The sequence below is a fragment of the Akkermansia muciniphila genome, assembly GCF_002884975.1.
GTDB classification, from domain to species: Bacteria; Verrucomicrobiota; Verrucomicrobiia; order Verrucomicrobiales; family Akkermansiaceae; genus Akkermansia; species Akkermansia muciniphila_C.
The window spans coordinates 228,737-286,407 of the sequence record NZ_PJKB01000002.1; the positions used below are offsets into that span (position 1 = coordinate 228,737).

Annotated in this window: 38 protein-coding genes (2 of these 38 running past the window's edge); 24 read left to right on the forward strand and 14 right to left on the reverse strand. The window is 59.3% G+C overall.

The window, feature by feature from the left end:
• From CXU21_RS07065 to CXU21_RS07110, 10 genes are all read left to right on the forward strand, one after another.
• Window positions 1–1,626, forward strand: the end of a protein-coding gene (locus tag CXU21_RS07065) for a hypothetical protein (RefSeq protein ID WP_146017004.1). The gene continues 3,546 nt to the left of window position 1, outside the view; the window shows 1,626 of its 5,172 coding nt (coding positions 3,547–5,172); the start codon falls outside the window, past its left edge; it ends in the stop codon at window positions 1,624–1,626.
• Window positions 1,613–3,244, forward strand: a complete 1,632-nt coding sequence (locus CXU21_RS07070) for a hypothetical protein (protein ID WP_102725569.1) — start codon at window positions 1,613–1,615, stop codon at window positions 3,242–3,244. Before CXU21_RS07065 ends, CXU21_RS07070 begins: the two co-directional genes overlap by 14 nt.
• A gap of 111 nt (window positions 3,245–3,355) precedes the next feature.
• Complete coding sequence (locus CXU21_RS07075) at window positions 3,356–4,219, forward strand: L,D-transpeptidase family protein (protein WP_180972703.1); 864 nt, start codon at window positions 3,356–3,358, stop codon at window positions 4,217–4,219.
• Window positions 4,197–4,838, forward strand: coding sequence for a sugar O-acetyltransferase (locus CXU21_RS07080; protein WP_102725571.1), 642 nt, complete (start codon window positions 4,197–4,199; stop codon window positions 4,836–4,838). Before CXU21_RS07075 ends, CXU21_RS07080 begins: the two co-directional genes overlap by 23 nt.
• 101 nt (window positions 4,839–4,939) lie before the next feature.
• On the forward strand, window positions 4,940–5,194 hold the full coding sequence (gene rpsO, locus CXU21_RS07085; protein ID WP_022396563.1) for a 30S ribosomal protein S15: 255 nt from the start codon (window positions 4,940–4,942) through the stop codon (window positions 5,192–5,194).
• Window positions 5,195–5,343: 149 nt separating this feature from the next.
• Window positions 5,344–5,961 carry a TetR/AcrR family transcriptional regulator gene (locus CXU21_RS07090; RefSeq protein ID WP_102725572.1) on the forward strand — a complete coding sequence of 206 codons (618 nt, stop codon included), beginning with the start codon at window positions 5,344–5,346 and terminating at the stop codon, window positions 5,959–5,961.
• Window positions 5,958–6,968, forward strand: a complete 1,011-nt coding sequence (locus tag CXU21_RS07095; protein WP_180972704.1) for an HlyD family secretion protein — start codon at window positions 5,958–5,960, stop codon at window positions 6,966–6,968. The genes CXU21_RS07090 and CXU21_RS07095 overlap by 4 nt, the downstream gene beginning before the upstream one ends.
• A gap of 9 nt (window positions 6,969–6,977) precedes the next feature.
• Window positions 6,978–8,537: an MFS transporter gene (locus CXU21_RS07100; RefSeq protein WP_102725574.1), complete on the forward strand. Its 1,560-nt coding sequence runs from the start codon at window positions 6,978–6,980 to the stop codon at window positions 8,535–8,537.
• Window positions 8,534–9,934, forward strand: coding sequence for an efflux transporter outer membrane subunit (locus CXU21_RS07105; RefSeq protein WP_102725575.1), 1,401 nt, complete (start codon window positions 8,534–8,536; stop codon window positions 9,932–9,934). Before CXU21_RS07100 ends, CXU21_RS07105 begins: the two co-directional genes overlap by 4 nt.
• Window positions 9,935–10,341: 407 nt before the next feature.
• Window positions 10,342–12,486, forward strand: a complete 2,145-nt coding sequence (locus tag CXU21_RS07110; RefSeq protein WP_102711841.1) for a polyribonucleotide nucleotidyltransferase — start codon at window positions 10,342–10,344, stop codon at window positions 12,484–12,486.
• Window positions 12,487–12,569: 83 nt separating this feature from the next.
• Here CXU21_RS07110 and CXU21_RS07115 read toward each other — a convergent pair whose 3' ends face one another.
• On the reverse strand, window positions 12,570–13,781 hold the full coding sequence (locus tag CXU21_RS07115; protein WP_146017006.1) for a M42 family metallopeptidase: 1,212 nt from the start codon (window positions 13,779–13,781) through the stop codon (window positions 12,570–12,572).
• A gap of 166 nt (window positions 13,782–13,947) precedes the next feature.
• On the opposite strand from CXU21_RS07115, the gene CXU21_RS07120 reads away from it, so the two are divergent.
• The 5 genes from CXU21_RS07120 (at window position 13,948) to CXU21_RS07140 (ending at window position 20,447) form a co-directional block, all read left to right on the forward strand.
• On the forward strand, window positions 13,948–15,282 hold the full coding sequence (locus tag CXU21_RS07120) for a hemolysin family protein (protein ID WP_102725577.1): 1,335 nt from the start codon (window positions 13,948–13,950) through the stop codon (window positions 15,280–15,282).
• Window positions 15,279–16,604, forward strand: coding sequence for a hemolysin family protein (locus tag CXU21_RS07125; protein ID WP_102711835.1), 1,326 nt, complete (start codon window positions 15,279–15,281; stop codon window positions 16,602–16,604). The genes CXU21_RS07120 and CXU21_RS07125 overlap by 4 nt, the downstream gene beginning before the upstream one ends.
• 94 nt (window positions 16,605–16,698) lie before the next feature.
• Window positions 16,699–18,978, forward strand: a complete 2,280-nt coding sequence (locus tag CXU21_RS07130) for a tetratricopeptide repeat protein (RefSeq protein WP_102725578.1) — start codon at window positions 16,699–16,701, stop codon at window positions 18,976–18,978.
• 25 nt (window positions 18,979–19,003) lie between these two features.
• Window positions 19,004–19,738: a thioredoxin-like domain-containing protein gene (locus CXU21_RS07135; protein WP_180972705.1), complete on the forward strand. Its 735-nt coding sequence runs from the start codon at window positions 19,004–19,006 to the stop codon at window positions 19,736–19,738.
• Window positions 19,739–19,766: 28 nt separating this feature from the next.
• A complete protein-coding gene (locus CXU21_RS07140; protein ID WP_102725580.1) occupies window positions 19,767–20,447 on the forward strand; it encodes a TetR/AcrR family transcriptional regulator in 681 nt (226 codons plus the stop codon).
• Window positions 20,448–20,484: 37 nt separating this feature from the next.
• On the opposite strand, the gene thiE is transcribed toward CXU21_RS07140, so the two are convergent.
• A complete protein-coding gene (gene thiE / locus CXU21_RS07145) occupies window positions 20,485–21,129 on the reverse strand; it encodes a thiamine phosphate synthase (RefSeq protein WP_102725581.1) in 645 nt (214 codons plus the stop codon).
• 87 nt (window positions 21,130–21,216) lie between these two features.
• Between thiE and CXU21_RS07150 the strand changes: the two genes are divergently transcribed.
• The 3 genes from CXU21_RS07150 to CXU21_RS07160 are packed head-to-tail and all read left to right on the forward strand — an operon-like array spanning window position 21,217 to window position 26,376.
• On the forward strand, window positions 21,217–22,263 hold the full coding sequence (locus tag CXU21_RS07150; protein WP_102725582.1) for a quinone-dependent dihydroorotate dehydrogenase: 1,047 nt from the start codon (window positions 21,217–21,219) through the stop codon (window positions 22,261–22,263).
• 32 nt (window positions 22,264–22,295) lie between these two features.
• On the forward strand, window positions 22,296–25,820 hold the full coding sequence (dnaE, locus tag CXU21_RS07155) for a DNA polymerase III subunit alpha (protein WP_102725583.1): 3,525 nt from the start codon (window positions 22,296–22,298) through the stop codon (window positions 25,818–25,820).
• Window positions 25,821–25,824: 4 nt separating this feature from the next.
• Complete coding sequence (locus CXU21_RS07160) at window positions 25,825–26,376, forward strand: GNAT family N-acetyltransferase (protein WP_102725584.1); 552 nt, start codon at window positions 25,825–25,827, stop codon at window positions 26,374–26,376.
• A gap of 147 nt (window positions 26,377–26,523) precedes the next feature.
• On the opposite strand, the gene CXU21_RS07165 is transcribed toward CXU21_RS07160, so the two are convergent.
• The gene (locus tag CXU21_RS07165; protein ID WP_102725585.1) at window positions 26,524–30,177 is read right to left on the reverse strand and encodes an autotransporter domain-containing protein; all 3,654 of its coding nucleotides are present in this window, start codon (window positions 30,175–30,177) and stop codon (window positions 26,524–26,526) included.
• A gap of 473 nt (window positions 30,178–30,650) precedes the next feature.
• Between CXU21_RS07165 and CXU21_RS07170 the strand changes: the two genes are divergently transcribed.
• On the forward strand, window positions 30,651–32,051 hold the full coding sequence (locus tag CXU21_RS07170; protein WP_102712235.1) for a glutamate decarboxylase: 1,401 nt from the start codon (window positions 30,651–30,653) through the stop codon (window positions 32,049–32,051).
• A gap of 453 nt (window positions 32,052–32,504) precedes the next feature.
• Here CXU21_RS07170 and CXU21_RS07175 read toward each other — a convergent pair whose 3' ends face one another.
• From CXU21_RS07175 to CXU21_RS07215, 9 genes are all read right to left on the reverse strand, one after another.
• Window positions 32,505–33,236: a peptidoglycan recognition protein family protein gene (locus CXU21_RS07175; RefSeq protein ID WP_102711824.1), complete on the reverse strand. Its 732-nt coding sequence runs from the start codon at window positions 33,234–33,236 to the stop codon at window positions 32,505–32,507.
• Window positions 33,237–33,382: 146 nt separating this feature from the next.
• A complete protein-coding gene (locus tag CXU21_RS07180; RefSeq protein WP_180972706.1) occupies window positions 33,383–34,303 on the reverse strand; it encodes a type I phosphomannose isomerase catalytic subunit in 921 nt (306 codons plus the stop codon).
• A gap of 98 nt (window positions 34,304–34,401) precedes the next feature.
• The gene (locus CXU21_RS07185; RefSeq protein ID WP_102725587.1) at window positions 34,402–35,649 is read right to left on the reverse strand and encodes a hypothetical protein; all 1,248 of its coding nucleotides are present in this window, start codon (window positions 35,647–35,649) and stop codon (window positions 34,402–34,404) included.
• Between the two features lie 118 nt (window positions 35,650–35,767).
• Window positions 35,768–37,093: a Na+/H+ antiporter NhaC family protein gene (locus tag CXU21_RS07190; protein ID WP_102725588.1), complete on the reverse strand. Its 1,326-nt coding sequence runs from the start codon at window positions 37,091–37,093 to the stop codon at window positions 35,768–35,770.
• Between the two features lie 31 nt (window positions 37,094–37,124).
• Window positions 37,125–38,213: a GDP-L-fucose synthase family protein gene (locus CXU21_RS07195; RefSeq protein ID WP_102725589.1), complete on the reverse strand. Its 1,089-nt coding sequence runs from the start codon at window positions 38,211–38,213 to the stop codon at window positions 37,125–37,127.
• A gap of 1 nt (window position 38,214) precedes the next feature.
• Complete coding sequence (gene gmd, locus CXU21_RS07200) at window positions 38,215–39,282, reverse strand: GDP-mannose 4,6-dehydratase (protein ID WP_102711814.1); 1,068 nt, start codon at window positions 39,280–39,282, stop codon at window positions 38,215–38,217.
• 134 nt (window positions 39,283–39,416) lie between these two features.
• Window positions 39,417–40,523 carry a glutamine-hydrolyzing carbamoyl-phosphate synthase small subunit gene (gene carA, locus CXU21_RS07205; protein ID WP_102725590.1) on the reverse strand — a complete coding sequence of 369 codons (1,107 nt, stop codon included), beginning with the start codon at window positions 40,521–40,523 and terminating at the stop codon, window positions 39,417–39,419.
• A 27-nt stretch (window positions 40,524–40,550) separates the two neighbouring features.
• The gene (carB, locus tag CXU21_RS07210) at window positions 40,551–43,754 is read right to left on the reverse strand and encodes a carbamoyl-phosphate synthase large subunit (RefSeq protein ID WP_102725591.1); all 3,204 of its coding nucleotides are present in this window, start codon (window positions 43,752–43,754) and stop codon (window positions 40,551–40,553) included.
• Window positions 43,755–44,008: 254 nt separating this feature from the next.
• Window positions 44,009–46,141, reverse strand: coding sequence for a glutamine synthetase III (locus CXU21_RS07215; RefSeq protein WP_102725902.1), 2,133 nt, complete (start codon window positions 46,139–46,141; stop codon window positions 44,009–44,011).
• Between the two features lie 404 nt (window positions 46,142–46,545).
• Here CXU21_RS07215 and gltB point away from each other — a divergent pair, with 404 nt between their 5' ends.
• The 3 genes from gltB to CXU21_RS07235 all read left to right on the forward strand — a co-directional run bounded on the left by gltB (window position 46,546) and on the right by CXU21_RS07235 (window position 54,315).
• Entirely contained in the window at window positions 46,546–50,985 is a 4,440-nt protein-coding gene (gene gltB / locus CXU21_RS07225) for a glutamate synthase large subunit (RefSeq protein WP_102725593.1), read from the forward strand.
• Between the two features lie 265 nt (window positions 50,986–51,250).
• Entirely contained in the window at window positions 51,251–53,791 is a 2,541-nt protein-coding gene (locus CXU21_RS07230; RefSeq protein WP_102725594.1) for a ligand-binding sensor domain-containing protein, read from the forward strand.
• Window positions 53,792–53,811: 20 nt separating this feature from the next.
• The gene (locus CXU21_RS07235) at window positions 53,812–54,315 is read left to right on the forward strand and encodes a hypothetical protein (protein ID WP_146016545.1); all 504 of its coding nucleotides are present in this window, start codon (window positions 53,812–53,814) and stop codon (window positions 54,313–54,315) included.
• A gap of 175 nt (window positions 54,316–54,490) precedes the next feature.
• Here the strand turns inward: CXU21_RS07235 and CXU21_RS12185 are convergent, their stop codons facing one another.
• Entirely contained in the window at window positions 54,491–54,721 is a 231-nt protein-coding gene (locus CXU21_RS12185) for a hypothetical protein (RefSeq protein WP_146017008.1), read from the reverse strand.
• 27 nt (window positions 54,722–54,748) lie between these two features.
• Between CXU21_RS12185 and CXU21_RS07245 the strand changes: the two genes are divergently transcribed.
• A complete protein-coding gene (locus CXU21_RS07245; RefSeq protein ID WP_146016544.1) occupies window positions 54,749–55,537 on the forward strand; it encodes a hypothetical protein in 789 nt (262 codons plus the stop codon).
• A 27-nt stretch (window positions 55,538–55,564) separates the two neighbouring features.
• On the opposite strand, the gene CXU21_RS12190 is transcribed toward CXU21_RS07245, so the two are convergent.
• Window positions 55,565–56,164, reverse strand: a complete 600-nt coding sequence (locus CXU21_RS12190) for a M15 family metallopeptidase (RefSeq protein WP_219723165.1) — start codon at window positions 56,162–56,164, stop codon at window positions 55,565–55,567.
• Window positions 56,165–56,350: 186 nt separating this feature from the next.
• Between CXU21_RS12190 and CXU21_RS07250 the strand changes: the two genes are divergently transcribed.
• Window positions 56,351–57,671, forward strand: the 5' portion of a protein-coding gene (locus tag CXU21_RS07250) for a chloride channel protein (RefSeq protein ID WP_180972267.1). Its footprint extends 470 nt past the window's final position; only the first 1,321 of its 1,791 coding nucleotides appear in the window; its start codon is at window positions 56,351–56,353; its stop codon lies off the right edge, out of view.

Consider the following 57,671-nt stretch of genomic DNA (forward strand, 5'->3'; position numbering starts at 1 on the left):
CAGCTTTCTCCGGAGGGCGCATGGGAGATGCTGAAGCATCTGGGCCGCGTGCCGCGCCGCCGGAAGCTGCCGGGAGAGACGGAACTGATTGAGGAACTGTCCCAGCTTTCCAAGGAATACTTTTTTGCCCATCTGGATCATGACGCCGTTCCGGAAACGGTGGCTTCATGGGCGCGTTACGGAGCCGTAAGTCCGGACAAGGCGCCTGAACCCCTTGAGGAGCTGGTGCTTCGTGCCGCGGAGCTGAAGGAAACGCTGAAGGAGGGGCCGGAGACCGCAGAGTTCCTGGGCATGCTTCGTGAAACTGTGGGGATGAACGACCGGATACGGGCGGAACGCGCCTGGAATGCAGGCGGCGCGGAGGTGCGCCTCCCCATGATGGAGAGGTATGCCCACAGTCTGATGACCGGGAGGCTTTTATCCACGGCCCCGGACCACGTAAGGGCTGACCTGGTGCGCTCCCTGGCTGCGCTGGATGGATATGGCGGCGGCTCAACGCGCCGGATGGAACGGCTGGCGGAACACCGCATGATGGAACTGGCCCGGGCCCTGCGGGAGTTTCCACAGTTGAATTCATGGCGTGCGGATCCGGAGCATCCCGGCCTGTACCTGCGTCTGGTGAAGCGTCCATTCAGGGCAGGGCACGGGACCCTGCGGGCGAAGGACGTTTCCCTGTCCGCCATGGGCGACCCCCTTCCGGAGCCCGTTCTGGATACTCCCGCCTATGTGGAGGATGAGTTTTCCGTCAGGCGCGGCGTAGCCGCTCCTGCCGCCTGGCGCAGCCGCCCGGACGTGGTCCGTGCGGTGGAGACGCTGGACGAGGTGAGGCGGAATTTGGCGGACCGTCCGGAAGCGGCGGAGTCCGGCATCATCTGGCGGGGAAGAACCTACCGCGTTGATTCCGGAGCGGTTCCCGAGGGCGTGCCTGCGTGGTGGGGCCGGGAAGTTCCCCTGGATGAAGCCGCCACCCTGATTGATGTTCTGGACCACCGGCAGGATGAAGTGAGGGGCGGCATGCTCCCCTTCCTGCCTGATCCGGAAGAGGCGCGCGCGATGTATGCCAATTGCGTGATTTACCGTGACCCGGGCGACCCGGGGCATACCGTGCGCCTGATGCCGGGCATTCCGGAAAGCCCCGTGCGGCAGGCGCGCGCGCCATACGTGGTGCATGCGTGGAACGGCGTATATCTGGACAGGCACGGGCTGCCTGCGGGAGACGGGCGGGATTCCTATATTCCTCTGGAGTGCTTCACGGGAGCCGGGGAGGAGCCTTCCCCGGAGACCGCGAAGGAAAACCGGGCGCGGTCCCTGGGCAGGATTCTGGAAACGCTGGGAGATGCGGATGCGCAGGAACGCTTCTGGTGGAACAGGGAACAGGCCATGGGGTGTTTTATGGAGGACGTCATCCGGCTGTATGAGGAACTGGGCGTGCGGGAAGGTTATCTGCGCGGCAGGATGGACCTGCTTGACCCTGTCATGGTGCAGGCTCTGCGCTTTGTCTCCCACGTGCTGAACGATCCTCTGGCGTACCGCCTGCCCCTGGACAAGGGGACGGAGGCCCTGAGGGGAATGACGAGCGAGGGAGCCCTGCTGAAGGAACTGGTGGACGAACATGGAAACTTCTGATCATCTGACGGAGTCCTGGAGCCTGCCGTGGCGGTCCGTGCTGTCCAGCCAGCTTTGGCGGCTGGAACACCTGTACTGGATTGAGAACAAGGCGGGGCAGCTCCAGCGTTTTTCCCTGAACAGGGCCCAGCGGCGGCTTCATGAGCGGCTGTGGTACAGGAATGATATCCTGAAGGCCCGCCAGCTGGGCATTTCCACGTATGTGGCCATGCTGATGCTGGACATGAGCCTGTTCCGGTCCAATTTCCATTGCGGCATTATTGACAAGAGCCTGCCGGACGCCCAGCAGAAGCTTGCCAAGCTGCACTTCGCCTGGGACCATCTGGATTACGTTCCGCCCAATCCTTCCGCGATGGATGTGGCCCTGGCCCGGCTGGGAGAGAGAATAAAAAGCCTGTCCGGCGTGGAGAAAAAGGGGGTATGGCGTCCCTGTACGGCGGCGCGCACCCGCCTGGCTTTTGCCAACGGAAGCGATGTGCGCGTGGGAACGAACCTGCGCGGGGGCACCATGCAGTTCCTGCATGTTTCCGAGCTGGCGCACGTTTCCGTGCATGCCCCGTGGCGCGCCAGGGAGATACGTACGGGGGCGATCAACACGGTGCCCCCAGGCGGCTTCATCCTGAAGGAGAGCACCCATGAAGGAGGGCGGTACGGCGTGAATTACGAGCTGACCCGCCAGGCCATGGAGAACATGGGCAAGAGCGAATTGTCTCCGCTGGATTTCCGGTTCTTCTTTTTCAGCTGGTTTGACCAGGAGGAATACACGTTGCCCGGGCGCGGCAGGTGGAGCCGGGAGCTGGACGAGTATTTCCTTTCCCTGGAGCGGGACACCGGAGTGACGCTGGACGCTGGGCAGAAAAGATGGTACGCGCGGATGGCCCGCGTGATGGGAGCCGCCATGAAGCAGGAGTACCCCGGAACGCCGCAGGAGGCGTTCGCCACCGGGGAGGAAGGCAGCATTTACGGCAGCCGCATCATGGCCCTCCGGGAACAGGGGCGCGTGGGAATGGAGTTTCAGGCGGACCCGGAAGCCCCCTCCTTCACGGCGTGGGACCTGGGCCTGAGCGACCATACGGCCATCTGGCTGGTGCAGGTGCTGGGGGACAGCTTCCACTGGCTGGACCATTATGCCGCCAACCAGCAGCCGCTGGCCCATTACGTGGAAAAAATGCGGGAATGGGAGAAGCGGTACGGCGTGACGGTGACGGCCCACCTGCTGCCGCACGATGCCGCGCGGCGGGATGCCCACGGCGTTTCCTACGTGGAGGGCATGGGACGGCTGGGATTGGCGAACGTGCGCGTCGTTCCCAGGACCACGGACGTCTGGCGCGGCATTAATACGCTGCGGGAACTGCTGGAGCGCAGTTTCTTCCATGCACGTACCCAGGAGAGGGTGCGCAATAGCCGCGGGGCGGAGGAACCGGGCGGGGTGGAGCATCTGGAACTGTACCGGTCCAGGCCTCCCGGCGCGGGAGGCGCCGTGGCGGAGAGTCCCGTGCATGACGGACATTCCCATACGGCGGATGCCGCGCGCACCTTTGCGGAAGCGTGGTCCCATGGACTGCTCCACGGGCCCGGGAATGACGGAGGACGCAGCAGGCGCGCCCGGATGTGGTAGGGCTGCGGACGGGAAAAAGGATTTTTTTTGATTGATGGTTGACAGTTTTGTCAAAAAGCGGTTCTTTTTTCCGGCCTTCCGTTGTCTAACGCAGTGATGCGACTCCCCGAAATGAAGTTATCCCTTTTCCATTTGCTGGTTTCCTGCCTGTGCGTTCCGTTCCTGTTTTCCTCCTGCGGCACGACGGGCGGGGATGCCTCCCTGTCTTCCTCGTCCAGCGTTCCGGTGGAGGAACTGACCGGGTATTTTGAGGAAACGGGAACCATTCCGGGGCATCTGCTCAAGTGGGAGGATGAGCCGTCCCTGCCCGGAAAACTGCTGGTTGTGGTGGATAAGAAAAAGCAGATGATGTACGTGTACCGTGGAACGCACCGCATTGGGTACGGCCCCATCAGTTCCGGCAGGAGCCCGGGCATGACGCCTGCGGGCTACTTCCGGATTTCCTCCAAGGATGCGGACCACCATTCCTATTACGGCTCCTTCATCAATGCCGCCGGAGAGCAGCGGGACGGGGATATACGGAAGGACGCCGCGCGTCCCGGAGAACGGTTTGAAGCGGCCCAAATGCCCTATTTCATGAGAGTGAACGGGGCCGTGGGCATCCATGAAGGATACCTGCCCGGGCGCCCGTCCTCCCATGGCTGCATCCGCATTCCACATTTGATTGCAAGAAACCTGTTTGAGGTGGCTCCCGTGGGAACCCGGGTGATTGTCCGGGATGGAAGCTGGAGCATTCATGAGCTTCAGAAGAAGCCGTCCGGTATTTTCAGAACGGTGCACAGGCCGTCCCCTGCGCGGGCTGGCGCAAATTCCTCTTCCTCCGGGAAGAAGGAGCTTGTAAAGTCGGAGGCATCCGTGGAGAAGGATGCCGTGGCCGTGCCGTCTGGTGAAGAACGGGAGAACACGCCGCTGCCTTCTTCCGGCGCGGATGCCGTGAACCCCTCTTCATCCAATGGCCTCGAAGGACTGGAATAACATGCTGGCCGGGCGTTTGTACAATGCCCAGGATTCCGAATTGACCGCCGGGCGCCTTCGGGCGCGCAAGCTCGTCTTCCGTTACAATCAATCCGCCCCGGAGGAGGAAGAACTGCGCCGGGAATTGGCGCGGGAACTCTTCGGCGGCATGGGGGAGAACTGCTATCTGGAACCTCCGCTGCGGTGTGACTATGGAACGAATATCCGGCTGGGGGACCGCGTGTATGCCAACTTCAACCTGGTGGTGCTGGACTGCGCCGCCGTCACGATCGGCAATGACGTGCTGATAGGGCCCAATGTGGGGATTTACACCGCCACGCACCCCGTGGACCCGGGATTGAGGCGTTGCGGCCTGGAATTTGCGCTTCCCGTCACCATTGAGGACGGGGTATGGATAGGCGGCCATACGGTGATTGGCCCGGGCGTGCGCATCGGGCGCAATTCCGTGATAGGCGCGGGGAGCGTGGTGACGAAGGACATTCCCGCCAACGTGGTGGCCGTGGGAAACCCCTGCCGCGTGATGCGGCCCATTACGGAAAAGGACCGCGAGGCCTGGGGTGCGGTGGAAAATGGTGGGGAGACCGCTACTGCAGGAACGGAGGCAAATTCTCCTGCATGATGAAATTTGAATTGCTTTTGGGGACGGATGGTGCATAGTTGACGCCCTCACAGTGTCGATTAGCCGCTGCCACGAGCTAAATACATTCAAAGAAAACACTTATGAGTAACGAAATCAATTTGCAGGAATTCAAGATGCATGAAAAGGATTCCGGTAGCTCCAGCTACCAGATCGCCCACCTGACCCAGCGCATCGCCCACCTGACCGACCACCTGAGCACGAACAAGCATGATGTTTCTTCCCGCCGCGGGTTGTTGAAAATGGTGGCTCTGCGCCGCAAGCTTCTTGATTACGTCAAGCGTGAAGATCTGGCCCAGTATCAGAGCCTGATCCAGCGTCTTGGCCTTCGCCGCTAAACGGCGGAGCATATTCCCGTTTGATTCGGCCGTTGCGGTTTTCCGCAGCGGTCGTTTTTTGTGCCGTGGGGTGATGGCGTCTTCCTGTATTTTTGTTCCGGAAGAGGCCTTGACCTTTAAAAAAATGTCTGTTAGCCTGACAGACATCTATGGAACAAATGACACGGGTCCAGCAGAACACGCTGAGAAAAATCGTGGAGGCGGCCATTGAACTGATGAGTGAAAAAGGGTTCCACCGCGTCAGCGTTCAGGAAGTGGGGAAAAAGGCGGGGATTTGTGAAAAGACCGTCTTCCGCTACTTTGCCACCAAAAAGTCCCTGCTGGATGAAATCATCCGGTACCGGGAATATGCCAGCGAACTGAAAAGGGAATTCGAGCACAGGAAAACGTGGGACCTGGCGCATGACCTGAAACTGGCCGCACGCCTGTACTTCCAGGCGACGAAGGCCAAAAGGGACGCCTTCCGGGCCTACTTGAGCGCGCTGGATTCCGTGGATACGAACGGAGACGATTTTTTGCGCGACCCGCGGGAGCTTCATTCCTTCCTGTGCGATTACATGAGCGCCATGCAGGAAAAAGGAAAGGTCAGGGAGGGGGATGTGCGGCTCATGGTGCGCGCCTTTGTCAATACGCTGCACGGCTACATGCTGATGTACTGCCTGAATGACGACAGCAAGGCGTGGCAGGACAAGGTGGCTTCCATGAAGCTGACCATTGGCCTGTTTATTCAGGGATTTTCCCGGCAATGCACTTCCTGCGGCGCATGAGCAAGCATTTGAAGGCCATTTCACTGGGCAGCATGGCGTTGGCGGCTGTAGGTGCCATCGGCTGGGGCGTCTGGCATTTCCGGGAGAGCCGCACCATGAACACGGATGACTGCCGCGTGGAGGCGAGCATCATTTCCGTGGGGTCAAAGCTGGCGGAGCGCGTCACCAGCGTGGATGTGGAGGAAGGGGAAACCATCCGCCGCGGGCAGACGCTTGCCCACCTGGACGGCCGCACCATGCAGGCGCGCCTGATGGCTGCGCGTTCCCGCGTCAAACTGATGCAGGCCAGGTATGATGAGATGCTGGCCGGCTTCCGCCCGCAGGAAATCGAATCCCAGCGGGCCAGGGCTGCCCAGGCATCCGCCAGCCTGGAACATGCGCGGCGTGATTATGAGCGCATTGAAAAACTGGTGATGGAGCAGGCGGGCATCAGCTCCGCGGACCGGGACGCCGTGCGGGCCACCTACCTGGCGGCGCTGGCGGTGGAAAAGGCGGAGCAGGAGAATCTGGCCCTCAAGCTGGAAGGTTACCGTGAGGAGGAAAAAAGGTCCGCCCAGGCCCAGTTGGAAGCCGCCCGGGCGGAACTGGAGGAATTGGAAGTGCTGTGCGGAGAATGCGTAGTCAAATCCCCCGTGGACGGCGTGTTGGCCCGCAAGCTGGTGAACGGGGGGGAAATGGTCAGTTCCGGGCAGAAGCTGTTTTCCATTGTGGATGGCGGGGACATCTGGCTCAACGTCCGCGTGGAGGAAACCAAGATAGGACGCATCCGGCAGGGGCAGGACGTGCAATTCACGCTGGACGGCTATGACGGCAAAGTCTTCCACGGCACGGTTTATGAAATAGGGGCGGCCACCTATGCGACGTTTTCCCTGATTTCCACGGAGAACGTCAGCGGTTATTTCACCAAGGTCATGCAGCGCTTTCCCGTCAAGGTGAGCCTGCCGAAGGCGGAGGACGGCGTGGTATTCCGCCCGGGAATGCAGGGAAAGGTTTCCATTGATTTTTAAGAAAGAGGTATGAGTGGCCCGGTTGTGCAAACAATGGTTCCGGCGTGGAAGCGGCGCCTGCTGACGGGGATGGCCTGCGCGTGCACGATGCTGACGTTTCTGAATATGGGCTGCATCACGGCGGCCACGCCGGATTTGTCAGGCACGTTTGTGGTGGGCACCCTGGATGTTTCCTGGTCGGGTGCGGCGTGCCCGCTGGGAACTGCCCTCTCCTTCACCGTGGCGGCGTACCTGTGGGCGCGCATCGGGCTGAGAAGATCCCTGCGCACGGCCTTGCTGATCATGCTGGCCGGGACCTTGCTGGGACTGGCGGCGGACCATTTCTTTATCATGATTGCGGCCCGCTTCCTTCAGGGGGCCGGAGGCGGCCTGGCGCTGGTTTACGGAACGGGGTTGGTGAATGCCGCCCTGCCTCCGGAGCGGCGTGGCCTGGCGATGGGCGTGAAGCTTTGTTCCATTGGCCTGGCATCCTGTGCCAGCCCGGTAGTGGGGTGCCTGCTGGTGCAGTACTGGCACTGGCGGGGTCTGTTCGTCATCGTGGGTGCGGCGGCGGCCGTGCTGGCCGTGCTGACGACGCTTTACGTTCCCGACCAGAAGATTCCCAAGGGAGGAAAATTTGACTGGTTTTCCTTTCTGGCGGTGGGGATGGGATGCGTGTGCATGCTGATGGTGCTTATTTACGGGGAGACGGACGGCTGGACGGCGCCCGGCGTGCTGGGATGGATGTACGGTGGATTTTGTTCCTTTGCCCTGGCCTTCATTTCCTGCATGACCCACCGCACCCCTCTGCTGGACGTCCGCGTACTGGGCAACTGGCGGTTCCTGTGCGGTCTGCTGGCCTCCCTGTGCAACATCTTCTGCATTTGCTGGGTGCGGGTGGGAACGGTGCAGTTCATGCGCAATGTCATGAATTATGAACCGGTGGGCATTGCCTATGTGTTCATGGTTCTGGTGGCCGGATTTTGCGGCGGCGCGGCGCTGGTGCTCCCCCTGATGCAGAAGGGCAGGCTGGCCCTGCGGGTGGGCATGATGGCGGGGCTGCTGGCGCTGGGCGCCTCCGCCTTCTTCCTGTCCCGGCTGGATGCGGGCTGCTCCTGGCTGGACGTGGCGTGGCCCCTGGGACTGTTCGGAATCGGTTATGCCTTCTGTTTGAATACGGCCACGCCGCTTGCCCTGAGAGGGGTGGAGGGGCGTTCCGCCGCCGCTTCCTCCCGGACGCTGAACACCGTGCGCTATATCTTCATTTCCTTGTACGTCAGCAGTGTGAGCACGGTATTGGCCCATATGAAAACGGGGTTCCGCTTCAGCATGGCGGAGCAGGTAAGGGACGATTCCCCGGGAACGGCTCATACGCTTGACATGTGGCAGCGGCACTTTGCGGAAACCGGCGGCACGGCGCAGGAAATCCATGCATCCGTGGATGCGGTGCTGCAAAAGGCCGTGGCGCTCCAGAGCCAGGTTTTTTCTGTGGATACTTTTTATCTTTGTACCGTAATCGTAGGTGCGGCAGGTGTGCTGTTTGCCCTGTTCTGCCTGAAATCCGGACAGGAAAGGAAGGCCGCTTCATGAAACGTCTGATGCTTCTTCCCATGGCCGCGCTGCTGGCCTCCTGCGGCAGTCCCGCCGTATTTGAAAGGCCCGTTATGGAAATACCGGAGGGAACAGCCCGGACTTCTCCCGTAGGGGCCGGGTGGTGGCGCATTTTCAATGACCGTGCGCTGGACCGTTTGGAAGAAAAGGCCGTGGCTCATAACCACGATCTTGTCCGCGCGTCCGCCCTGGTGGACCAGGCCTCCGCCCTGGCGGCGCAGACGGGCGCCGCCATGCTGCCCCGGGCGGAACTGGAAGCCGGAGCCAGCAGCGAGGAACTGTCCGAAGGTGAACGTTATATGAACAACCTGCCGGACCGGGCGAGGGATTTGTGGTCCATGTCCGGCGTGCTCTCCTATGAAGTGGACCTGTGGGGAAAGCTGCGGGCGCGCACGGAAGCCGCCCGGGCGGAGCTGCTGGCTTCTTCCGCCGCCCGGGATGCGGTTTATCTGCGGCTGACGGCGGAGGTGGCCTCCGCCTACATTAATGTGCGAACGTGGGAGGAGAAGTGTCTCATCATCCGCCGTGTCCACGCTTCTTATGAACAGACCTGCGCCATGTATGAAAAAAGGTTTGTGCAGGGGCAGTACCCGGAGCTTGCCCTGCGCCGTGTCCAGGCGGAGCGCTCCAAAACGCTGGCCCAGCTCAGGCTGTCGGAAAACGAACTGTCCCGTGCTGAGAGCGTGCTGTCCGTGCTGGTGGGGGACAGCCCCAGACAAGTGATGAAGGGCGGGCGCCCCGGCGGGGGGAATGCCGCCCTGCTCGCCTCCCCTCCGGTCATTCCTGCCCGGATTCCCGGTGACATGATTGAACGCCGTCCGGATATATGGGAGCTGGAATCCCGCCTGAAAGCCGCCTTTTATGGAAGGGAGGCGGCGCGGAAGGACAGGTTGCCGTCCCTGGTGCTGACGGGACAGCTGGGGCAGGTCAGCACCCAGTTGAACGAGTTGCTGAACCAGTCTTCCAGAAGTTATGATTTGGGTGCGGGAATCCTCCAAACCCTGTTTGACGGAGGACGGAAGCGCGCCGCCGTACGCGCCGCGGATGCCGAATGTGCCGCCGTCCAGGCCGCGTATGAGCAGGCTGTGCTGAACGCCTTCCGGGAAATCAGGGATGCCCTGGTGGAACGCCGCAAAAGCGCGGAGGTTTACGAAGCTACGCTTGATGAAGTGAACTGCCTGCGCCGCAGCTGGGACATTGCGTCCAGGCAGTATGAGGCCGGGTATGTGGGGCTGATGGATGCCCTGGATACGCACAGGAGTCTGCTGAGCGGGGAGCTGGACATGGCGGATGCTGCGCAGATGCGGCTGAATGCCGTCGTCAAATTCTGCAAGGCGCTGGGCGGCGGATGGCAGCGCCGCCCCGGTTCCTCATGAGGGGCCGTGTTTCCCGGAAGGGAAGGGGCGAGCCTCCCGGCAGGCGGTGGAGAAAAGCGCGGAACAGCGGGCTATCAAACTATTTACTTGCATTCTCCTTGACAGGGGTTATGCTGGCATCCGACGTTCGGGGATTCTTTCCCGGTGCGTTTCTGTCGGGCATGCCTTGAGAAATTTTCGGATTTTCACAGGCTGTCAAGCCGGTAAGACTGGGCCGGAGCGTTTGATCCATCTGGGATGTGCGCCCTGCCGCGCGGACAGTGTTCCCCTTTATTTTTGGGAAAAGGCTGTTGCGGATAACACTCTTCCTGAGGCACTGCCCGTACCTGACGCCATTCAGGCTTCCCGCCCGGAGCCGGCCTGAATGGGCTGATGAGGCTGCGGGTGACTGAAAGACAAGAAATATAATGAGCATACATTCAGTTGAATGCAACGTTGGTACGAATCCCATCACGATTGAAACCGGAAAAATGGCCCGTCTTGCTGACGGCGCGGTTGTCGTCCGCAGCGGCGACACCGTGGTTCTCGTGACCGTGGTGAGCGCCACCAAAGTCAAGGAAGGCCAGACCTTCTTCCCCCTGTCTGTGGAATATAAGGAAAAGGCTGCTGCCGCGGGCATGTTCCCCGGCGGCTACTTCAAGCGTGAAGGCCGTCCCACGGAAAAGGAAATCCTGACGTGCCGCATGACGGACCGCCCCCTGCGCCCGATGTTCCCCAAGGGTTACTTCTATGACACGCAGGTGATCACCCTTCTGCTTTCCGCCGATGGTGAAAATGAGCCGGACATCCTGAGCATCAACGGCGCTTCCGCCGCCTGCGTTGTTTCCGACCTCCCCTTTGCCGAACCCGTGGGCGCCGTCCGCGTGGGCCGTGTTGACGGCCAGTTCATCATCAACCCGACCAACTCCCAGCGTGAAAACAGCCAGCTTGACCTGGTGTTTGCCGGGACGAAGGACCAGGTGATCATGATTGAAGGTTCCGCCAACGAACTGCCGGAAGAAGACTTCATCGCCGCTCTGCGCCTGGCTCAGGAAAACGTGAAGGTCCTTTGCGAAAAGCAGGAAGAGCTCCGCGCTGTCTGCGGCAAGGAAAAGCGTTCCTACGAACTCTGCCTCGCCAAGCCGGAACTGCTGGAAATCGGCTATGAAATCGCCGGTGACCGCATTGAAGACGCCATCTATGCCGCCTCCAAGGTTGAACGCCAGAAGAAGGTGGGCGCCCTGCGCGACGAAGTGGAAGCCGCCATTAAGGAACGCCATCCGGAAGCTACCGATTTTGACGTGGAGCAGGTCTTTGAATACATTCAGAAGAAGGCCTTCCGTATTTCCATCATGGACAAGGACAAGCGTGCCGACGGCCGCGCCCTCAAGGAACTGCGCCCCCTGACCGCGGAAATCAACGTGCTGCCTTCCGTGGTGCACGGTTCCGCGATGTTTGCCCGCGGTGAAACGATGTCCCTCTGCTTGGCGACGCTCGCTCCGATGGAGGAACGCCAGTACATGGACAATTACACGGGCAGCGTGAATGAAAAGCGCTTCATTCTGCACTACAACTTCCCTCCCTTCTCCGTAGGTGACACCGGCCGTTTCGGCGGTCAGAACCGTCGTGAAATCGGCCATGGCGCCCTGGCGGAACGTTCCATCGCTCCCGTAGTGCCGGACGAACAGGAATTCCCGTACGCCATCCGCATTTCTTCTGAAATCATGGAATCCAACGGTTCCACCTCCATGGCTTCCGTCTGTGCGGGCACGATGTCCCTGCTGGCGGCCGGCGTGCCCCTCAAGCGCCCCGTGGCGGGTATTTCCGTGGGCCTGGTGACGGAACAGAATGACCAGCATGAAATCACTACGTACAAGACCCTTCTGGACATCATCGGTTCCGAAGACTTCTACGGTGACATGGACTTCAAGCTTTGCGGCACGTCTGAAGGCGTGACGGGCTACCAGCTGGACCTCAAGCTGCCCGGCATTCCCCTCTCCATTCTGGAAGAAGCCATCCAGGTGGCCAAGACTGGCCGCACGGACGTGCTGAAGGTCATGAATGACGCCATTGCGGCTCCGGCCCAGATGAGCCCGAATGCTCCCCGCATTGAGACGACCAAGATTCCCGCCGACCGCATTGGCGAGCTGATTGGCCCCGGCGGCAAGAACATCAAGGCCATCCAGGCTGAATCCGGCGCCGACATCAACATTGAGGAAGACGGCACCGTGCACATCTACGCCGCCAAGCAGGAAGGCCTGGACCGTGCGCTGGAGCTCGTTACCCGCATGTTCAAGACCATTGAAATCGGTGAACTGTACACCGGCAAGATCGTTTCCACGACTACCTTCGGCGCGTTCATGGAAGTGCTTCCCGGCAAGGACGGCCTGATTCACATCTCCGAACTGGCCGAAGGCCGCACCGCCAAGACGGAAGACGTCGTGAGCGTGGGAGACGTGGTGACCGCCAAGTGCATCGGCATTGACGACAAGGGCCGCGTGAAGATGTCCGTCCGCGCCGCTCTGCGCGACGCCAAGGCAGCTGAAGCGGAAGCCGCCGGCATCACGGAATAACGGTTTCTCGTTGATCCATTAAACTTCCAGCCCCGTTCCCGGTTGTTCCGGGAACGGGGCTGTTTGAATTTGGACGGGAGCTTTTACCTTGCGGTCACGGGTTCCGGTGGTGACGGCTGTTTCTTCTCCTGCGCGGATGCAGCTTTCACTTCCGGGGAGGGCGGAGTACACAGAAAACGGCCCAGCAGGTCCAGCGTGGCTTTCACATCCTTCAGGTCCGCCAGTTCCCGCGGGGAGTGCATGTAGCGGATGGGCGGTCCCAGAAAGGCTGCCTGGCCGCCGTAAAGCTTGACGGGGACAAAATTGGCCATGCCGGGAGGGAAGGTAGCGTCCTTCTGCAACGGAATACCGTGCTCTTCCGCCAGTTGGAGGAGTTGCGCGGTGATGGGCTGGTAAAAGATCTTGTCATGGGTGAAGAGGACGGGGCCTTTTCCCATGGCCTGGCGGGTCAGCCTTCCGTTTTCTTCACGGGACGGAAGGTCATCGAGCTGGACGGTATCCAGCGTACAGTCAATGACAATGGCCAGCTTTGGGCGGTTCTTTTCACAATACGCCGTGGCGCCGATGAGGCCTATTTCCTCCTGGGAGGAGGAAAGCAGCGTCACGTGGTATTTCAGGTCCTTTTGATGTTGGGACAGGAAAAAGGCCAGTTCCGTCAGCATGAAGGAATTCAGGCGGCAGTCCAGGCCGTGGGCCATCAGGCGCGAACCGTGCAGCAATTCCGGCCTGGTGGCGGGAACGCCGCGCTGGCCTGTGCTCAGGCCCATGTTCCGGGCCTCCTCCGCACTGGACGCTCCCACGTCAAACAGGACGTATTCCGTCCCTGCCGGGAGCGGGGTGCGGTTCAACCACCAGCCGGGCACTGCGCCCGCAAAGGCGGTGACGGGACCATGCGCCCCGTCAAAGCGGTAGGGGCAGGAAAGCATGGACTGGAAATCCGGGAACCCGATGGGCTTCACCTTCAGGAAACCGTTGGGTGTGATGTCTGCAATGACCACGCCCACTTCATCCGCGTGGGCGTCTATCAACAGTTCCGGGGCGTCCGGGTCCGGGCTGCGGAATGTTGCCCAGGCATTTTGATGCGCGTCCGTGCCGGAACTGTCCGCCAGGGGCGCTATGTGCTTCAGCCAGAATTGCTGGAAAGGGACTTCCGCTCCGGAGGAGGACGGAATGCCGAGCAGGGACGTCAGCCGGTCCATGGACTGGTCGCTGAAAGGCGGCGCATCTTCCGGCACGGAGGCCATGCAAAGGTTCAAAAAAATCAGGGGGAGCAGTAGGACGCGGATAGCGGGCATGGCCTCACCATAGCATGAGGAAGGAAGGGGAAGCAACGGTGGAAGGGCCGCATGGAAAAATGCGGTTTTCCGGATGGCAGGATTTTTTGTTTCCCGTTCTTGACAGGATTTTCTTGGTTCCTATGATGCGGATGCCCGTTGCGTTCTACGGACACCCCCTTCATACATGATTCTTTTTATCATTTTCGTTATTCTTTTCCTGATTCTGATCAACGCCTTTTACGTTGCCGCAGAATTCGCCGCCGTGAGCGTGCGCCGCAACATGATTCGGGAAATGGCGGAGGGCGGCAGCAAGGTGGCCGCGCATTTGCTCAAAATTCTGGAGAATACCAGGGAGCTGGACCGCTACATTGCGGCCTGCCAGTTCGGCATTACCATCTCCAGCCTGATTCTGGGCGCCTATGGGCAGGTGGAACTGTCCGCTTACCTGCTCCCTCTGTTTGAACGGTTTGGCGGCATGGATTCCGTGATGGCCAATTCCGTAGCTGCCATCGTTGTGCTGGTCGGGCTGACGGTATTGCAGGTGATTTTGGGTGAACTGATGCCCAAATCCCTGGCGCTGCAGTTTCCGCGGCAAGCGGCCCTGTACACGTATTACCCCATGCGCTGGACGTTGACCTTCTTCGCGTGGTTCATTGACTTCCTGAACGGAAGCGGCCTGCTGCTTCTCAAACTGTTCCGCCTGCCTCCGGGAGGCCACCAGCACATTCACACCCAGCAGGAGATCAACATGCTGCTGGATGAGAGCCATCAGGGGGGCTTGCTGGAGGAGGATGAGCATGAGCGGTTGCACAGCGCGCTTTCCTTTGCGGAACGCACGGTGGAGCAGATCATGATTCCCCGCTTCCGGCTGGTTTGCCTGGATGTGAACGCTACGGAGGAGGATATTCTGAACATGATTGCGGACAGGCCCCATACCCATATTCCGGTGTATGAAGGAAATCGGGAGGCCGTCATCGGCATGCTGCACATCAAGGACATGGTGGCCGCGTATGCGGAAAAGGGTGTTCTGCCCCCCCTGCGCTCCATGCTGCGGGAGGTGCCGTGCGTGATGGAGATGCAGACGGTGGAAATGCTGGTGTCCCGGCTCCGGGAAGACAAGGCCAAGGAAGCTTTTGTGCTGGATGAATACGGCAAGTTTGTGGGGCTGGTGACGCTGGAACGCCTGCTGGGTGAAATGGTGGGGGACATAGATGAGGAATTCATCCGCTCCGGGGAAAAAGTGGAAACCCTGCCGGACGGTACCGTGCGCATTCCCGGCATGATGCGCGCCCATAAGGCGGAGTGCCTGGTGCCCTTCCTGATGAACGGCGCCGCTACTGTGGGGGGCTCCGTGATCAAGCACATGTCCTGCATTCCCAAGGAAGGGGACCGCCTGATTATTGCCGGGCGCGTGCTGGTGGTGGAGAAGATGGACCACAACCGCGTCTCCTCCATTCTTCTGTTGCCTCCGGAAAAAAAGGAGAATGAACCTGCCATGGAAAGCGGGGTGGACTCATGATGACGGTTTTTATTATTCTGCTGCTGATTGTGCTGAACGGCCTGTTCGTGGCCGCGGAATTTGCGCTGCTTGGCGCGCCCCGCGCGGCGCTGGAGCAAATGGGGGCGTCCGGTAATATGGTGGCGCGCCGCGTCTCCCATATCTTGAAAACGCCCCGGTTGCAGGACCGCTACATTGCCACGGCTCAGCTTGGCATTACGTTCGCCAGCCTGGGGCTGGGCATGTACGGGGAGCATGCCGTGGCCGGATGGCTTCACGAATGGCTCGCCCAGTATGGGTGGGCCTCCTGGCTCGTGGCGCACGGCGCGGCCAGTGTCCTGTCCGTGGCGGTGCTGACGTACCTGCACATCGTGCTCGGGGAAATGGTGCCCAAGGCGCTTTCCCTCCAGTATGCCACGAAGCTTTGCCTCATCATCACGATGCCCATGTACGTGGTCCAGCTCTGCCTGTATCCGCTGGTGGTGGGCATGAACACCCTGGGCAACTTTTTCCTGGGGCTGCTGGGCGTGGACAGGAATGAGTCCAAGTCTCACTACCATTCTGCGGAAGAACTGCAGTACATCATTGAGGAGAGCCATGAAAACGGCGCCCTGCCGCAGGAATCCGGACGCATCATGGATGGCCTGTTTGACCTGGAGGACCTGTACGTTCACCAGGTCATGACTCCCCGCGTCCGGATAGACGCCATTCCGGAAGGGGCGGGGCATGAGAAGATACGGGAAATCGTCCGCCGCACCCGCCGCACCCGCTATCCCGTTTACCGCGGTGATTTGGACCACGTGGTCGGCATGGTGCATGCCCGCGACCTGTTCCGCATCATGTTCCGCGGGAAGGCCCTGACGCCTGAATACATCCACGCCATTCCCAAGGTGCCCAAGACGGTTAAATTTGACAATGTGGTGGAGATCATGAGGAAGGACAACGTGCGCCTTGCCATCATTCTGGACGAGCACGGCGGAACGTCCGGCCTGCTGACCCTGACGGACGTGTTTTCCGAGGTGATGGAGTGGGACCGCGGCCGCATCAGAGTATTGACGGATTTGCCCCGGGATGCGGTAGGCTTCTCCTGCGACGTGTCCGGTCTGGCCCGTATTGAGGAGCTGGGCGAAGCCATGGACATGGATTTGCAGAGCGAGGAGATCGACACCGTGGGAGGCTTGATTCTCAATCTGCTGGAAGCTCCGGCGGATGAGGGGGACACCGTGGGTTACCGGGGCCTGGAATTCAGGGTGACCCGGACGGAGAACGGCGGCGTGGAACGCTGCATCGTGACCCGGATTACTCCCCTGATGCGTGAGGAAGCTTTGGAAGAGGAGGATTAAGCTGCGGGAGTCCGGAGGAAAACCTCCGGATCTGAACCGCTTTGTGTAAAAGTTCCTTGGTGGAGCGCGTAGGATATGGCAGAATATTTCCGCCATGTCCAAGCCCGAGTCCACTGATGTTTCCGTGAACAAATCCTCCATGAAAAAATGGGTGGTTCTCCTTATTGTTCTTGGTGCGCTGATTGGGCTGGGTACGGTGATGAAGGCATGGATGGACCGGCGCTCCGGCGCGGAAGCCCAGCCGGCCGTTTTCTCCGGCGGCAGTGAGCACTGGGACCAGAATGAAGTTCCCATCTCCATGCAGTGCGGCGCCTGCCATGAAAAGGAATTTCGGCAGTGGGCCGGTTCGGACCACGCCTGGGCGTTCCGCAAGCTTGGGGACCAGTGGGAGTCTGAGGCGTTCCATAACATGAAGCTGGACGCCCACGGAAGCATTCTCCAATTTTCCACGGATGCCCAAGGCCGCATGGTGCATGACGGGCAGTCCAATACTGCCTGGCGAGCGGAATGGGCTACGGGAAGGATTCCGCTGGTGCAGTACCTGGTGCCCGCAAAGGACGGAGGCTACCATACCCTGAGCGCTGCGTGGGATGTAAACCGCAAGGAGTGGTTTGACATTTTCGGCAAGGATGCCCGGCAGCCCGGAGACTGGGGGCACTGGACGGGCCGCGGCATGAACTGGAACACGCAGTGCGCATGGTGCCACATGTCCCTGTTCCATAAGAACTATGATCCGGTCAAGGACCGTTACGCTTCCACATGGACGGAACCCGGAGTGACCTGCATCCAGTGCCATGGTCCCCTGCTGGACAAGCCGGAGGCGGGAACGGGATGCATGATTTCCACCAAAAACAAGCTGACGCCGGAGCAAATTCACGACAACTGCGCATCCTGCCATGCCCGGCGGGATGAATTCGATCACGATTTTGCCATAGGTGACCGTTTTGACAATCATTTCCAGCTCGTGCTTCCTGTGCAGCCCGGCGTCTTCTGGCCCAACGGCATGCAGAGGGATGAGGATTATTGTGAAACGGGCCTGCGCCTGAGCCGCATGGGTAAGGCGGGCGTCACCTGCCTGGACTGCCATGATCCGCATACGGGAACGCTGAAGCTTCCGCAGGAGGATAATACGCTCTGTCTGAGGTGCCATGGGACTGGGGAGGCTGTGAACGGGGTGAAAGCCCCTATTATTGACATATCCAAACATACGCCGTGCCCCCAGTCCAGCATGGGCGCCCGCTGTGTGGAATGCCACATGCCGGAAAGCCTGTACATGGCCCGCGACCCACGCCGGGACCACTCCTTCAATTCTCCTGATCCTCTCCTGAGCGTGGAGCTGGGCATTCCCAATGCCTGCACCATGTGCCACAGGGAAAAGAGCAATGAATGGGCCGCGGAAGCGGTGGAAAAATATTATGGGTCCAATCCCAAGATGGCGCAGTACAGGGACCGTACCAGGGCCGTGCAGCGCGCCTATGAAGGGCGGGAGGATGTGCTGCCGCTGCTGATGGAGTGCTTCAAGCGGGAGGAAGTGGGCGCCTGGCGCGCCACTCTGCTGGATTTGATGGATGCCTGGGCGCATGAACCGGCTGTCCAGGAACTGGCCGCTGCGGCGGTCAAGGATCCGGATGCCCTGACGCGCGCCGCTGCCGCCAAGGTAATGGGCCGTGCGGGCAATCCCGCCGCGGGCAAATTACTTAATGACCCGTTCAAGGTTGTCCGCCTGCAAGCGGAATGGGCCCTCCGGGATTCCCTGCCGCCGGATAGCCCGGCCATGAAGGAGCTGACCGCCGCCGCGCTTCATCAGGCGGACCAGCCTTCCGGAGCGATGAAGCTGGCCCAGATAGCCATCAGCCGCAAGGATGCGAAGGCCGCGGAACAATGGTTTGCCAAGGCTCTGAAATGGGATGCCACGTCCTCCGTAGTGCACCGGGATTACGCCGTTTTCCTGGCCTCCCAGGGGCGCAGCCCGGAAGCGGTGGAGCAGATGAAGGAGGCCGTCCGCCTGGCTCCGAAGGATGCCAACCTGTGGTACCTGCTGGGGCTGGGGCAGATTGAGAATAATGATGAGCCGGGAGCTCTGGAATCCTTTAATGCGGCCCTGAAAATAGAGCCCTCTTTCATCCGCGCCCTGTTTAACCGCGCCCTGCTTAATGAAAAGGTGGGACGGCTGGAGCAAGCGCTCCAGGACCTGGAGAATTGTTCCTCCCTGGACAAGGAAAATGCGGACATTCCGTTCACGCTGGCCGTGATGCTTTACCGCAACGGCCGTTACCGTGACGCAGCGGCAGCGGCAGCAGAAGCCCTGCGCCGTGATCCGGGGCATGCCCAGGCCCGTCAAATTCTGGAATCGGCTTCTCGACATGGGAGATAGGAAAGAGTATATCAGCGTTGTGTACATGAATTTTCCCCCTTTGCGTATTCTGCTGGCGTCTGCGTTCTTGCTGGGAGCCTCCTTCTGTTTTGCCGGTTCTCCTGATGCGGCGGAGGACCCTTCCCTCCGTACCTGGACGAATAAAGGCACGGGAACCACGGTGGAGGCGCGCCCCATCGCCATCAATATGAAGACGGTCAAACTGGTGACCACGGCCAAAAAGCCCATCACGATACCGTTGGAAAAGCTTTCAGAGGAAGACCGGGCATGGCTGGAGGAACACAAGGAGGTGATAGGGAAGCCTCTCTCGGAATGGTCCTCCGTGCCGTCCGGGCCCGTGGCTGAGGAAATGAAGGGGAAGACCTACATGCTGGACAACGGCAAGCTCAGGAAGAAGGACGGCAAATTGAATCCCCGGCATTTTATCCTGTATTTCAGCGCGAGCTGGTGCGGCCCCTGCTGCCGGAATGCCCCCCACAGCGTGGAAGCTTACAACAAGGCGGTGAAAGACAATCCGGATGTGGAAGTAATCATGTGCAATCTGGACCAGAACCTGGAAGCCGCCCAAAAATGGGCCGCCGCCAACAATATGCCGTGGCCCATCCTGCTGAAGAAGGATTTGACGGAGCTGGCCAGGAAAGTGGCTCCCCGCGGCATTCCCACGATGATTCTGGTGGACAAGGACGGCAAGGCCATCCAGTCTTCCCAGGACATGGAGCAACTGGTAAAGGCTATCGGTTCAAGCCGGTCCTCCCGCTAGTCTGCAATACCTTTAATGTTCTGGAACGATGTCTTCCACCCGCAAATCCCAGTCCGACCGTTCTGCTGAAACCAGCGGCAAGATTCTTCGCGCGGCGCAGAAACTTTTTGCTCTCAGAGGATTTGACGGAGTGACCATGAGGGCCATTGCTTCTGAAGCGGGGGTGAACCTGGCCTCCATTGTTTACTACTTTGAAAATAAGGAAGGGTTGTACCTTGCCGTGTTCAGGCAGTATGCGGAACCCCTGATGGAGGAGCGCATGAAGATGCTGAAGGAGGCGGACCTTCATCCGTCCCTGCGTGCGTACGCCCGTGCATTCATTGAACCGGCTTTCCGGCTGCTTCTGGATAAAAACCTGGGTGGCCCGGACCATGCCCGGCTGCTGTGGCGGCTGCCTCAGGAACCGGAATATCTGGGGAGAAAGATTTACGATGAATTCTATGCTCCGCTCATCCGGGAAATGACGCAGAGGGTGCGCCAGTTCTGCCCGTGGGATGACGAGCTCTCCATCTCCTGGCACATCCACATCATGAGTTCCATTTTCCACGCCACGCTGGGGAAGTACGTCACCCGGCTGGAACTTCATGACAAGGAGCCGTGGATGAAGGATCAGGACCGCGTTCTGCAAATGATCGTGAATACGGCGGTTCTGCTGATTTCACGTCCCGCCCTTTCTCCGGAAGGAGAGGAAGAGCAGGGGAAGCGGTGAAAATGGAACGGCGTGCCTGTAAGGCACGGTGTTTTTCCTATATTTCTCCCAGCGTCCTTCTTAGCGCCGTTACTGCCCCCGTGATGTCCGGGTGCGTGAGCAGCCAAGAGACGATAACGACCCGTGCCGCGCCTGCTTTCAGAACGTTGGGAAGGGTGTCCCCGTTGATGCCGCCAATGCAGAAGACCGGGAACTCTTCCGAAAGCTGCCGCCGCACGTTTGCAATGTCTTTCAGTCCGATGGCCGGTCTCCCCGGTTTGGTGCCGGTGGGGAACAAGGGGCCGAATCCGATGTAGTCCGCCTGCTCCCGGAACGCTTCCAGAGCCTGTTCCGGGCTGTGCGTGGAACGCCCGATGATGCAGTCCGGTCCCAGCATGGCCCGGACAGGCGCCAGGGGACCGTCGTCCTGTCCCAGATGAACGCCGTCCGCTCCGGTGCTCAGGGCTATTTCAGGATAGTCGTTGATGATGAAAAGGCAGCCGTGTTTGCGGCACAGGGGGGCAAGCTGGCTCCCCAGCTGTTCAATACGTTCCGGAGCACAGTTTTTCGCCCGGAGCTGGAGGATGCCCAAACCGCCAGCCAGCAATTTTTCCGTAACGGAAAGCATTTGGTTTTCAGCAGTGTATCCCATATCCACAATGCCGTACAGGCGGCAGGGCGAGAGGCGTTCCTTCCTGTTCATGGAAGGGAATTGTACCGGATAAAATCATCCCGGCAAGACGCTTCCCATTCTTGACCCTAATGGAAGGTGTAGTATACTCTCCGCATCGTGTCACCCGCCTTATATTCCGCCGCCAAAAGTGTATTGTTCCAAATGAATCCGGAGACCGCCCACAATGTGACCTTGTGGGGGCTGCGCCTGGCAGAAAAGATGCGCGTACTGCCTCTTCTGATGGGTAATATTCCTTCCGATCCCGTGGAAATCCTGGGGATGAAATTCCCCAACCGGATAGGCCTTGCCGCCGGGATGGACAAGGAGGCGGACACGGTGAACGCATTCGGACAGGTTGGCTTCGGCTTTGTGGAGGTGGGTACGCTGACGCCGCGTCCTCAGCCGGGCAATGACAAGCCCCGGCTGTTTCGCCTGATTCCCCAAAGGGCCATCATCAACCGGATGGGCTTCAACAATGACGGCATTGCCGCCGGAGTAGAGAACATCCGTTCCGCTACCCGTTTTCATGGCGTCCTTGGCGTCAACATCGGGAAAAACAAGGTAACGCCCAATGAAGATGCGGCCCAGGACTACCTGACCTGCCTGCGTGCGGCATGGCCCGTGGCGGATTACATCGCCATCAACTTCTCTTCTCCCAATACGCCCGGCTTGCGCGAGCTCCAGGCCGCAGAACCCGCCGCGCGCCTGCTGGCTTCCCTGAAAGCCGAGCAATCCAACCTTGCCGCGGAAACCGGACGTAACGTGCCCATTTTCATGAAAGTGGCCCCGGATATGACGGAGGAACAGATAACGGAACTCAGCCGCGTCTTCTTGGATGAAGGGCTGGACGGCCTCATAGCTACGAACACCACGCTTTCCCGTGCCGGAGTGGAAGCCAGTCCGCGCCATGAAGAAGCGGGAGGCCTGTCTGGAGCGCCGCTGACGGAGCGGTCCACGGAAGTCATCGCGGCCTTTGCTTCCGAGCTGAAGGGGCACATTCCTATTATCGGCATAGGCGGCATCATGAGCGGCGCGGACGCTGTTGCCAAGATCAAGGCAGGGGCCAGCCTCGTCCAGCTTTACACGGGTTTTCTCTACCGCGGCCCGGACCTCATCCGGGAATGCGTGGAAGCCATGAAGGCGGAATGCCCCGTTAACTCCTGATCCGACTTATTCAACGCACACAGGTTTCATCCATGCCCGGTTCCTTCGTACACCTTCACAACCACACGGAATACTCTCTGCTGGACGGCGCTGTCCACATCAAGGACCTCATTGCGGAATGTTCCCGCATGGGCATGCCCGCCGTCGCTGTTACGGACCACGGCAACCTCTTTGGAGCCATTGAGCTCGTGATGGAGGCGAACAACCTTAACAAGTCCGTAGCCGCTTGGAACAAAGAGCATCCGGAAGGACCCCAGAAACAGCCGGTGAAGCCCATCTTCGGCTGTGAGGTATACCTTTCCCCCACGCCCATAAGCGTGAAAAAGCAGCTTCCCGGACGGCGCAAATACACGCACCTGCTTCTTCTGGCGGAAAATGAAACCGGCTGGCAGAATCTTGTCAAGCTGGTGTCCCGCTCCCATCTGGAAGGTTTTTACTACAAGCCACGCGTGGATATGGACACCCTGCGGGAATTCCATGAAGGCCTCATCTGCTGCACGGCGTGCGTCGCCGGACCGCTGAATGAATGGCTGCTCAACGACCAGTTTGAAAAGGCGGAGGAAGCCCTGCTGGCGCTGAAGGACATCTTCGGGGATGATAACATCTTTGTGGAGCTTCAGGACCACGGCCTGGAGGAAGAAAGAAAATGCCTGCCCGGGCTGGTGAGCATCGCCCGCAAGACCAACACCCCCATTGTGGCCACCAATGACGTGCACTTTCTCCGGAAGGAAGATCACGACATGCACGATGTGCTGATCTGCGTAGGGACCAACGAAAAACTGGCTTCTCCCAAGCGCATGCGCTACTCCACGGAAGTCTACCTGAAATCTCCCGAGGAAATGCGGGAAGTGTTCCGTGACTACCCGGACGCCGTGGAAAACACGCTGAAAATCGCGGAACGGTGCAACGTCACTATCAAGCTGGACTCCGCCAGTACGGAAAAATACCCGGAATTCGGCACTCCGGACGGCTCCACGCGTGAGGAATACCTGCGCAAGGTATGTTATGAAGGTCTGGAGGAACGGTACGGCAAGGAACGCGTGGCTACGGACAAGGAGCTTCGCGACCGTCTGGATTATGAGCTGGGAATCATCAACCAGTTGAAATTCCCCTCCTACTTCCTGATTACGGCGGACTTCATCAACTGGGCGAAGGACCATGACATTCCCGTGGGTCCCGGGCGCGGTTCCGCCGCCGGCTCCCTGGTGGCGTATTCCATGAAGATCACGAACATCGACCCCCTGCGGTTCGGCCTGATCTTTGAACGTTTCCTGAACCCGGAGCGCGTCAGCCCTCCCGATATCGACATTGACTTTTGCCAGACCCGCCGTCCGGAAGTGATTGACTACGTGCGGCAGAAATATGGGGAACGAGCCGTGTCCCACATCATCACGTACGGCACCATGGGCGCCAAATCCGTGCTCAGGGACGTGGCCCGTGTGATGGACATGTCCTATGCGGACGGAGACCGCATCTCCAAGCTGATTGAAACCGGCCCCAAGGTGACCCTTCAGTCCAGCTACAAGAGCAATGAAGAGCTGCGGGAGCTGATCGCGTCCGATGAAACGTATGCGGAACTCTGGGGCTATGCGACGCGCCTGGAAGGGCTTATCCGCAACGTGGGCGTGCACGCTGCGGGCGTTGTGATTGGTGACCGGCCCCTGGATGAGCATGTGGCCCTCACCCGTGACGACCTTTCCGACCCGCATGCCGCCGTTGTCGCCCAGTGCGATATGAGCGCCATTTATGAAGTGGGCCTCTTGAAGATGGACTTTCTGGGCCTGAAAACCTTGACCGTCATGCATGATGCGGAGGAATACGCCCGCTGGCGCGTGCCGGAATTCAAGCTGGACTCCGTCCCCCTGGATGACAAGGAAACGCTGGACCTGCTGAACAGGGGGGATACGATGGGCGTGTTTCAGCTGGAATCCGGCGGCATGGTGGACACCTGTCGGCGTTACGGCATCCAGAAGATTGAAGACATCATTGACTTGCTGGCCTTGTACCGTCCGGGCGCCATGCAGTTCATGGATGAAATGATTGAAGTCAAGAAAGGGCTGCGACAGGTGGTGTATGAACACCCCTTGCTGGAACAGGTCAGCGGAGAAACCTACGGCGTAATGATCTACCAGGAACAGGTGCAGGCGGCGGCCAAGCTGCTGGCGGGCTATACGCTCGGCGGCGCTGACTTGCTGCGCCGCGCCATGGGTAAGAAGGACCCTGCAAAAATGGCCAAGGAAAAGGCCCACTTTGTGGAAGGGTGCTGGAAAACCAACCAGATTGACGAGAAGACGGCTACGGCCATCTTTGACAAGATTGAGAAATTCGCCGGATACGGCTTCAACAAATCCCACTCAGCCTGCTACGGCCATATCTCCTACTGGACGGCCTACCTCAAGGCCCACTTCCCCGTGGAATTCCTCTGCGGCTTGATGTCCAATGAAGCGAACAATGACAAAATCGGCGTGTTCATTCAGGAGGCCAACCGCATGGGCATTGAAATCCTCCCTCCCAACGTGAACAAGTCCATGCTTAAATTCACGCCTGAGAAAACGCCTTCCGGCAAGCTGGCCGTGCGCTACGGCCTGGCGGCCATCAAGAACGTGGGGGAAGGCGCCATGCAGATTCTTCTGGAAGAGCGGAAGCGGAATGGGGAATTCTCCAGCATGGAGGACATCTGCAACAGGCTGGATTCCAAATCCGTCAACAAGAAAATCTTGGAATCCCTGATTCGTGCCGGAGCGCTGGACTGGACGCTGGAACCGCGTTGCGCCCTGTTTGAGCGCGTGGACCTGGCCCTGAGCGGCGCTTCTCAGGTGCACAAGGATAAGGCTCTAGGGCAGGGCGCCCTGTTTGACATGACTTTTGAAGCCCCCAGGGTGAAGGATGAACCGGCCGTTCCGGAATGGCCCAAGGACCAGCGCATGGTGGATGAAAAGGACTTGCTGGGCGCCTACTTTTGCGGCCATCCCCTGGACTCCATGCGTGGCGTCATTGATGCGGAAAAATACACCCGCATAGGCCTTATTGACACGCTTGAATCACATGAACTCAAGCAGAAGCACCAGATCGCGGGAATGGTGCGCTCCGTCATCCCCAAGATCAGCAAGGCCGGAAGAAAATTCGCCGTCCTGACGCTGGAAGACTTTACCGGCAGCATTGAAGTGCTGCTATGGTCGGACGTTTATGAAAAGGCCCTGGAAATGGAAGGAGGTCTGGAACCGGGCGTCTTCGTTGCCGTGCGCGCCAACATCCGGGAAGATGACCGCACCTCTACCAAAAGCGTGGCTGCGCAGGGCGTGGAGCCTCTGGGCGGTAAACGGCGCAAATCCAGGGCAGGGGACCAGGGGCCGTTGAACATCATCGTCAGCCCCCTGCGCCACACGAGAAAAAATCTGGAGCAGATACGGGACATCCTGAAAAGATACCCGGGCCGCTCCAAGGTCAATCTCACCGTTAAGGACAGCCTGGGCCATAGCCAGATACTGGAACTGGACGAACAGTTCCGCGTCAACCGCTGCCGGGAGTTGGAAACGGAGCTTTCCATGTACAACTGACGCCATGGCGGAAGGAAAGATGCTTCTGCCGGAATCGGAACGCCTGGCATTCAGGGCATGGGAAGAAAGGGACTGGCCCTTCTTTGCCGCCATGAATGCCAATCCGCGGGTGATGCGCTTCTTTCCGGCTGTCATGACGGAGGAACAATCCCGTTCCATGTGGGACCGCATGCGTGCGGAACTGGATGAAAAAGGGTATGGCCTGTACGCCGTGGAGCTTAAAGCCTCTGGTGCCCTGATCGGATTGCTGGGGTTCCACTGGGCGGATTTTGCCGCGGAATTCACGCCCTGTGTGGAAATAGGCTGGCGGCTCGTCCCGGAAGCCTGGGGCCATGGCTACGCCACGGAAGGGGCCTGTGCATGCCTGGAACACGGTTTTGCCCGCCTGGGCTTTGACCGTGTGTACTCTTTCACCGCCTGCGTGAACCTCCCTTCGGAAGCCGTGATGAAGCGTGCCGCAATGAAGAAAACCGGGGAATTCAACCACCCTAAAGTGGCGCCGGATTCTATTTTATATCCCCACGTGCTGTATATGAGCGAAGCTCCGGACAGATGATTCCTGCGCACGGCTTCCATGTTTTTTCTGGTGCGCCTTCCGTGAAAAATCGAACGGGCTGCAATCCCGGAGGAATGCAGCCCGTTGACTGGGTGTGGGGCGCGTGGCAGCAGGACGGAACCGTCCCGGTGCCGTTTTTTGCGCAACTTAGAAGGCGTAGCTTACCCCGGCGTTGACCCGGTGGTAGGTTGACTTGCTCCTGCCTTCGAATTCATAGCCGGCGTAGGCCGTCCATTTGGGGTTAATGACGACGGTACTGTTGTAATTGACGCGTACGGCGTTCCGGTCCGGGCGGGAACCCCTCGCGGTCCAGCTGAAGTCGTTCAGCAGACGCGTTGCCCTGGTTTCCGGGTTGTCGCGCACCACGTCGGGCACGTAGCTTACGGACAGGCTGTTAACCCACAGCACGCCGTTGCTGAATTGCAGCGCCTTGCTGACTCCCACGCCCACGGGCAGGCTGAGGTTCTTCAGATTCCCGCGGTCAAAGTGCCGAGCGTCGTATCCCGTTTCCGTGAAGGAATTCTGGTTCACCTGCGTGTACTCGATTCCCAGGAAGGGGGAGAGCGTCCAGCCCTTGTTCAGGCTGTGGTCCCATGTGGCTTGAAGGGTGGCGAAGCCCATTCTGTTCTGCCATTTGCCGTGGGAGGCGCCCCCGTCATAATAGGAGTCCAGCTTGTTGGTCGTCCAGCCGAAGCCGGCAGTTCCGCTGATGGTCAGCATGTCCTTGGGAGCAAGCTGTTTTCTCCATGCTCCGTACAGCAGGGCAACGTAGGAGGTCTGGTCCACTTCGCTGGGCCAGCTCCGGCTCTTGTTGGTGCCGTACAGGTTGCCGAAGGCGGCACCCAGAATGGTGTTCGGGGTGAACCTGCGGTCTGCGCCCACGGCATAGCCGCCGCCATTGTAGTCATAGCCGTCAATGCCGTCCCGGGTGGCATGGTAGGTGAAGTCTCCCATGCCCTTGATCCAGAAGTTGTTCTTCGGGCCCATCAGGAAGCGGGTGATGCCCACCTGTCCCAGAGCAGCGTTGGAAACGGATTTCATGTTGGAAGCGGAGCTCCACATGGAGTTGCCGATGTCCGCCCCGGCCAGTTCCGGAAGAATTTCTTCAATGTCGTCCGTGGGGTTCCAGACGGCATACAGATGGTCGTTGATCCCGTCACCGTCCTGGTCTTCCCATTCCTTGGTCCAGTACCCTTCGTAGGTATAGGGGGAGTTGACGGTATCAGTCCCGGTGGCGCTTGAATAAATATTGTCAAAGTCACCGGAGGTGCCGGGAATGGCCGCATCCTCTATGGACATGGCCAGGAAGCGCTGTTTTTGCGCCCATCGCTTGTGGGCGTAGTCTTCCAGGGAATCCGCTACTCCCATGGAGCCGCCCATGGTGTGGCTGTTTGCCTGCTCAATGCTGAGGCCGGAGCTGTAATCGTCCATGAAGGGGCGGAAGTCAAAGATGACGCCCTTGCTGATGTCGATCGTATCTCCGCGGAAGGCGGCACCCCTCCCGGTTCTCAGGGTAACTCCGGATTCAATGGTGATGTCCTTGCTGTTCACGGAGCTGTTCCCCGTGATTTCCAGAATACCCTTGTTCACGGTGAAGGAGGAGTTTTTGGTGAGATCCTTGTTGCCATAGGTCACTCCGTCTTCCAGAATCAACGTGCCGTCATGCAAGGTGGTCTTGCCGCTGACGTTGAAGTACTTGGATTCCGCCAGCCGGTTTTGCCAGTCGCCTTCCGATTCTCCTGCTGCCTGGGTGATCAGCTTGTCTGCCTCCGCCCCGGAGAAACGGATGGTGCCCTTGAATTCCGGCGCAGTTCCGTTATACGGAGTCGTGTCCACTCCCTCGGACTTGTTAAAGTCAAAGACGATGTTGTCGTACTCCGCCCCGTCGCCTTCATTCCGGAAGGGGTCGTAGAAGGTGACCGTCCTTCCTTCCTGCGCGCGGAGCACCACGCTGTCCATGGAAGCGCTTCCGTTGGTTCCAAACACCAGGGAGTTCAGAATAGGGTTGGCCCCTCCGCGTTTTTCCGTGTTGCCTTTCACGATGATGTCCCCCTGGTCAGCGGAAAAGACGGCATCCTTGTAGTAGAGGAGCATGGCCCCCGCAACGCCGTCCACGGAGTTGTTTTCAATGAGCACGCCGCCGCGGTTATTGATGAATTCCAGGCCGTTGGCTCCCTGAAGAGCGCCCACATCCCATTTGGCCGAGTTTCCGGAAATGGTGACCTTCCCGGTATTGACAAAGGACGTTTTTCCGTCTACCAGCAGGGCTCCATATCCGTAATCCGTGGATTTGTTGTTGGAAATGGAAATATCTCCCGTATTGGCAAAGGACAGGTCCCCGTGGAACTGCCCCACGCCGTAGTGCCAGCCCGCCGTATTGTTGTCCATGGAGATGTTTCCGGTCCGGGTGAACGAGGTATTTCCGGTCACCTCAATGGCGCCGTTGTACTGGTCCGCACTATTTCCGGAAAGGGAGATGTTCCCGGCATCCGTGACGCTGAACGTACCGTAAAAACGCAGGGCGCCGTTGGACCCCTTGGTGGAGTTGCCTTTCACGGTGATGTTCCCGTTATTGCTGAACGTGGTATTGCCGAAGACGGCCACGCCGCCCATTTGCTTGTCCGAGCTGTTTCCTGAAATGGTGATGTCTCCCGTATTGGTGACATTCCAGTCCTTGCTGACCCAGCCCACGGCATACGTATTGTCCGCGTGGTTGTTGATGAAGGTGATGGAACCGACGTTATTAAGGTTGAGGCTTCCGCTGACGCCGAATGCCCCGGCGCTGTTGCTGGCCTGGTTGCCTTCAAAGCGCAGGTCCCCTCCGATGTTGGAGATGTCCAGGTCCTGGCCGCTGTATACTGCGCCGAAGTTGCCGTTCCATTCGGAAGTCAGTTCCCCGGCGTCCGCCCGGTTGTTCTTGAAAACCACGTCTCCGGTAACGCCGGCTATCTTCATGCCGCCTCCGGTATTTTCCTGTCCGTCTACGGCGCCTGCATAAGCGTAAATGGCTCCGGCCATCCATGCGGAATTATTTTCAAAGGTCATGTCGCCGTTGACGTTCTGGAACGTCAGCGCGTATTCCCCGGCGGGAATGTAGGCCTTGGTTGCCGTAGAGGTGGAGTCATGCGCTCCAGCGTAAATAGCGCCCCCGATGTTGGAGTGGGCGCTTGTGGGTGAGTGTCCGGTGGAGTTCCCGCTGAACAGGATGGACTTGGTATTTTCAAAGTCGATCTTTCCCCACGTGAACAGGGCTCCCCCCAGGGCCTGCCCCTGCTGGCTGTCGTCACCCAGCATGTTGTTGGTGAAGGAAATGTTGCCCATCTGGGAGAAGGTGATGTCTCCCCTTGCGTTCACGGCGCCCCCGGCATTCGTATCCGCATTCACGATGGACTTGCAATTGTTGAAGGAAAGGTCGCCCATGTCCGTGAAGGTGAGCGTTTCTCCGCGGATGGCGCCTCCGCCTTCATTGTCATTGACCCAGCGGTCGCTGTGAATGGAGGAACAGTCGTCAAAGCTCATGGACATTCCCGTGCCGGTAAATGTCATGACGGACTCGCTGGCGGGCTGGGTGTGGTCCGCCAGTTGGTTGAAGAAGACGCTCCCTGCGAAGACGGTGTCTTCCGTCCGGAATCCGGAAAAGCTCAGGTCCTCCTTCAAGGTGTAAGTAATGCTGTCCTGCGTCTCCTGGCGCGTGTCAACGGTGCCCTGATAGAGGTCTTCAGCCTGCTGGGCTGTTCCCGTCTGCGCCAGGGAGGCTGTCATCAGGAGAAGGATGGCGGATACTGCAAATTTTGGTTTCATTAGTATGCGGTAAGGTTCTTTGTTAGGTCCCAGACCTGAGCCGTCTTTTGCCCGGGCGCCCGGGTGGGGGCTGTTGCGCGCACCGGCACTGGTGTCTGGAAACTATGAGAGTCCCTAAAGGGCGTTTTTTCTCAACGGATGTCATGCTGCATCAGAAGGCTGTTCTAACATATAATTCCGCTTGGCCATTGAACCTGAAAACGTCCGGCTCCCTTATCTGTGAAAATATGGCCTGTGTCATACATAAGGTCTTTTGTGAGTGTAGGTCAGGAAATATAACAAATTTTGTAATTTAATGATTTTTAGTAATGGGTGGATAATAAAATAAAGCTTGTTCCTGTATTTTTGTAGAAAAGTTATGCAGGGGTGAATGACAATAGAAATATGAACACTTTTGTTCGTGAAGGCTTCTATCCTTCATGCGGGCGGTCTTTCACGGCTGGCCCGGAAACGATGAAACAATAGATACCGTCATGTTTGATCCAAATCAAAAACCCGATACAGCCCGGGCAGAAAATTCCATTTTCGGCTCTCCGGAAGCAGACAACCTCCTGCCCAAGGACCAGTTCCCGGATTACGCCATGCGCGCAGAAGACGCCTTCCAGCTGGTGTCCGATGAATTAATGCTGGACGGCAACGCCCGCCAGAACCTTGCAACCTTCTGCCAGACATGGGATGAAAAGCAGGTCAGGATGCTGATGAATCTCAGCATTAACAAAAATATGATCGACAAGGATGAATATCCCCAGACAGCCGCCATTGAAATGCGCTGCGCTGCGATCATTGCCAATCTTTGGAACGCCAGCCAGGATGAAAAGCCCATCGGCTGTTCCACCATCGGTTCCAGTGAAGCATGCATGCTTGGCGGCATGGCTGCCCTGTGGCGCTGGAGAGCCCGCCAGAAGGCTGCCGGAAAACCCACTGACAAGCCCAACCTGGTATGCGGGCCCGTCCAGATCTGCTGGCACAAGTTCTGCCGCTACTGGGACATTGAAATGCGTGAAATCCCCATGTCACCCGGAAAATGGAAGATGGATGTGGACAGCATGCTGGAACAGATTGATGAAAACACCATCGTGGTGGTTCCCACCTTCGGCGTGACCTATACGGGCGCTTATGAACTGCCTGCGGAAATTGCCAAGGCCCTGGACGATTACGAAGACAGGACCGGTATCAGTGTGGACATCCACGTGGACGGCGCCAGCGGCGGCTTCCTGGCCCCGTTCTGCGCTCCGGACATCGTCTTTGACTTCCGTATTCCCCGCGTCAAATCCATCAGCGCTTCCGGCCACAAATACGGTCTTGCTCCGCTCGGAGTGGGCTGGGTGGTATGGAGAGACATTGCCGACCTGCCTGAAGGGTTGATCTTCAACGTCAACTATCTTGGAGGTGAAATCCCCAACTTCGCCATCAACTTCTCACGGCCGGCCGGACAGATCATCTGCCAGTATTATGACTTCATCCGTCTGGGCAAGGAAGGGTATACCAACATCCATACCCAGGCCTATGAAGTGGCCAAGTACATTTCAGATGAGGTTTCCAAGCTGGGGCCGTACGAATTCATTTGCACGGGCGATCCGGAAAAGGGCATTCCCGCCGTCTGTTTCTTCATCAAGGACGGAGCCAAGACGAACTATACCCTCTTCGACCTCTCGGACAAACTGAGAACCCGCGGCTGGCAGGTGCCCGCCTTCACCCTCCCGGCAAATTGCCAGGATACGGTGGTGATGCGCGTCATGGTCCGCCAGGGCTTCTCCAAGGACCTTGCAGACCTGTTCCTTGAAGACTTCAAGCGCATGCTTGCCTTCTTCGAGAAGCACCCGGTCACTTCCCCGATGACGGCGGAAGAAGGCACGGCCTTCCACCACTCCTGATGGAAGACCCGCTGAGTGATTTTTGTTGGATGAATAAGTGTGTGTAAGCGCAGCTCCGCAGTTGCCAAGGTTTGTGCGTGGACCTGGCAGCTGCGGAGTTCTTTTTTGCTCCCTTCACTTTCCCGTAAAAAACACCGGGTCTGCCTGTAAGCAAACCCGGTGTTTTTTATATGGGAAAAGGCATGCGGCTTATTTTGCGGCAGTCAGGTTGCGGGGCAGGGCCCGGCGTGCCTGGAAAAAATTCCCGGCTGCGCCATGCTGCAGATTTGATGATTTTGCGCTAGCTCCGGAACGGGGGCGGCTTCCCGGCTGGGGCGGTGCAAGGGGTGGGCATCAGCACAAAATACTTCACCGGCCATGTTCGCATGGCGGAAAAAAGAAGGAGGGCATCCTGCGGAAAGGAGCCTTCAATCCGCTTTAATCCCGGAGCCGGTGGGGCGGCGGGAATTGTGTTCAGCTGATGCAGCGGAAGTAATAATCCACGCGGGAAATGAACCAGGACCATTTGAAGCCGGGCTTGCCGTTGTCCAGCAGCAGGTGCGGGCAGCGCTTTCCGGTCCAGTAGTAATGCGGTACGACGTTCCGCAGGGGAATATCGTAGGCATACATGTTATAGGCGGCCAACTTGGCAGCGCGGTCAAAAGTCTTCACGATGCTCTGGCCGCGTTTTTCACACATTTCAATGCCGATGGAGTACAGGTCCCCGGGGCCGCCGCGGTCCGCATGGCGGCCCGTTTCATTCAGAGGGATGTGCTGCATGGCTACATACGGGTCCACCGTGTAATGCCAGTTGCAGTGCAGTGCGCCGTTATTCAGGGCGCGTGCATGCTGCATGGCGTCTGCGGACGGGTTTTCCGTATTGTGCATGGTGATGAAGCGCGGCTTCATCCGGGAGGAGCGCCGGCGCAGCGGGGAAGAGCTGGGCATGAACATCGGGTGCACATTGCATTCCGCCAGCAGCTGCCGCGGGGAGCGCTTCACCAGGGGAACGCCGGAGGGTTTGAAGGAGATCATGGGCGCCATTCCGGCTTTGCCGGAGGGTTCCGAACAACTGGTCAGGGCCAGCAGGGCGGCGGCTTCCATCAGGAAGGTGCGGCGGTCAATGCCCCGGACTTTTTCCAGCATGGGCTGGAGCTGTCCGGAAACGCGGCCAAGATAAGTGGCGATGGTGGAAATATTGCTCATACGGCTGTCCGGGGGTGGGGATTTGCGGCGCTGATGCGGGAAAAGTTTAGTTCAAGCTAAGATTCACTTCGCTTCTTTGCAACGAAAAAGTGTGAAAGCTTTAGCTTTGTGCTGAATTCTTCACGCTTTTTGTCATATTGGCCTGTTCAAACCGTTGTTAAAAGCAAAACGGTCTCCGGCTCCGCGGCGGTTACGGCGTCCGCGCCTACCGGGGAAAGGATGAATTCCCCCTGCCGGGCCGTTTTTCCGCCCCATGTTACGGAGCCGCGGAGAACCGTAAAAATGGCAAAGCGGGAAGCGTCCGGCTGGGTGAACCGGGCCCCTCTGTCCAGCCGGTATTCCTCCATGGTGAAATGCGGCATTTCGGTCAGGTAGCCGGGGCGACGGCTGAGTTCCCGGAATTCCGCGATGGAATCCAGAGCCTGGTCCATATGCAGTTCCCTCCCTTTTCCTGAAGCGTCCGTCCGGTTCCAGTCGTAGAGACGGTAGGTAGTGTCGCTGTTCTGCTGGATTTCCGCAATGAGGTGTCCGGCGCCGATGGCGTGGACCAGGCCCGCGGGAATGTAGAGGTGTTCGCCTTCCTTCAAATGGGTGGAACGTATCAATGCTTCCATCCGGCCCGTTTCCGCCGCGCGGCGGATGTCTCCGGGTGTGGCGTCTTCTTCCATACCTCTGTAAATCAGCGCGTCCGGTTCTGCGTTCAGCACGTACCAGACTTCGTTTTTAACTTCTCCGTTCAGGGCGGCTGCCGTGCGTTCCGGGGGATGCACCTGGACGGAAAGGTTTTCACGGGCATCCAGAATTTTGCAGAGCAGGGGAAAGCTCGGAAAACGTTCATAGCCGGGGCCGAAAATTTCCTCCCTCCGTTCCTCCCACAGCCGGTGCAGGGGCATTCCTTCCCATTCTCCTTCCCGCACCATGCTCATGGCTTCCGGACGGTCGCTGATTTCCCAGGCTTCCCCGTAGGCCGTTTCCCGGTCGGGCAATTCCCGGCCCAGCAAGGTTCTCATGTACTGGCCGCCCCAGATGCGGGGCTGGTATAGGGAGTGAAAGCGGAAAGGCTGCATGGTAATAAAAGGAACGTAGGCCATCTTTTACAGGCACACAAGCAAAATGCCCGCAGGAGGCCTGCGGGCATGGAGAAGGGATAATCGTGCGTTTCCGGTTATTTGATGGATTCCCAGACGATGCCGATTTCATCAAACGGCACGTATTCCTTGTTTTTGTCCGGCTTTGGTACGCCGTAATTGGTCCGGAACAGGGGGAGAATGGGAGCTCCCGTCTTCGGGTCCTTGCTCATGGGCGGCACGCCCACTTCTTCCAGAAGAAGAGTCATGCCAAATTCCCCGCCGGGACCTTCGCTAACCAGGATTTCAATGGGGTATACCTTGCCTTGCTCCACCGTGAACGGCTTGCCGGCGGCTACGCCGCGCATGGTGTTGTTCCAGTGTCCGGAAGTGCCGTACTTGTAGAACGTGACGGGCGGAACGTTGATGCCGATGTCCTTGAGTTCCTTTTTCTGCGCATCGTTGCCGGGTTTGCCTTCCATGGCATCCAGCCATTGCGCGTTGTTCGCCGTCATTTTTCCCAGGGAGGCGGATTCCCAGCCGTAATCGAATACGTTCTGGTTATTGAACCGCACTGCCAGATAGTCGTCTCCCAGGCCCACAAAGCGGAACGTTCCGGACTTGGGCGCGCGAACCTTGCCGCGGTAAATGGCAAGCCACTGGCTGGGTTTGACCTTGTCGTCGCATCCGTAGGCCTTGGGCGCGTCTTTAGCGGGGGTTCTGGGGATGTAGAACTGGGCGGCGTACAGCTGCTGGGGCGCCTTGTAAAAGCGGTTCAGCTCCGATTCATTCCAGCCTTTGTTGACAAAGCGGGAAAGAAAGGCGCGGTACTGCTCCATGTTCATATTGGTGGGACGCCCTCCGGGCGTCTGCTTGGCGTCGTAAAAGGTCCCCACCAGCGTACTGCCGGAAGGCTGGGACGTGCCGAATGCAGAAGTGGAATCTCCCAGGTCGGGGCCGAATCCGTCTCCCATGCCAAGCGCGGTCCCTTCCTCCAGCATGACGGGTTCGTCCGGGGGATCAATGTCAATTTTGGGGAGGCTGACCGGGGCGGCGGCCGCGGCCACCACTACCTTGACGGGCGTTTCCGCATGGGAGGAAGAGGAAGTTTCCCTCTGCACTTCCGGCGGAGGGGGCGTATCCGCCGGGGGGGCATCGTCAGGCGTGATGTAGCCTACCACCTTGGGCTCTTCCGGGGAAGCGATGATGATGGTCAGGGAATAGAGAATGGCTCCGGCAAGAATGACGGAGAGAAAGGATGTCGCCAGTGCGGCAATGTAATTTTTCCGCCTTTCCTTGCGCAGCGTGTCTACTGCTTCTTCTGTGGGTTCGATATGAAGGCTCATGCATATATGATAACACAGGAGCTCCATATGTTGAGTAACATGCGGATAACAAGGATAACATGTCGGTAACAAAAAGGAGCGGAAACCCGGTGGCTAAGCCACGTTGGCCGGGCGTCCGTCAGCTTTTCCTGTGCCGTCTTGTCCTTCCGGGAGCCAGAGCGATGGCGGCAATGGAGCAAACTCCCAGAATCAGAGGATAGTACAGGTATTCCATGATCATGAGGGGGGAAACCTGGGCAATGCCCGCCGCCATCAGCATCTGGGCTCCGTAGGGGATGATGCCCTGGACCAGGCAGGAGAACGTATCCAGAATGCTGGCGCTGCGCCTGGGCGGAATGTGGAATTTGTCACTGATCTCCTTGGCGATGGGGCCTACCGTGATGATGGCGATCGTGTTGTTGGCCGTGCAGAGATTGGCCATGGAGACAAGGGCCGCGATGCTGAATTCAGCCCCGCGCCGCCCCCGGATGTGGGACGTGATTTTTCCAATGATGTAGGCGATGCCGCCGTTATGGCGGATCAGGGCCAGCACGCCGCCCGCCAGCAGGGTGACGATGATCAGTTCCCCCATGCCGGTCATGCCGGCGCCCATGGCGCGGAACCAGGCCATGAAGGAAAAATACCCCATGCCGACTCCGACAAGTCCCGTGGCGAGCAGCCCCAGCGTCAGGACGGCCATTACATGGATGCCGGCCAAGGCCGTCACCAGCACAAGCAGGTAGGGGAAAACCTTCATCCATTCAATGGGGGCGTCTCCCATGGGGGGAGACTGCACGTGCCAGCCCAGCAGCACATAACAGGCCAGGGCCAGCAGGGCAGCGGGGAAAACCACCTTCACGTTGGCCCGGAACTTGTCCCGCATGGCACAGCCCTGCGTTCGGGTGGCTGCAATCGTGGTGTCTGAAATAAAGGAAAGATTGTCTCCGAAAAACGCGCCTCCCACCACAATGGCCGTCATCATCCCTGTGCTGGCCTGCGTAGCTTCGGCCAATCCCACGGCTACCGGAGCCAGCGCCACGATGGTGCCCACGGAAGTGCCTACGGAAAGGGAAATGAAGCATGAGGCGATGAAGACGCTGGCGAGCAGCAGGTTGTCCGGCAGAAGGCGCAGGGTAAGCTGCACAGTGGCGTCAATGGCGCCCATATCCCTTGCGGACTGGGCGAATGCGCCCGCCAGCACGAAAATCCAGATCATCATCAGGATATTCCTGTTGGCCACGCCGGAGGAGAACAGGTCCACCCGCTCCGCCATGCTTTTCCCGCGGGTGATGAGTACTGCCCAGACAGCCGCAGCCGTAAAGGCCACCGTCACCGGGACAGCGTAAAAATCCTGTACGGCTACGGAGATAACCAGGTAAAGCAGGAAGAAAACCAGCAGGGGGCTCAGCGCCCACAGGCTGGGTTTGACTGGAGCCGTATCATGACTGTCTGGAAGGTGGCTCATGGACGGTGCGGGCTTGCCGGAGGCGGGTAAGTTAATGTCCGGCGGCTTCCGCCTGGTCCAGGTACCACTGGTAGATGCGTTCCACGCCTTCCTCCAGTTCCACCCGGTGGGTCCAGCCCAGGGAGTGCAGCTTGGAAACATCCGTCAGCTTGCGCATGGCGCCGTCCGGCTTGTCCGCGTTGAACACCAGTTCTCCCCGGTATCCTTCTTTGGAGGCAATCAGGCGAGCCAGTCCGCCGATGGAGATTTCCTTTCCGGTGCCGATGTTGATATGGCAGTTCCGCACCTCCCGGTCTTCCCCTTTCAACTGGCTGAAATCCACCTGTTCCATTACGTGGACGCAGGCGTCCGCCATGTCCTCGCTCCACAGGAATTCACGCAGGGGCGTGCCCGTTCCCCACAGTTCCACGGAACCGGGGGTGATGCCATATCTGCCCAGCACGGACAGGATGGCTTCTTCCGGAGCCGTTCCGTCCACCTGTTCCACGGGGCGGGCGGCCATGTCTTTCCGCACGGCCTCCCAGTTTCCCTCCATCAGGCATTTGGCCAGATGAATCTTGCGCACCATGGCGGGCAGCACGTGGCTGTTCTCCAGGTGGAAATTGTCATTGGGGCCGTACAGGTTCGTAGGCATCACGGCAATGTAGTTGGTGCCGTACTGGAGGTTGAAGCTCTCGCACATTTTCAGGCCTGCGATCTTGGCGATGGCGTAGGGCTCGTTGGTGTATTCCAGCGGGGAGGTGAGCAGGGCGCTCTCCTTCATGGGCTGGGGTGCCTCTCGCGGATAGATGCAGGTGCTCCCCAGGAAAAGGAGCTTGGATACGCCGTGCCGGAAACTTTCCCCGATGACGTTCTGCTGGATCTGGAGGTTGCGGAAGATGAAATCCGCACGGTAGCGTGAGTTGGCGATGATGCCGCCCACGAACGCCGCCGCCAGAAAGACGTATTCCGGCTTTTCCCGGTCAAAGAATTCCCGGACGGCCGCCGGATCTTCCAAATCCAGTTCCCGGTGCGTCCGGCCGATCAGGTTGGAATACCCCTTCTTTTCCAGGGCTTTCCAGATGGCGGAACCTACCAGGCCGCGGTGGCCGGCCACAAAGATGGCGCTGTTTTTTTCCATCTCAGCAATTGACGGGATTTTTGACGTACTCCATGTCATGCTTCACCATGATGCGCACGAGCTCCTCAAACGGAGTGGAGGTAGGGTTCCAGCCAAGGAGGGTTCTGGCCTTGGTGGGGTCTCCCAGCAGCTGTTCCACCTCGGAAGGGCGGAAATACCTGGGGTCCACTTCCACCAGGATGTTGCCCGTCTTTTTGTCGCGGCCGCGTTCTTCCACGCCTTCGCCTTCCCATTCCAGTTCGATCCCGGCTTCGCGGAAGGCCAGCGTGCAGAATTCCCGGACAGTGTGCATCTCCCCGGTGGCGATCACGAAGTCTTCCGGCTTGTCATGCTGGAGGATCAGCCACATGCACTCCACGTAATCCCTGGCATAGCCCCAGTCGCGCAGGGCGTTCAGGTTGCCCAGGTAAAGCTTGTCCTGCATGCCCTGGGCGATGCGGGCCGCCGCCAGCGTAATCTTGCGGGTGACGAAGTTTTCCCCGCGGCGTTCGCTCTCATGGTTGAACAGGATGCCGTTGACGGCAAACATGCCGTAGGATTCCCGGTAATTCTTGGTGATCCAGAACCCGTACTGCTTGGCTACGCCATAGGGGGAGCGCGGGTAGAACGGAGTGGTTTCCTTCTGGGGGACTTCCTGCACCAGCCCGAAAAGTTCAGAGGTGGAGGCCTGGTAAATGCGGCATTTCTTTTCCATGCCCAGGATGCGGACGGCTTCCAGCATGCGGAGGGTGCCCACGGCGTCCGTTTCCGCCGTGTATTCCGGCACGTCAAAGCTGACCTTCACATGGCTCTGGGCGGCCAGGTTGTAAATTTCATCCGGCTGCACGGTCTGGATAATGCGAATCAGGGAGCTGGAATCCGTCATGTCTCCGTAGTGGAGGTTGATCAGCCGGTTTTTCTTCATGTCCCGGACCCATTCGTCCAGATAAAGATGTTCAATGCGGCCTGTGTTGAAGGAAGAGGAGCGGCGCAGGATGCCGTGAACTTCATAACCTTTGTCGATCAGGAACTCTGCGAGAAAAGAGCCGTCCTGCCCCGTAATGCCGGAGATCAATGCGATTTTGCTCATGTAATGTATACTTCAGGTGTTTGTTGGTTAGGGAGGCATGATTCATGCCCTTTATTGAAAATAATGCATTGTTCCCATGATGACGAGGAAAATGCTGTGGTCCTTGAAGGGGGAAGGGCGTGCCGGCGGGATGCTTATCGTTTGCAGGATGCAATCATTCGCTTGAAGTCGCGGAACAGGTACTGGGGATCCCTTGGGCCTGGAGCGGCTTCCGGATGGTACTGCACGCTGAAGACGGGGAGCGTCTTGTGGGCGATGCCTTCCACGGTGCCGTCATTCAGGTTCATCAGCGTGATCTCCACGTCGTCAGGCACGGTTGCCGGGTCCACGGCGAATCCGTGGTTCTGGGACGTGATGCTGATTTTGCCCGTGCGGAGGTCCTTCACCGGATGGTTGGCCCCGCGGTGGCCGAACTTGAGCTTGAAGGTCTTCGCCCCCAGCGCGTGGGAAATGATCTGGTGTCCCAGGCAGATGCCGAACATGGGCACTTTACCGATCAGGGCGCCCACCTCCCGGTGGATGTCCGTCAGCGTAGCGGGGTCCCCGGGGCCGTTGGAAAGAAAAACGCCGTCCGGTTTCATGGCGAGCACCTCCTCCGCCGTAGTGTGTGCCGGGACTACGGTCACGCGGAAGCCGTTTTCCCTCAACTGGCGCAGGATGTTGTACTTGATGCCGAAGTCGAAGGCTACAAGGTCATACTCCACGGGGGGCAGTTCCCGGTCCGTCACCAGGGCGTCCACTTCCTCCGGCGTCATGGGGTGGGAGCCGATCTTGTCCACGATGTTGCACCCTTCCATGGAAGGGGCCTTTCTGGCGGCTTCCACGGCTTCCTCCGGCGTCAGTTCCGTGGTGAGGCAGGCGCGCATGGCTCCGGCGGAGCGCAAGTGCTTGGCAATCTTGCGGGTGTCCACCCCCTCAATGCCGATGATGCCCTGCTTTTCCAGCCAGGGGCCCAGGGCCTCCGTGGCGCGCCAGTTGGAATGGACCTTCGCCAGCTCCGCCACCACAAAGCCGCTGACCTGCGCCTTGCCGGACTCGTAATCTTCCGGGTTGATGCCGTAATTGCCGATCAGGGGATAGGTCATCGTGACGATCTGGCCGCTGTAGGACGGGTCCGTCAGGACTTCCTGGTAGCCGGTCATGGAGGTGTTGAAGCAGGCTTCCCCCACTTCCGTGCCCGTGGCTCCGAAGTGTGAACCGATGAAGACGCTGCCGTCTTCCAGTGCGAGAATGGCTCTCATGATATGGGTATTCTGTATGGTGCGGGGTTAAAGGGTTTCAGCGTGGTATTCCTGAATGGTGCGAACCTGGAGGTCCCGGTTTTTCAGCGCCTCGATGGCGTTCACGCAGGCCTGGGCGGAGGCCAGGTTCGTGCAGTAGGACGTTTTGGTGGCGATGGCGGAGGAGCGGATGATAATGTCGTCCGCACGGGCGTCATGGGAGCCGGGAGTGTTGATGATGAAATTGATCTCCCCGTTCTTGATGTGGTCCACAATGTTCGGGCGCCGCTCCTCGTTCACCTTGTAGGCGCGTTCGCATTCAATGTCGTGCTGGAGCAGGTGGATCATCGTGCCGCGTGTGGCGCACAGGATGAAACCCATGTCCGCCAGCTGGCGGGCCATGTGGAGCACCCGCTCCTTGTCCCGGTCATTCACGGAGATGAACACCTTGCCCTCCGCGGGCAGCGGGTTGAAGGCGCTGATCTGGGACTTGGCAAAGGCGATGTCCGGGTCCGGGTCAATCCCCATGACTTCCCCGGTGGACTTCATTTCCGGTCCCAGCACCACGTCGATGCCCGGGAAGCGGCCCCATGGGAAGACGGCCTCCTTCACGCAGTGGTATTCCGGCGTGATTTCCCGGGTAAAGCCCAGTTCCTCCAGCGTCTTTCCCGCCATGATCTGGGCGGCCAGCTTGGCGAGGGGCTTGCCGATGGCCTTGGAGACGAAGGGCACCGTGCGGGAGGCGCGCGGATTGACCTCAATCACGTAAAGCTGTTCCTCCTTCACGGCAAACTGGATGTTCATCAGCCCGCAGACGTTCAGGCGGCGCGCCAGTTCCTTGGAAGCCCGCGTGATTTCCTTGTGCATTTTCATGGATATGCCCATGGCCGGAATCATGCTGGCGGAGTCCCCGGAGTGGATGCCCGCCGGTTCCACGTGCTGCATGATGGCGCCGATGACGGCACGTTCCCGGTCCGCGATGACGTCCACGTCAATTTCCACGGCGTTTTCCAGGAAGCGGTCGATCAGCACGGGACGTTCCTCGGAAGCTTCCACGGCCTCCGTCATGTACCGGCGCAATTCCTTCTCTTCATACACAATGATCATGCCGCGCCCGCCCAGCACAAAGGAGGGGCGCAGAAGCACCGGATAACCGATGCGCGCGGCGATGGCGGCGGCGTCCTCCACGTTGGTGGCGGTTCCGGCGTCCGCCTGCTTCAGCCCCAGCTCTTTCAGCAGGGCGGAGAAATGCTCGCGGTCTTCCGCCAGGTCAATAGCCTTCGGGCTGGTGCCGATGATGGGCACGCCGTGGGCTTCCAGGGCGTTGGCGAGATTCAGCGGCGTCTGGCCGCCGAACTGGACGATGACGCCGTCCGGTTTTTCCTGCGCGCAGATATGGAGCACGTCTTCCAGTGTCAGGGGTTCAAAGAAAAGCTTGTCTGAGGAATCGTAGTCCGTGGAGACGGTTTCCGGATTGGAATTGACGATGATGGTTTCATACCCCAGCTCCCGCAGGGCCATGGAGGCGTGCACGCAGCAGTAGTCGAACTCAATGCCCTGGCCGATGCGGTTCGGTCCCCCGCCCAGGATGAGGATTTTCTTGCGGCCTGTGTCGCGCGCCTCGTTTTCATCCCCATAAGTGGAGTAGAAATAGGGCGTGTACGCCTCAAACTCCGCCGCGCAGGTGTCCACCAGGCGGTAGCCGGGAATGATGCCCTGTTCCACGCGTTCCTTCTGGACATGTTCTTCCGTGGTTCCGCGGGCCAGCGCGATCTGCCTGTCTGAAAAGCCCAGTTTCTTGGCTTCCCGCAGGTCCAGTGTGTCCAGGCGGTCCCCCGCCTTCGCCAGGTCCTGCATCTGGGCCAGGAACCAGGGGTCTATCTGGGTGATCTGGTGGACCTCCTCCAGGGTGAAGCCGTTGCTGAACGCCGTCTGTATCCAGAAAATGCGTTCCGCGGTGGGAACGCCCAGCTTCCGGGCAATCTCCTCCGCCGTCGCGTTGCGGGGAGCCTTGGCGTCAAAACCCCACCCCCAGCGTCCCGTTTCCAGGGAGCGCAGGGCCTTTTGCAGGGATTCCTTGAACGTGCGGCCGATGGCCATGGCTTCCCCCACGGATTTCATGGAGGTGGTCAGGTGCTCGTCCGCCTGTTTGAACTTTTCAAACGTAAAGCGCGGAACCTTCGTGACCACGTAGTCAATGGCGGGTTCGAAGCAGGCGGGAGTTTCCCGCGTGATGTCGTTGCGCAATTCGTCCAGCGTGTAGCCCACGGCCAGCTTGGCGGCCAGCTTGGCAATGGGGAAGCCCGTGGCCTTGGAGGCCAGGGCGGAGGAACGGGAAACGCGGGGATTCATCTCAATGACGATCATGCGTCCGTTGGCCGGATTAATGGCGAACTGGATGTTGGAGCCGCCCGTTTCCACGCCGATCTCCCGGATGACGGCGAAGGAGGCGTCCCGCATCACCTGGTATTCCCGGTCCGTCAGGGTCTGGATGGGGGCCACGGTGATGGAATCCCCGGTATGCACGCCCATGGGGTCAATATTTTCAATGGAGCAGATTACCACGCAATTGTCCGCGCGGTCACGCATGACTTCCATTTCAAACTCCTTCCAGCCGATCAGGGATTCTTCAATCAGGATTTCCGATACGGGGGAGAGGTCCAGCCCGCGGGCGCAGATTTCCTCAAACTCCGTCTTGTTGTACGCCACGCCGCCGCCCATGCCGCCCAGCGTGAAGGCGGGGCGTATGATGAGGGGGAAGGTGCCGATGTCCCGTGCAACCTGCCGGGCCTCCTCCATGGTGTGGGCGATGCCGGAGCACGGCACGTCCAGGCCGATGCGGATCATGGCCTCCTTGAACAGGCTGCGGTCCTCCCCGCGGTCAATGGCGTCCGCGTTGGCGCCTATCATGCACACATTCTCCCGTTCCAGCACGCCGCTGCGGAACAGCTCCATGGCGCAGTTCAGGGCCGTCTGTCCGCCCAGGGTGGGAAGGAGGGCGTCCGGCTTCTCCCGGATGATGATCTTCTCTACAAACTCCGGAGTGATCGGTTCAATGTAGGTGCGCGGGGCGGTCTCCGGATCCGTCATGATCGTGGCGGGATTGGAATTGACCAGCACCACTTCATAACCCTCTTCCCGGAGGGCTTTGCAGGCCTGGGTGCCGGAGTAGTCGAATTCACAACCCTGGCCGATGACGATCGGGCCGGAGCCGATCACGAGAATTTTTTTGATGGAGGTGTCTTTAGGCATAATGGCGATGGAAGAATCTTGCGGGTTCGGGCCGTGGATTTCCGCCGGGGGAATTAAGTGCCCGCAGGGCTCCTGAGGAAAGTCTTTTTACGGCCAATGACGCGGATTTTTCAAGGGTTGGGTTGGGGCGGAAAACGGCGGGGAAAATCCAGGCCGGACCAGGGCGCGCCAAGGCTCCGGAGCCCTGCCGGGCCTGCCGCGGGAAGAGGCTTTCCCGCAGGTGGGCGGCGCGGCTCCGGAGCGGCGTCTGCACCCTAATAGATGAACAGCATTTCCCGGTACTTGGGGAGAGGCCAGGACCGGTCGTTCACCAGGGCTTCTGCTGCGTCGACGCTGGTTCTCAATCGGGACATCCCGGCAAGGATGTCCTCATGGCAGCTCGTGAGCGCCGTTTCCAGCGTATCCAGGTCGGACACGATGGAATCCAGGGCATTGCCCAGCTTGTCCGCCAGCTTCCGCAGGGCGGAAGTGCCGGAGTCCTGCTTGGCGTCCAGCGCCCTGGAAAGCGCGGAAACGGTTTGCTTGTACTCATTGCGCAGGGCAGGGAGGATGATGGTGGCGGCCATTTCCCAGGACAGGCGCCCTTCAATGCGGATGCGCCTGTGGTATTCTTCCAGGAAAATCTCAAACCGGGATTCCAGCTCCCTTCTGGAAAACACGCCGTACTTCTCAAACAGGGCCACGTTCTTTTCATTGACCAGGGTATGGAGGGCGCTCATCGTATTCTTCAGGTTGGGCAGCCCGCGGCGTTCCGCCTCCTTCACCCATTCCTCGGAATAATTGTCTCCGTTGAAAATAATCCTCTTGTGTCCGGAAATCCGGCGCTTGAGCGTTTCCTGAAGCTGGACCAGGAAGGTCTCCGGCGCGAAGGAGGAAAGTTCTTCCGCCAGGGAATCGAAGGCCTCCGCCACGATGGTGTTCAGGGTGATCATGGGCCCGGCGCAGGACTGGGCGGAACCGGGCGCGCGGAACTCGAACTTGTTCCCGGTGAAGGCGAACGGGCTGGTGCGGTTGCGGTCCGTGGCGTCCCTGGGCAGGATGGGCAGCGTATCCACGCCGATCTTGAGCGTGTCGTTCCGTCTGCCGCATCCGGCTTCCCCATTGATGATATTCTCAATCACCTCATTAAGCTGGTCGCCCAGGAAAATGGAGATAATGGCGGGGGGCGCCTCGTTCGCCCCCAGGCGGTGGTCGTTCCCGGCGCTGGCTACGGAAGTCCGGAGCAGGTCGCTGTGCTTGTCCACGGCCTCAATAATGGCGGTCAGCACCGTCAGGAAAATGGCGTTCTGCTGCGGGTCCGTGCCGGGATCCAGCAGGTTCTTGTTCCCGTAGGAGATGGACCAGTTATTATGCTTGCCGGAGCCGTTGACGCCCACGAAGGGCTTTTCATGGAGCAGGCACACCAGGCCGTGCCTGCTGGCCTGCTGGCGCAGGATTTCCATCACCAGCATGTTGTGGTCAATCGCCAGGTTCACGTCCTCAAACAGGGGGGCCAGCTCAAACTGGGCCGGGGCCACCTCATTGTGGCGCGTCTTGGCCGGAATGCCCAGCCGCCAGAGTTCCGTTTCCACATCATTCATGAAATTCAGGATGCGGGGCTTGATGGAGCCGAAGTAGTGGTCCTCCAGCTGCTGGTGCTTGGCGGGCGGCGCGCCGAACAGGGTGCGCCCCGTCTGGACCAGGTCCGGGCGGTTCAGGTAGAAATTCTTGTCGATCAGGAAATACTCCTGTTCCGCCCCCAGCGTGATGGTCACGCGGGAATCCGGCAGGTTGAAGCACTTCATCAGCCTTCTGGCGGCGTTGCTCAGCGCCTGCCGGGAACGGAGCAGGGGTGTCTTCTTGTCCAGGGCGTCACCCGTGTAGGAACAATAGGCGGTGGGGATGCACAGGGTGGCTCCGTTGCCGTGGCGCTTGATGAACGCGGGGCTGGTGGGGTCCCATGCGGTATAGCCGCGGGCCTCAAACGTGCAGCGCAGGCCTCCGGAAGGGAAGCTGGACGCGTCCGGCTCGCTCACAATCAGGTTCTTGCCGGAAAAGCTCATGATAGCCTCCATGCCCCTGGGGTCCAGGAAGGAATCATGCTTCTCCGCCGTGGAGCCTGTCATGGGCTGGAACCAGTGTGTGTAATGGGTGGCTCCCCGTTCCAGGGCCCACTGTTTCATGGCATGGGCCACGTCCGCGGCGATGTCCGCGTTCAGCGGCAGGCCGTCCTGAATGGTGGCCAGAAGGGTCTTGGCCGTATCCTTGGGCAGGTACTGCTTCATCACCTCCGTGCTGAAAACGTCGGCGCCGTAATAATCAATGCTGACAGGGGCGCTCTCGCTCACTCCGCTCACGGGCAGGGAGGCGATGGCGCTGATGGCTTGTGTTCTGGTAGAGTCACTCATCATGGTTAACTGTTACATCTTTTACTTAGCAAGAAGCGTGCCAACTTTTTTGGCTCGCTGGGGGCGGATGGTGTAAATGAAGATTAAAGGAATGGGAATCAATGCCTTTTGGTGTATTTCGGAAGAAAGTTCCCCGCGAGAACTGCCGGATGGAAGTTGGAAATGCATTACGGAAATGTAAAAACAGGCGGAAAGTGTGTTTACGGAAATGTAAAAAAACGAGATATCCCGAAGCTTGCCGTACGTTTCCCTGCCCACGGGCGGCGGAAGGATGCCGCGGGAAAAAGCCTGTAAAACCGGGCTGTCAGGGGCCGTCCCGGCATTCCGGTGTGACCTGGAAGAAAAGTTGGCACGCTTTTTGCTATAATGAAGGCAGCTTAACCCAAACAAGAAACAGCAAACTGATGAATAGTGATCAATTCGAGACAGGCATCCCCGCGCCGCAGGGATTGTATGACTTTGAACAGGAGAGGGACGCCTGCGGCGTGGGTCTGGTGGCGGACCTGAAAAATGAACCGAGCCACAAGATCATTGAAATGGGGATCACCGTTCTCAAAAGGCTCATGCACCGCGGCGCGGTGGGGAGCGATCCTGAAACCGGGGACGGCGCGGGCATCATGCTGGCCCTGCCGGATGAATTCTTCCGCCTGGCTCTTCCCAACCAGCTTCCCGCGCGGGGGAAATACGGAGTCGCCATGATATTCGGCGGCAGCGGCCATGAAAAGGAACTGGAAGCCGCCGTCACGGAAAATGGAGGCGCGGTGATTGCCTGGAGACAGGTTCCCGTGAACCCGGACAGCATCGGCGCCAACGCCCGGCGCTCCTGCCCCCTGATCCGTCAATTATTCATTGACGGCAGCGGCTTCACGGACCAGGCGGAATTGGAGCGCAAGCTCTTCGTGATGCGCCGTGACATGGAACGGCGCGTAGAAGGCTGCTACGTATGCAGCTGTTCCAGCCGCAGCATTGTATACAAGGGACTGTTCCTGGGTACGCAGATTGAAGGATTTTATGAAGACCTGGCCAGCGGGCACTTTAAATCCCCCCTGGCCCTGGTGCACCAGCGCTACAGCACCAACACCTTTCCCACCTGGAGCCTGGCCCATCCCTTCCGCTACCTGGCCCACAACGGGGAAATCAACACCCTGCGCGGGAACCTGAACCACCTGAAGGTGCGGGAACCGCATCTGGCCTCCCCCCTGCTGGGGGACGACATGCAGAAGCTGCTGCCGCTGGTTCCCCCCGGCCAGAGCGACTCCGCCTGCCTGGACAACATGGTGGAGCTGCTGGTGGCCGGCGGCCGCGACCTGCGCCACGCCATGCTCATGCTCATGCCGCAGGCCTGGGGCGCCAACTACCATCTGGGGCCGGACGTGCGCGGATTCTTTGAATACCACTCCGCCATGATGGAACCCTGGGACGGTCCCACTGCCGTGGTCTTTTCCGACGGGGTCAACGCCGGGGCCATGCTGGACCGCAACGGACTGCGCCCGGCCCGCTACACGCTGACCACGGACGACATATTCATTCTGGCCTCGGAAACGGGCGTGGTGGACATACCCGCGGAAAAAGTCGCGCGCCGCGGCCGCCTGCGTCCAGGGGAAATGATCTACTGCGACTTGGTGAACCACCGGTTGGTGTCCGATACGGAAACCAAGAATGAAATGGCCCGGCGCATGCCATACCGCCGCTGGGTGGAGAAAAACAAGATTTCCGTCCGCTCCCTGTTTGATTCCGTCTCCGCTTCCGCGGAAATGCCGGACCTCACCGCGCGCCAGCGGCGGTTCGGGTTCACGCAAGAGGACATCGACCTGATCATCCGGCCCATGATGATGAAAGGCGCGGAACCCATCGGCTCCATGGGGAACGACGCTCCCCTGGCCGTCCTCTCCGGGAAGGCCCCGCTCCTGTTCAACTACTTCAAGCAATTGTTCGCGCAGGTGACCAACCCGCCCATTGACCCCATCCGGGAAGAGCTGGTCATGAGCCTCACCACGTACATAGGCAACCATCCCAACATTCTGGAAGAAACGCCGGAACACGCCCGGCTGATCAAGATGGCGCGCCCCGTCATTACGGATGAAGAACTCAACCGCCTCTGCGGCATCCGGGAGGCGGGGTTCCCGTCCGCCAGGCTTTCCATGCAGTTCCCGGAAGGCGGGAACGGGAAAGACCTGCGGGAAACGCTCGCCAGCCTGGCGGAATCCGCCGTGGGGCTGGTCAAATCCGGCGTGCGCATCCTGGTGTTGACGGACCGCAGCGTCAGCCCCGGTTATCTGCCCATCCCCAGCCTGCTGGCCTGTTCCGTGGTGCACCGTGCGCTGGCGGATGCGGGGCTGAGATCGGAAGCCGGGTTGATTCTGGAAACGGGGGAAGCGCGGGAAACCATGCACTTTGCCCTGCTGCTGGGTTTCGGCGCTACGGCGGTGAACCCGTACTTGGCCCTGGCTACGGTCACCTCCCTGGCCGCGCCCCAGGACTGCCCGCTGGACGTAGTGAAGGCGGCCAGCAACTACATCAACGCCATTGACAAGGGACTGCTTAAAATCATGTCCAAAATGGGCATCTCCACCCTGCGCAGCTACCGTTCCTCCCAGTTGTTCGAGGCTGTGGGGCTGAACAGGGAATTGATTGAGGAATACTTTCCCGGCACCGTCAGCCGCATAGGCGGCATCGGGCTGGAGGAAATAGCCATGGAATGCGGCCAGCGCGCCGCGGGCGCCACCGCACAACAGGAAGCCCTGGATGCGGGCGGGCAGTACAAGTATAAAAAGGGAGGGGAGAACCATCTCTGGAATCCGCAGACCCTCCAGGCCTTCCGCACCGCCGTGCGGGAAAACAACGTGGAAAAGTACCGCGAATTCGCGGAATACAGCAACCACCAGGCTGCGCACCTCTGCACCCTGCGCGGGCTGTTTGAGTTCAATCCCGCGGACGCTGTTCCGCTGGAGGAAGTGGAAAGCGCGGACTCCATCCTGCACCGCTTCGTCTCCGGGGCCATGTCCCTGGGCTCCCTCAGTCCGGAAGCGCATGAGGCCATCGCCATTGCGATGAACAAAATCGGCGCGAAAAGCAATTCCGGGGAAGGGGGCGAGGATGAGGCGCGCTACGAGCCTAACGCCCGGGGAGAAATCCGTTCCAGCGCGGTCAAGCAGGTAGCCAGCGGCCGCTTCGGCGTGACCATCAACTACCTGCGGCACGCGTCCGAACTGCAGATCAAGATGGCCCAGGGCGCCAAGCCCGGAGAGGGCGGCCAGCTTCCGGCCCATAAGGTGGACCCGTACATTGCGCGGCTGCGCCACTCCATGCCGAACGTCAGCCTCATCTCCCCGCCTCCGCATCATGATATCTACTCCATTGAGGACCTGGCCCAGTTGATTTACGACCTCCGGAACTCCAACCCGGAAGCCCGCGTCTCCGTCAAGCTCGTCTCGGAAGTGGGTATTGGCGCCGTGGCCGCCGGGGTAGTGAAGGCCCATGCGGACGTGGTGGTGGTCAGCGGGCATGACGGCGGCACGGGGGCTTCCCCCCTCACCAGCGTGAAGCACGCCGGGCTGCCGTGGGAACTGGGGCTGGCGGAAACGCAGCAAACCTTAGTGCTCAACAAGCTCCGTTCCCGCGTCAGGCTTCAGGTGGACGGACAGCTCCGCACTGGACGGGACGTGGTGATGGCGGCCCTGCTGGGGGCGGAGGAATTCGGCTTCGGCACCGCCGTTCTGGTTTCCCTGGGCTGCGCGATGCTCCGCAAGTGCCATGAAAACACGTGCCCGGTGGGTGTTGCCACGCAGGACCCGGCCCTGAGGGCCAAATTCAGCGGAAAGCCGGAATACGTCATCAACTACCTCCGCTTCGTAGCGCAGGAAACGCGTGAAATCCTGGCTTCCCTGGGACTCCGTTCCCTGGATGAGGCGGTAGGCCGCACGGACCTGCTCTCCATGAACAGGGCCATTGACTTCTACAAGGCGCAGCGCCTGGACTTCTCCTCCATTCTGCATGCGGCGGAAGGAGACGGGCGGCGGTTTGACCCCTCCTTTGAAAAGGAACCGCTGGACAACTACGACCGCCGCCATTTGCTGCCGGACCTGCGGCCCCTGCTGGAAAAGGGTGCCTCTTGCGAACTCTTCCGGGAAATCCGCAACGTGGACCGGACGGTGGGCACGGAACTCTCCGGGGAACTGGTCATGAAATTCGGTCCGCGCGGCCTGGCGGATGACACCCTGACGGTGCATTTCACCGGATGCGCCGGGCAGAGCTTCGGCGCCTTTCTGGCTCCCGGAATCACGTTTGAACTGACGGGAGAGGCGAATGACTTTGTAGGCAAGGGGCTCTCCGGCGGCAAGCTCGTCGTGCGGCCTCCGGAAACCATCTCCTATGCTCCGTCGGATAACGTCATTGCGGGCAATGTCATCGGCTACGGGGCCACGTCCGGAAAAATCTTCCTGCACGGGCAGGCCGGGGAACGCTTCGCCATCCGCAACAGCGGAGCCACGATGGTGGTGGAGGGCATCGGCGACCACGGCTGCGAATACATGACCGGAGGCCGTGTGGCGGTGCTCGGCAAGGTGGGCGTCAACTTCGCCGCGGGAATGACCGGAGGCCTGGCCTACGTGTACGACGCGGACAACGACTTTGACCGGAAATGCAACCTGGGCAGCGTGGACCTGGAAACGGTCCTGCCCCATTCAGCCGATGAGGCGGAACTGCTCCAGCTCATTTATGAACACTACATGGCCACAAAGAGCCGCCGGGCCTGCGACCTGCTGAACAACTGGCCGGAGGAGCGCGGCAGGTTCGTCAAGGTCTTCCCGGTGGAATACCGTCACGCCCTGTCCATGCATTCCTGAAGGAACCGCTCCTTGTTTTTCTGTTGTTTGGGGTAAGCTGGGGGCCTCCGCGTAAGCGGGGGCCCTTTTCGTTCTTTCAGGACTTTATTAACCTCATCGGCAGAGCGCCTGTTGATCATGAAAGGAAGAATATTGTAAGTTGTTGAAATCCAATGTTAAAATAAATTGTATTTTGATTGACTTTTGAATGACATATCAATTATATGGGAAATAGCATAAAAAGACAATGAATGTCATATTCAGAAATTTATGCAGCGGTGTTGTTATGCTGCTGATTGTGATGGGAACGCGCATTGAGGCGGAAGTGGTTTCCATCCGTGTACCGGACCAACTGCCCGACTGCCCGGTGCGGTTCATACGCGGCACCCTGGTGGCCGGTGACGGCGCTATCTGGGCCGTGGGGGAAAAGGAAAGCATTTACCGTCTCCAGGTAGGGGACGGGGCTTATGAGAAGTCCTGGCTCAATATGGATTATTATTCCGGCTTTCCCAAAGGGAAGAATTTCACCTGCGTTGCGGAGGACGGGCAGGGCCGCATCTGGGCGGGCACGGACGACAGCGGCGTGGCCGTCTTCAACGGAAGGGAATGGAAGATGTATGACCGCGGCAATGCCCTGAATGGAGAGCATGTTTACGCTCTGGCCGTCTCTCCCGTTTCCGGGGAGGTGGCGGTTGCCACGTCCGGCGGCGTATCCATCTATGATCCCGGAAATGATTCATGGAAGGCGCTGGACCGGTCCACGGGCCTGGTGGAGGACCAGGCGGCTTCCGCCGCTTTTGATTCCAAAGGGAATCTATGGCTGGCCTATGCCTGCGGGGGCATCTCGTATTCGGCGCGCAAGTCAGGATACATGCAGTGGAAGAACGTGCAGGCGCCGTGGTACTGGGACGTCAAGCAGTTTGCCCGGCAGCCGTACCAGCCATATGGGGAGGGCCTGCCTTCCAACGCCTGCAACGTTCTGGCCTGTACGGAAAAAGACCAGGTGCTGGTGGGAACGTGCTCCGGCCTGGCGTACAGCAACGGCATCAGCTCCTGGCGTTATATGAGGGGGAGGGACTACGCGCGGAAAAACACCGGCATTTATGGAGCGTCGGCCCGGAAGACCGCCGTACCGGGAGAGGGGAATGCCAAAATGCTCTCAGAGGACTTTGTCTCTTCCGTCCTCCGGAATGGAACGGATATATTCATTGGCTACCGGACGGCGGGAGTGGACGTGCTGGATGCCGGAACGATGAACGTGCGCCAGAGAATCAGGAAGGGGCTGGAAAACGTGGATGTGTCTTCTTTCGTGGTGCTGGGGGACGGAAGCGCCTGGGCCGGGACATATGGGCGCGGATTTATAGGCCTGAAAAAGGGTTCCCTGTCTTACCGGCTGGACATGAAGCAGCAGGATGATGAGATAGCGTTCCCGTCCCCGTCCCGGATGGAGGATTCTGCCGCAGTCCTGAAGAGGCTGGAAAAGCTTGGAGCGGATGCGCATGCGGGAAAGAGCATCGTGTTCCGCGGGGAGGACTGGTCCACGAAGGGAGACTGGTGCGGAAAGTACGGTGTGACGCGCGCCACGCTGTGCGCCACGAATGCCCCCATGGGCAATTCCGAGTTTGAGGCAAAGACCGTGTCTTACCGAACTCTTTCTTCCGTTCCGGACATGCCCGGATACCAGGGGGCTTTATCTTCTTACTGGATCCAGGGATTGATGGGACTCAACCGCAACAAGGGGGACGCCCTGCGCTGGTGGGTGGAAAGCATCAAGGTGGAGGGCAACCGCAACGTCCTTTTTGATCCTACGGATTCCATACGGACGGAGGCGGAGTGGGACGACCACGGGGAAGTGTATCCCTCCTTTGTGGACGGTCCCGGTATTTGGGTCATTGTGGAAGTGCCGGAAGGGGTTCATGAAATAGCCCTGTATTTTTATAATCCCAACGGATATCTTCAGAATGAATCCAGGCGGGATTACATCGTGGAAGCCAGGAGGCACCCCTCCACTTCCTCCATGGTGCTCCAGTTTAACAACCGTGGGGACATTGAAATAGGAGAGAAAACCAAAAACGGGAACGCCCTTGCCGCCGCCATGGAGCAGTGGCAGGCGCTTCCAGTGGAAGCCCGCACCCGCGTTTCCAGATTTGCCGGGTCCGGAGTTTACAAGAGGTTCATGTGCAGGAAAGGAGGCATCTACCTGTTCCATGTTTGCAGGAACGGTTCTTTCAATACCATTTTAAACGGCGTGTTCGTGAATGAAAAAATCCCGTGGGAAGTCCGCCTTCCGGAGGAACTGCCCTATTACGTAGACGGTCAGCTGGCGGGCATCATCCCCACTCCCGAGAGGGTGGGCGCGTCCACCCTGGGAGAAAAGGAAAAAGCCGTGTGCAAGCCCCTGTATGAGCTGCAATATACCAGAAAATACCTGACGCCGGCGGCGTGCAGCCTCCAGAACCGTTACATCCTGGCCCTGTGGCGCCAAGCCACGGAAAAACGGGCGGAAAACGGCTGCCTGGCGGATATCCTCCAGTGGGAAGCCAGAGTTACTGACGAGCGCGTGCAGGCCTCCTTTGATGAAACCATGAAGCGCTCCTGGGACCAGAGCCAGATTTATTACATTGGCAACCGGTCCCGGGACTTCATGCCGCATGCTCCGGGCACCGTTCCTTTCTCGCTCAGGGAACTGCGCCTTATGGCCAAGCTGCATATCGACTGGCGGCAGTACCGGGACGATGCGAAGACCCCTCCTGAAAAATCCGTTCAGGAAATGAAGGAATTCCTTAAAAAGGAATTATTGAAACAACAAACCAATAAACAAAGATGAATAAAATTATCTGTGCCATCATGGTTTCTCTCTCAGGGACCTGCTTCCTGAAAGGGGAAATAGCGCCGCCGGAAACGGAATGGAAAGGGGGCCGCCTTATTTATGACGGAGTTTCCATCAAGAATGAGGTGACCCTGCCTCAAAAAGGGATCATGTATCACGATGAGGATAGATTGTCCTTCAATATTACGAATGCCACCCTCACCATGTCCACCAGGCTCTCCAAAGATCCGAAATGCGGACGGGAATGGTGCTACAAGGGCATCGACCGCATTGTGGTCAAATACTGCGGGGACATTTCCGATCCGGACGACGGGGGGACCATCTATTTCCAGTCCCCCTATAATCATCATGTCTGGTTTGATTCCAGCAAGTATGGACAATGGGGAATTATTTTTTCCAGAGTTTATATCGTCACCCGCATCAAGAATGCGAATATTGAGGATACAAAGGACTACGGCATCAGCGGAGAGGATGGCAGCATCTTCTTCCAGTACGTGGAAAAGATGATGGCTGAAATGTAATCCGCGCCCGGTTCCTTCTCCGCGGTTGTGAAGATATGGCGCAGGCGCGGTGGAAGGAACTCTGGCGGATTGATTCCGCTCATTCAGGCGCCGGGGGCCCGGTAACGGCCCCCGGCGCCTTTTTGGATGATGGAAGCCGGATTGGCGCGGAGCCCGGAAAAGGCGCGTTGATCCGTCAGGCGGATAAGGCAGGGGTGGGAATGAGCGGCTTCATGTACGGAATAACAGCCGTGGAGGTTGCTGACACAATCTTTCCGCGGAAATTTGTTTTTTTGGCACTCGGAACTGAATGTTGTTTTTCCAATATTGGTCCCACCCTGGAAGGCATTTTATCCGGGTGCGGGCGCATGGCCGCCTTGCCGTGAATAACGGAATGAAGGACGCGTAAAAGGATGCGCTGCTTCATGAAACGCCTATCCAACCATGTAATCATATGAACACGAAAACCGTAACGCAATTATTGCTGGCGGCCTGCACAGGCGTGCTGTCATGCTCCGGCGCCCGGGGCTCTGACGGGGGCTGCCGGGATCAGTCCTATTACCTGAAGACGGCGTGCCCGCACCCCCTTTCCCTGGCCGGTCCCACGGATGACCGGGTTTATCTGCGTTTCCAGACGGGGTGGGCCAGCAAGTATGAGTGCGAAGGCATTGACCTGTGGGACGGCTCCCTCTGTTCGTTTGTTCCTGAAATACAGTACAAGGAGTGGGTGGGGAAAATATGGTACGGCGTTTCCACGGACCACCAGAACCATGCGGAATTGAAGTACAGGCTGGATTACATTAAGGAAATCGGGAACTGGACGATCATGCCGTGGTATGAGCACAGCTTCGTTTTTCCGGGGGACAAGGGAATTCCGCGGCCCGGCCTGAAGAGCACCTATCATTTTTCCAGCCGCTGGTTTGGCGGTACGGACCTGTACTGGCAGTATAACAACCATACATTCCGCGGTTATTACGCCGTATTTGCGGGAATGCATGAGGAGATAGCGGATTGTGTACGGGTGGACGCCGTGGTGCGGTACGGTTACAACGGAGGGTACGTGGGGCCGGTGGTGCATCACGGGTCCAATGCCCTGGATTACAACCTGAGCTTCACTTTCCGCGCCACCTCCCGGCTGACTGTGGAGCTCTTCACCAATTACAGCCAGGCGCTGACGGTGGTGAAACAGAGCGGTCTGGGGAATGATTTTTATTACGGGATCAACCTGAAATATACATTCTGAAGCACCGTGCGCTCCGGCGCAGGCCGGTCACGGACGGGCGAACTGGAAGTGCATCCAGTCGTAATTGCGCTCCCTGCCCAGGGAAAAAGCCCCCTCCTTCTCCACGATGGACCAGAAGGCGTCATATTCCGGTCCTGAAAAAGCGGCTTCCGGGGCGCTCATGTACAGGGTGTTGCGCTCCGGATCCAGGTCCACGGCTATGCCCCATGCGTGCAGGGACGGACGGCTTCCTCCGCGGATGGGGCGGTTGTTGAAGCAGCCGCCGTAAATATCCAGCCGCAGTTCCCGGATGCGCTCCAGGCCGTAATGTTCCAGCGTCCGCTGGAAAATCCTGGTGAGCGGAACGGCTATCAGACGGTGGCAGGTGATGGAAGTGAGTTCCGTATCCGGGGACCAGGAGGGCCGCAGGGGATAGGGCAGAGGGATGGTGACCAGGGACCCGGCCTCTCCCGGCTGCCCGAAGATGGAATCACCGGAGAGGACTTCCCGTTCCGTGGGCCAGCCGGAGGCCGCATGCCTGCCGCCATGCATCTGGCTGCCCAGGATAACGCAGGCAACCAGCAGGAGCGTGAGCGCCCGGAGGCGCGGAGATACCCGGCGTGCGGGTCGCTGTGTGCAGTTGGACATGGGGGGACGGGGTGGGGAACTTCCGGTGTAGCAGGTTTCAGGCGCGGTGCAAGCTCTTTGGGAGGACCAGAGATTTTCCCCCACAGTTTTCGCGGACGGAATGAGGGGGAAGGCAGGTATTTTCTGCGGCATCGAACATCCGGAGGCATTTTTTTGTCACAATGGAATAATATTGCTGCTTTGCCCATGAATTCTCCGTCTCCCGAGCCTCAAAAGCCGTCCGATTCCGTCTGGTACGGGTGGGTTTTAAGGCTGTTCCATCACTGGAAGGTGGGGGAGAGGCAGGTTACCTATGTTTGGGCCGTCATCGTAGGAATCGTTGGCGCCAGCATGTCCCTGTTTTTTGAATGGACGGTGGAGGTTATCCAGTGGATTCTCACGGGCATCTGGTCGGACTCCCGCGTGGGCACCTTTTCCCAGGTGGAGCCGGAATGGCGCATGTTTGTTCCGGTGGTGGGCGGCCTGGTGGCCGGCTGCATCCTGCTGTTCCTGAAAAGAAGAATGCCGGGGCAGGCTACGGAATATATGGAGGCCATGTCCATCGGGAACGGGCTGATCAAATTCCGGGCTTCCGCCCTGAGGGTGTTTTCCGCGGCGTGGAGCATCGCATCCGGAGCGGCCATAGGCAAGGAAGGGCCCATTATCCAGTCCTCCGCCCTGATCGCGTCCGCCGTGGGGCAGCGGCTGCATGTATCCATCCCGCGGCTCAGGCTGCTGGTGGGCTGCGGCGCGGCCGCGGGGTTCACGACGGCGTTCCATGCCCCCTTTGCCGGCTGCCTGTTTGTGAGTGAAATTATCATCGGCACCGTGAGCATGGACATTCTGGCGCCACTCCTGATTGCCTCCTGCACCGGGTTCGTGATGCTTCACATGCTGGGGGACCCCTCCCCGCTGTACAGTTCATCGTTTGAAAGCTTTGCCGTATTTTCAGAGTCCCTCTGGTGCATTGGGCTGGGGGTGGTGGCCGCTATAGCGGCCAGGGGATGGGTGAGCCTGCTGGATGTGGCCACCAAGTACCTGAACGGGCGCCCTGCCTTCCTGCCGCTGCGCCTGATGGGCGCCGGACTGGTGGTAGGCGTGTTCGCGGTTTTTTATCCGGAGGTGGTGGGTAACGGGCAGGACCTGATTACCGGGCTGGTGAATGAGGATTACAGCACGCAGCAGGCGTTCATTCTGCTTCTGGTGAAGGTGTCCGCCGTGGCGGTGGTGTTTGGCTGCGGAACAGTAGGGGGCGCCATGACGCCTACCTTATATGTGGGGAGCATGGTAGGGTTTATTTTCAGTACCGTTCTGACGGCCTTTGGCATGGAGGGGAACCATACCGTGGCGTATGCCATGGTGGGAATGGCCGCCTTTTTTGCCGTGGCGGCCCAGGCCCCCCTGACCGCCCTGGTGATGGTGGTGGAGTTTTCCATGAGCGGGGAAATGATTTATCCCCTGCTGATTGGCGTGGTGAGCGCCTACGGCACGGGGCGGCTGATCCGCGCGCGGTCCATGTACGCCGCCA

What these genes read in the sequence shown, in the direction of transcription:
- CXU21_RS07070 (WP_102725569.1), top strand. Translation starts at nt 1,613, where the DNA reads ATGGAAACTTCTGATCATCTGACGGAGTCCTGGAGCCTGCCGTGGCGG.
- CXU21_RS07075 (WP_180972703.1), top strand. Translation starts at nt 3,356, where the DNA reads ATGAAGTTATCCCTTTTCCATTTGCTGGTTTCCTGCCTGTGCGTTCCG.
- CXU21_RS07080 (WP_102725571.1), top strand. Translation starts at nt 4,197, where the DNA reads ATGGCCTCGAAGGACTGGAATAACATGCTGGCCGGGCGTTTGTACAAT.
- rpsO (WP_022396563.1), top strand. Translation starts at nt 4,940, where the DNA reads ATGAGTAACGAAATCAATTTGCAGGAATTCAAGATGCATGAAAAGGAT.
- CXU21_RS07090 (WP_102725572.1), top strand. Translation starts at nt 5,344, where the DNA reads ATGGAACAAATGACACGGGTCCAGCAGAACACGCTGAGAAAAATCGTG.
- CXU21_RS07095 (WP_180972704.1), top strand. Translation starts at nt 5,958, where the DNA reads ATGAGCAAGCATTTGAAGGCCATTTCACTGGGCAGCATGGCGTTGGCG.
- CXU21_RS07100 (WP_102725574.1), top strand. Translation starts at nt 6,978, where the DNA reads ATGAGTGGCCCGGTTGTGCAAACAATGGTTCCGGCGTGGAAGCGGCGC.
- CXU21_RS07105 (WP_102725575.1), top strand. Translation starts at nt 8,534, where the DNA reads ATGAAACGTCTGATGCTTCTTCCCATGGCCGCGCTGCTGGCCTCCTGC.
- CXU21_RS07110 (WP_102711841.1), top strand. Translation starts at nt 10,342, where the DNA reads ATGAGCATACATTCAGTTGAATGCAACGTTGGTACGAATCCCATCACG.
- CXU21_RS07115 (WP_146017006.1), bottom strand. Translation starts at nt 13,781, where the DNA reads ATGCCCGCTATCCGCGTCCTACTGCTCCCCCTGATTTTTTTGAACCTT.
- CXU21_RS07120 (WP_102725577.1), top strand. Translation starts at nt 13,948, where the DNA reads ATGATTCTTTTTATCATTTTCGTTATTCTTTTCCTGATTCTGATCAAC.
- CXU21_RS07125 (WP_102711835.1), top strand. Translation starts at nt 15,279, where the DNA reads ATGATGACGGTTTTTATTATTCTGCTGCTGATTGTGCTGAACGGCCTG.
- CXU21_RS07130 (WP_102725578.1), top strand. Translation starts at nt 16,699, where the DNA reads ATGTCCAAGCCCGAGTCCACTGATGTTTCCGTGAACAAATCCTCCATG.
- CXU21_RS07135 (WP_180972705.1), top strand. Translation starts at nt 19,004, where the DNA reads ATGAATTTTCCCCCTTTGCGTATTCTGCTGGCGTCTGCGTTCTTGCTG.
- CXU21_RS07140 (WP_102725580.1), top strand. Translation starts at nt 19,767, where the DNA reads ATGTCTTCCACCCGCAAATCCCAGTCCGACCGTTCTGCTGAAACCAGC.
- thiE (WP_102725581.1), bottom strand. Translation starts at nt 21,129, where the DNA reads ATGAACAGGAAGGAACGCCTCTCGCCCTGCCGCCTGTACGGCATTGTG.
- dnaE (WP_102725583.1), top strand. Translation starts at nt 22,296, where the DNA reads ATGCCCGGTTCCTTCGTACACCTTCACAACCACACGGAATACTCTCTG.
- CXU21_RS07160 (WP_102725584.1), top strand. Translation starts at nt 25,825, where the DNA reads ATGGCGGAAGGAAAGATGCTTCTGCCGGAATCGGAACGCCTGGCATTC.
- CXU21_RS07165 (WP_102725585.1), bottom strand. Translation starts at nt 30,177, where the DNA reads ATGAAACCAAAATTTGCAGTATCCGCCATCCTTCTCCTGATGACAGCC.
- CXU21_RS07170 (WP_102712235.1), top strand. Translation starts at nt 30,651, where the DNA reads ATGTTTGATCCAAATCAAAAACCCGATACAGCCCGGGCAGAAAATTCC.
- CXU21_RS07175 (WP_102711824.1), bottom strand. Translation starts at nt 33,236, where the DNA reads ATGAGCAATATTTCCACCATCGCCACTTATCTTGGCCGCGTTTCCGGA.
- CXU21_RS07180 (WP_180972706.1), bottom strand. Translation starts at nt 34,303, where the DNA reads ATGCAGCCTTTCCGCTTTCACTCCCTATACCAGCCCCGCATCTGGGGC.
- CXU21_RS07185 (WP_102725587.1), bottom strand. Translation starts at nt 35,649, where the DNA reads ATGAGCCTTCATATCGAACCCACAGAAGAAGCAGTAGACACGCTGCGC.
- CXU21_RS07190 (WP_102725588.1), bottom strand. Translation starts at nt 37,093, where the DNA reads ATGAGCCACCTTCCAGACAGTCATGATACGGCTCCAGTCAAACCCAGC.
- CXU21_RS07195 (WP_102725589.1), bottom strand. Translation starts at nt 38,213, where the DNA reads ATGGAAAAAAACAGCGCCATCTTTGTGGCCGGCCACCGCGGCCTGGTA.
- gmd (WP_102711814.1), bottom strand. Translation starts at nt 39,282, where the DNA reads ATGAGCAAAATCGCATTGATCTCCGGCATTACGGGGCAGGACGGCTCT.
- carA (WP_102725590.1), bottom strand. Translation starts at nt 40,523, where the DNA reads ATGAGAGCCATTCTCGCACTGGAAGACGGCAGCGTCTTCATCGGTTCA.
- carB (WP_102725591.1), bottom strand. Translation starts at nt 43,754, where the DNA reads ATGCCTAAAGACACCTCCATCAAAAAAATTCTCGTGATCGGCTCCGGC.
- CXU21_RS07215 (WP_102725902.1), bottom strand. Translation starts at nt 46,141, where the DNA reads ATGAGTGACTCTACCAGAACACAAGCCATCAGCGCCATCGCCTCCCTG.
- gltB (WP_102725593.1), top strand. Translation starts at nt 46,546, where the DNA reads ATGAATAGTGATCAATTCGAGACAGGCATCCCCGCGCCGCAGGGATTG.
- CXU21_RS07230 (WP_102725594.1), top strand. Translation starts at nt 51,251, where the DNA reads ATGCTGCTGATTGTGATGGGAACGCGCATTGAGGCGGAAGTGGTTTCC.
- CXU21_RS07235 (WP_146016545.1), top strand. Translation starts at nt 53,812, where the DNA reads ATGGTTTCTCTCTCAGGGACCTGCTTCCTGAAAGGGGAAATAGCGCCG.
- CXU21_RS12185 (WP_146017008.1), bottom strand. Translation starts at nt 54,721, where the DNA reads ATGAAGCAGCGCATCCTTTTACGCGTCCTTCATTCCGTTATTCACGGC.
- CXU21_RS07245 (WP_146016544.1), top strand. Translation starts at nt 54,749, where the DNA reads ATGAACACGAAAACCGTAACGCAATTATTGCTGGCGGCCTGCACAGGC.
- CXU21_RS12190 (WP_219723165.1), bottom strand. Translation starts at nt 56,164, where the DNA reads ATGTCCAACTGCACACAGCGACCCGCACGCCGGGTATCTCCGCGCCTC.